The organism is Exiguobacterium sp. s141 (assembly GCF_018618085.1).
GTDB classification, from domain to species: domain Bacteria; phylum Bacillota; class Bacilli; order Exiguobacteriales; family Exiguobacteriaceae; genus Exiguobacterium; species Exiguobacterium mexicanum_A.
The window spans coordinates 113385-169541 of sequence record NZ_JACSLJ010000005.1; the positions used below are offsets into that span (position 1 = coordinate 113385).

At 53.6% G+C, this 56157-nt stretch carries 62 protein-coding genes (2 of these 62 running past the window's edge); 11 read left to right on the top strand and 51 right to left on the bottom strand.

Annotated elements, in window-relative coordinates; genetic code table 11:
• The 5 genes from KNP74_RS11590 to glyA form a co-directional block, all read right to left on the bottom strand.
• On the bottom strand, positions 1-339 hold the beginning of the coding sequence (locus KNP74_RS11590; RefSeq protein WP_214764397.1) for a sensor histidine kinase. The gene continues 900 nt to the left of window position 1, outside the view; only the first 339 of its 1239 coding nucleotides appear in the window; its start codon is at positions 337-339; its stop codon lies beyond the left edge, outside the window.
• 1 nt (position 340) lies between these two features.
• The gene (locus KNP74_RS11595) at positions 341-1018 is read right to left on the bottom strand and encodes a response regulator transcription factor (RefSeq protein ID WP_138858777.1); all 678 of its coding nucleotides are present in this window, start codon (positions 1016-1018) and stop codon (positions 341-343) included.
• A gap of 71 nt (positions 1019-1089) precedes the next feature.
• Positions 1090-1326: a hypothetical protein gene (locus tag KNP74_RS11600; RefSeq protein WP_214764359.1), complete on the bottom strand. Its 237-nt coding sequence runs from the start codon at positions 1324-1326 to the stop codon at positions 1090-1092.
• A 146-nt stretch (positions 1327-1472) separates the two neighbouring features.
• Positions 1473-2399: a hypothetical protein gene (locus tag KNP74_RS11605; RefSeq protein WP_214764360.1), complete on the bottom strand. Its 927-nt coding sequence runs from the start codon at positions 2397-2399 to the stop codon at positions 1473-1475.
• Positions 2400-2402: 3 nt separating this feature from the next.
• Positions 2403-3656 (bottom strand): serine hydroxymethyltransferase, encoded by a 1254-nt coding sequence (glyA, locus tag KNP74_RS11610; RefSeq protein ID WP_034779234.1) that lies wholly within the window; start codon positions 3654-3656, stop codon positions 2403-2405.
• A 129-nt stretch (positions 3657-3785) separates the two neighbouring features.
• On the opposite strand from glyA, the gene KNP74_RS11615 reads away from it, so the two are divergent.
• The gene (locus KNP74_RS11615) at positions 3786-4571 is read left to right on the top strand and encodes an alpha/beta hydrolase (RefSeq protein WP_214708450.1); all 786 of its coding nucleotides are present in this window, start codon (positions 3786-3788) and stop codon (positions 4569-4571) included.
• Positions 4572-4607: 36 nt separating this feature from the next.
• Here the strand turns inward: KNP74_RS11615 and KNP74_RS11620 are convergent, their stop codons facing one another.
• The 10 genes from KNP74_RS11620 to rho all read right to left on the bottom strand — a co-directional run bounded on the left by KNP74_RS11620 (position 4608) and on the right by rho (position 12829).
• Positions 4608-5150 carry a TIGR01440 family protein gene (locus KNP74_RS11620; protein ID WP_152567762.1) on the bottom strand — a complete coding sequence of 181 codons (543 nt, stop codon included), beginning with the start codon at positions 5148-5150 and terminating at the stop codon, positions 4608-4610.
• Positions 5147-5587 carry a ribose 5-phosphate isomerase B gene (rpiB, locus tag KNP74_RS11625; RefSeq protein ID WP_021066115.1) on the bottom strand — a complete coding sequence of 147 codons (441 nt, stop codon included), beginning with the start codon at positions 5585-5587 and terminating at the stop codon, positions 5147-5149. Before rpiB ends, KNP74_RS11620 begins: the two co-directional genes overlap by 4 nt.
• A gap of 4 nt (positions 5588-5591) precedes the next feature.
• The gene (locus KNP74_RS11630) at positions 5592-6092 is read right to left on the bottom strand and encodes a low molecular weight protein arginine phosphatase (RefSeq protein ID WP_214764362.1); all 501 of its coding nucleotides are present in this window, start codon (positions 6090-6092) and stop codon (positions 5592-5594) included.
• A gap of 34 nt (positions 6093-6126) precedes the next feature.
• Positions 6127-7125, bottom strand: coding sequence for an L-threonylcarbamoyladenylate synthase (locus tag KNP74_RS11635; RefSeq protein WP_214764363.1), 999 nt, complete (start codon positions 7123-7125; stop codon positions 6127-6129).
• Complete coding sequence (prmC, locus tag KNP74_RS11640) at positions 7091-7963, bottom strand: peptide chain release factor N(5)-glutamine methyltransferase (RefSeq protein ID WP_138860258.1); 873 nt, start codon at positions 7961-7963, stop codon at positions 7091-7093. Before prmC ends, KNP74_RS11635 begins: the two co-directional genes overlap by 35 nt.
• Positions 7963-9033, bottom strand: coding sequence for a peptide chain release factor 1 (gene prfA / locus KNP74_RS11645; RefSeq protein ID WP_034780138.1), 1071 nt, complete (start codon positions 9031-9033; stop codon positions 7963-7965). Before prfA ends, prmC begins: the two co-directional genes overlap by 1 nt.
• Positions 9034-9112: 79 nt before the next feature.
• Positions 9113-9724: a thymidine kinase gene (locus KNP74_RS11650; protein WP_138858769.1), complete on the bottom strand. Its 612-nt coding sequence runs from the start codon at positions 9722-9724 to the stop codon at positions 9113-9115.
• A 116-nt stretch (positions 9725-9840) separates the two neighbouring features.
• Positions 9841-11064, bottom strand: a complete 1224-nt coding sequence (locus KNP74_RS11655; RefSeq protein WP_034779247.1) for a cation:proton antiporter — start codon at positions 11062-11064, stop codon at positions 9841-9843.
• Between the two features lie 99 nt (positions 11065-11163).
• The gene (locus KNP74_RS11660; protein ID WP_021066109.1) at positions 11164-11406 is read right to left on the bottom strand and encodes a type B 50S ribosomal protein L31; all 243 of its coding nucleotides are present in this window, start codon (positions 11404-11406) and stop codon (positions 11164-11166) included.
• An 82-nt stretch (positions 11407-11488) separates the two neighbouring features.
• On the bottom strand, positions 11489-12829 hold the full coding sequence (gene rho / locus KNP74_RS11665) for a transcription termination factor Rho (RefSeq protein ID WP_021066108.1): 1341 nt from the start codon (positions 12827-12829) through the stop codon (positions 11489-11491).
• A 378-nt stretch (positions 12830-13207) separates the two neighbouring features.
• On the opposite strand from rho, the gene KNP74_RS11670 reads away from it, so the two are divergent.
• Positions 13208-13909 carry a C40 family peptidase gene (locus KNP74_RS11670; protein WP_214764364.1) on the top strand — a complete coding sequence of 234 codons (702 nt, stop codon included), beginning with the start codon at positions 13208-13210 and terminating at the stop codon, positions 13907-13909.
• A 23-nt stretch (positions 13910-13932) separates the two neighbouring features.
• Here KNP74_RS11670 and KNP74_RS14965 read toward each other — a convergent pair whose 3' ends face one another.
• Together KNP74_RS14965 and KNP74_RS14970 are read right to left on the bottom strand one after the other, a co-directional pair.
• A complete protein-coding gene (locus tag KNP74_RS14965; RefSeq protein ID WP_251130172.1) occupies positions 13933-14217 on the bottom strand; it encodes a YetF domain-containing protein in 285 nt (94 codons plus the stop codon).
• A gap of 45 nt (positions 14218-14262) precedes the next feature.
• Positions 14263-14421, bottom strand: a complete 159-nt coding sequence (locus tag KNP74_RS14970; RefSeq protein ID WP_251130173.1) for a DUF421 domain-containing protein — start codon at positions 14419-14421, stop codon at positions 14263-14265.
• Between the two features lie 136 nt (positions 14422-14557).
• Here KNP74_RS14970 and KNP74_RS11680 point away from each other — a divergent pair, with 136 nt between their 5' ends.
• Positions 14558-14956, top strand: coding sequence for a hypothetical protein (locus KNP74_RS11680; RefSeq protein WP_138858766.1), 399 nt, complete (start codon positions 14558-14560; stop codon positions 14954-14956).
• Positions 14957-14966: 10 nt separating this feature from the next.
• Here KNP74_RS11680 and KNP74_RS11685 read toward each other — a convergent pair whose 3' ends face one another.
• The 9 genes from KNP74_RS11685 to KNP74_RS11725 form a co-directional block, all read right to left on the bottom strand.
• A complete protein-coding gene (locus KNP74_RS11685) occupies positions 14967-15737 on the bottom strand; it encodes an ABC transporter permease (protein ID WP_138858765.1) in 771 nt (256 codons plus the stop codon).
• Positions 15727-16653 carry an ATP-binding cassette domain-containing protein gene (locus KNP74_RS11690; RefSeq protein WP_214764365.1) on the bottom strand — a complete coding sequence of 309 codons (927 nt, stop codon included), beginning with the start codon at positions 16651-16653 and terminating at the stop codon, positions 15727-15729. The genes KNP74_RS11685 and KNP74_RS11690 overlap by 11 nt, the downstream gene beginning before the upstream one ends.
• A 102-nt stretch (positions 16654-16755) precedes the next feature.
• Positions 16756-17724: a class II fructose-bisphosphatase gene (gene glpX, locus KNP74_RS11695; protein ID WP_029594665.1), complete on the bottom strand. Its 969-nt coding sequence runs from the start codon at positions 17722-17724 to the stop codon at positions 16756-16758.
• Between the two features lie 17 nt (positions 17725-17741).
• The gene (murA, locus tag KNP74_RS11700; protein WP_214764398.1) at positions 17742-18995 is read right to left on the bottom strand and encodes a UDP-N-acetylglucosamine 1-carboxyvinyltransferase; all 1254 of its coding nucleotides are present in this window, start codon (positions 18993-18995) and stop codon (positions 17742-17744) included.
• Positions 18996-19021: 26 nt separating this feature from the next.
• Positions 19022-19672, bottom strand: coding sequence for a fructose-6-phosphate aldolase (gene fsa, locus KNP74_RS11705; RefSeq protein ID WP_128123504.1), 651 nt, complete (start codon positions 19670-19672; stop codon positions 19022-19024).
• A gap of 79 nt (positions 19673-19751) precedes the next feature.
• Entirely contained in the window at positions 19752-20582 is an 831-nt protein-coding gene (locus KNP74_RS11710; protein WP_214764366.1) for a hypothetical protein, read from the bottom strand.
• Between the two features lie 97 nt (positions 20583-20679).
• Positions 20680-21534, bottom strand: coding sequence for a class II fructose-1,6-bisphosphate aldolase (gene fba / locus KNP74_RS11715; RefSeq protein WP_214759561.1), 855 nt, complete (start codon positions 21532-21534; stop codon positions 20680-20682).
• Between the two features lie 160 nt (positions 21535-21694).
• Entirely contained in the window at positions 21695-22054 is a 360-nt protein-coding gene (locus tag KNP74_RS11720) for a response regulator (protein WP_034779266.1), read from the bottom strand.
• A gap of 80 nt (positions 22055-22134) precedes the next feature.
• Positions 22135-22485 (bottom strand): YxeA family protein, encoded by a 351-nt coding sequence (locus KNP74_RS11725; protein WP_214764367.1) that lies wholly within the window; start codon positions 22483-22485, stop codon positions 22135-22137.
• Between the two features lie 112 nt (positions 22486-22597).
• Here KNP74_RS11725 and KNP74_RS11730 point away from each other — a divergent pair, with 112 nt between their 5' ends.
• A complete protein-coding gene (locus KNP74_RS11730; RefSeq protein ID WP_214764368.1) occupies positions 22598-23020 on the top strand; it encodes a hypothetical protein in 423 nt (140 codons plus the stop codon).
• 42 nt (positions 23021-23062) lie between these two features.
• Here KNP74_RS11730 and KNP74_RS11735 read toward each other — a convergent pair whose 3' ends face one another.
• Entirely contained in the window at positions 23063-24718 is a 1656-nt protein-coding gene (locus tag KNP74_RS11735; protein ID WP_251130174.1) for a glycerol-3-phosphate dehydrogenase/oxidase, read from the bottom strand.
• A 260-nt stretch (positions 24719-24978) separates the two neighbouring features.
• Here KNP74_RS11735 and KNP74_RS11740 point away from each other — a divergent pair, with 260 nt between their 5' ends.
• Complete coding sequence (locus tag KNP74_RS11740; RefSeq protein ID WP_214764369.1) at positions 24979-26094, top strand: NADH-dependent flavin oxidoreductase; 1116 nt, start codon at positions 24979-24981, stop codon at positions 26092-26094.
• Between the two features lie 35 nt (positions 26095-26129).
• Here the strand turns inward: KNP74_RS11740 and KNP74_RS11745 are convergent, their stop codons facing one another.
• From KNP74_RS11745 to KNP74_RS11765, 5 genes are all read right to left on the bottom strand, one after another.
• A complete protein-coding gene (locus KNP74_RS11745; RefSeq protein WP_214764370.1) occupies positions 26130-27464 on the bottom strand; it encodes a polysaccharide deacetylase family protein in 1335 nt (444 codons plus the stop codon).
• A 232-nt stretch (positions 27465-27696) separates the two neighbouring features.
• Positions 27697-28527, bottom strand: coding sequence for a TVP38/TMEM64 family protein (locus tag KNP74_RS11750; protein ID WP_214708424.1), 831 nt, complete (start codon positions 28525-28527; stop codon positions 27697-27699).
• A 138-nt stretch (positions 28528-28665) separates the two neighbouring features.
• Complete coding sequence (locus KNP74_RS11755) at positions 28666-30261, bottom strand: CTP synthase (protein WP_214764371.1); 1596 nt, start codon at positions 30259-30261, stop codon at positions 28666-28668.
• 236 nt (positions 30262-30497) lie between these two features.
• Positions 30498-30977 carry a DNA-directed RNA polymerase subunit delta gene (gene rpoE / locus KNP74_RS11760; RefSeq protein WP_214764373.1) on the bottom strand — a complete coding sequence of 160 codons (480 nt, stop codon included), beginning with the start codon at positions 30975-30977 and terminating at the stop codon, positions 30498-30500.
• Positions 30978-31057: 80 nt separating this feature from the next.
• Entirely contained in the window at positions 31058-32377 is a 1320-nt protein-coding gene (locus tag KNP74_RS11765; protein WP_214764374.1) for a hypothetical protein, read from the bottom strand.
• Between the two features lie 173 nt (positions 32378-32550).
• Between KNP74_RS11765 and KNP74_RS11770 the strand changes: the two genes are divergently transcribed.
• The gene (locus KNP74_RS11770) at positions 32551-33849 is read left to right on the top strand and encodes a methyl-accepting chemotaxis protein (RefSeq protein ID WP_214764375.1); all 1299 of its coding nucleotides are present in this window, start codon (positions 32551-32553) and stop codon (positions 33847-33849) included.
• Between the two features lie 39 nt (positions 33850-33888).
• Here KNP74_RS11770 and KNP74_RS11775 read toward each other — a convergent pair whose 3' ends face one another.
• The 6 genes from KNP74_RS11775 to KNP74_RS11800 all read right to left on the bottom strand — a co-directional run bounded on the left by KNP74_RS11775 (position 33889) and on the right by KNP74_RS11800 (position 40075).
• Positions 33889-36018, bottom strand: coding sequence for a (Fe-S)-binding protein (locus tag KNP74_RS11775; protein ID WP_214708416.1), 2130 nt, complete (start codon positions 36016-36018; stop codon positions 33889-33891).
• Between the two features lie 90 nt (positions 36019-36108).
• Positions 36109-36825: a hypothetical protein gene (locus tag KNP74_RS11780; protein WP_138858752.1), complete on the bottom strand. Its 717-nt coding sequence runs from the start codon at positions 36823-36825 to the stop codon at positions 36109-36111.
• 6 nt (positions 36826-36831) lie between these two features.
• On the bottom strand, positions 36832-37347 hold the full coding sequence (locus KNP74_RS11785) for a GNAT family N-acetyltransferase (protein WP_214764376.1): 516 nt from the start codon (positions 37345-37347) through the stop codon (positions 36832-36834).
• Between the two features lie 46 nt (positions 37348-37393).
• Positions 37394-37822 (bottom strand): hypothetical protein, encoded by a 429-nt coding sequence (locus KNP74_RS11790; RefSeq protein WP_138858750.1) that lies wholly within the window; start codon positions 37820-37822, stop codon positions 37394-37396.
• A complete protein-coding gene (locus tag KNP74_RS11795; protein ID WP_138858749.1) occupies positions 37819-38238 on the bottom strand; it encodes a YwiB family protein in 420 nt (139 codons plus the stop codon). Before KNP74_RS11795 ends, KNP74_RS11790 begins: the two co-directional genes overlap by 4 nt.
• Positions 38239-38365: 127 nt before the next feature.
• Positions 38366-40075: a glycoside hydrolase family 13 protein gene (locus tag KNP74_RS11800; RefSeq protein WP_305827526.1), complete on the bottom strand. Its 1710-nt coding sequence runs from the start codon at positions 40073-40075 to the stop codon at positions 38366-38368.
• A gap of 214 nt (positions 40076-40289) precedes the next feature.
• Here KNP74_RS11800 and KNP74_RS11805 point away from each other — a divergent pair, with 214 nt between their 5' ends.
• Together KNP74_RS11805 and KNP74_RS11810 are read left to right on the top strand one after the other, a co-directional pair.
• Complete coding sequence (locus KNP74_RS11805) at positions 40290-40754, top strand: GNAT family N-acetyltransferase (protein ID WP_138858748.1); 465 nt, start codon at positions 40290-40292, stop codon at positions 40752-40754.
• Positions 40755-40801: 47 nt separating this feature from the next.
• Positions 40802-41566: a MerR family transcriptional regulator gene (locus KNP74_RS11810; protein WP_138858747.1), complete on the top strand. Its 765-nt coding sequence runs from the start codon at positions 40802-40804 to the stop codon at positions 41564-41566.
• 26 nt (positions 41567-41592) lie between these two features.
• Here KNP74_RS11810 and KNP74_RS11815 read toward each other — a convergent pair whose 3' ends face one another.
• Genes KNP74_RS11815 through KNP74_RS11840 form a run of 6 tightly spaced genes read right to left on the bottom strand, consistent with a single transcriptional unit; the run spans position 41593 to position 47840 of the window.
• Complete coding sequence (locus KNP74_RS11815; RefSeq protein ID WP_214764377.1) at positions 41593-42246, bottom strand: hypothetical protein; 654 nt, start codon at positions 42244-42246, stop codon at positions 41593-41595.
• A 35-nt stretch (positions 42247-42281) separates the two neighbouring features.
• The gene (locus KNP74_RS11820) at positions 42282-43283 is read right to left on the bottom strand and encodes a polysaccharide deacetylase family protein (RefSeq protein WP_138858745.1); all 1002 of its coding nucleotides are present in this window, start codon (positions 43281-43283) and stop codon (positions 42282-42284) included.
• Between the two features lie 19 nt (positions 43284-43302).
• On the bottom strand, positions 43303-43887 hold the full coding sequence (locus tag KNP74_RS11825) for a hypothetical protein (protein ID WP_214764378.1): 585 nt from the start codon (positions 43885-43887) through the stop codon (positions 43303-43305).
• A 12-nt stretch (positions 43888-43899) separates the two neighbouring features.
• On the bottom strand, positions 43900-45042 hold the full coding sequence (locus KNP74_RS11830) for a DegT/DnrJ/EryC1/StrS family aminotransferase (protein WP_214711082.1): 1143 nt from the start codon (positions 45040-45042) through the stop codon (positions 43900-43902).
• Positions 45039-45890 (bottom strand): NAD-dependent epimerase/dehydratase family protein, encoded by an 852-nt coding sequence (locus KNP74_RS11835; RefSeq protein WP_167491737.1) that lies wholly within the window; start codon positions 45888-45890, stop codon positions 45039-45041. The genes KNP74_RS11830 and KNP74_RS11835 overlap by 4 nt, the downstream gene beginning before the upstream one ends.
• Before the next feature lie 30 nt (positions 45891-45920).
• Entirely contained in the window at positions 45921-47840 is a 1920-nt protein-coding gene (locus KNP74_RS11840; protein WP_214764381.1) for a polysaccharide biosynthesis protein, read from the bottom strand.
• Positions 47841-48258: 418 nt separating this feature from the next.
• On the opposite strand from KNP74_RS11840, the gene KNP74_RS11845 reads away from it, so the two are divergent.
• Positions 48259-49011, top strand: a complete 753-nt coding sequence (locus KNP74_RS11845) for a homing endonuclease associated repeat-containing protein (protein ID WP_034779320.1) — start codon at positions 48259-48261, stop codon at positions 49009-49011.
• 36 nt (positions 49012-49047) lie between these two features.
• On the opposite strand, the gene KNP74_RS11850 is transcribed toward KNP74_RS11845, so the two are convergent.
• From KNP74_RS11850 to speE, 4 genes are all read right to left on the bottom strand, one after another.
• A complete protein-coding gene (locus KNP74_RS11850) occupies positions 49048-49998 on the bottom strand; it encodes a sodium-dependent bicarbonate transport family permease (protein ID WP_214764382.1) in 951 nt (316 codons plus the stop codon).
• Between the two features lie 193 nt (positions 49999-50191).
• A complete protein-coding gene (locus tag KNP74_RS11855) occupies positions 50192-50560 on the bottom strand; it encodes a Na-translocating system protein MpsC family protein (protein ID WP_034779329.1) in 369 nt (122 codons plus the stop codon).
• A 2-nt stretch (positions 50561-50562) separates the two neighbouring features.
• Positions 50563-51444, bottom strand: coding sequence for an agmatinase (gene speB / locus KNP74_RS11860; RefSeq protein WP_034779331.1), 882 nt, complete (start codon positions 51442-51444; stop codon positions 50563-50565).
• A complete protein-coding gene (gene speE / locus KNP74_RS11865) occupies positions 51441-52280 on the bottom strand; it encodes a polyamine aminopropyltransferase (RefSeq protein WP_114165210.1) in 840 nt (279 codons plus the stop codon). Before speE ends, speB begins: the two co-directional genes overlap by 4 nt.
• Before the next feature lie 205 nt (positions 52281-52485).
• On the opposite strand from speE, the gene KNP74_RS11870 reads away from it, so the two are divergent.
• Entirely contained in the window at positions 52486-53406 is a 921-nt protein-coding gene (locus tag KNP74_RS11870; protein ID WP_251130175.1) for an EAL domain-containing protein, read from the top strand.
• 39 nt (positions 53407-53445) lie between these two features.
• Here KNP74_RS11870 and KNP74_RS11875 read toward each other — a convergent pair whose 3' ends face one another.
• Entirely contained in the window at positions 53446-53589 is a 144-nt protein-coding gene (locus KNP74_RS11875; protein WP_161787553.1) for a hypothetical protein, read from the bottom strand.
• 132 nt (positions 53590-53721) lie between these two features.
• On the opposite strand from KNP74_RS11875, the gene cls reads away from it, so the two are divergent.
• Positions 53722-55251 (top strand): cardiolipin synthase, encoded by a 1530-nt coding sequence (gene cls, locus KNP74_RS11880; protein WP_214764383.1) that lies wholly within the window; start codon positions 53722-53724, stop codon positions 55249-55251.
• Here cls and KNP74_RS11885 read toward each other — a convergent pair.
• Together KNP74_RS11885 and KNP74_RS11890 are read right to left on the bottom strand one after the other, a co-directional pair.
• Complete coding sequence (locus KNP74_RS11885; RefSeq protein ID WP_214764384.1) at positions 55227-55760, bottom strand: TVP38/TMEM64 family protein; 534 nt, start codon at positions 55758-55760, stop codon at positions 55227-55229. The genes cls and KNP74_RS11885 overlap by 25 nt on opposite strands.
• 58 nt (positions 55761-55818) lie before the next feature.
• A protein-coding gene (locus KNP74_RS11890; RefSeq protein ID WP_138858736.1) for a dicarboxylate/amino acid:cation symporter crosses the window boundary here: on the bottom strand, positions 55819-56157 show its 3' end. It continues 924 nt past the right edge of the window; the window shows 339 of its 1263 coding nt (coding positions 925-1263); the start codon falls outside the window, past its right edge; it ends in the stop codon at positions 55819-55821.

The following is a 56157-nucleotide window of genomic DNA, read 5'->3' on the forward strand; positions in this document are numbered from 1 at the left end:
GCCGAGCCCATTCGACGTCGCGATGACGAACCAGTCGTCGATGAGGGCCGGCTCGCCGAAATCGACGGGAAACCGCAATCCTTCCTCGGCCTCTCCGCCGATGATGCCCCAGTCACCGTTCGCTTGCCGTTCGAGCACGACACTGTCCTCGTGTAACGACAAGACGGCCTGGCGATTCCGCTCGTCCTCCTCGAGCAAGCTGAGTGCCTGGCGCAAGACGTCATAGCGGGCGTCGACGATCTGTTGACGCGAGACGAGCCAGGCGACACCGAACGAGGTGATCAGGAGGAACAACATGAACCCCGCCATCGCCAAAGCGATTTTCGTCCGTAGCTTCATTTTATTCACCACGCTTCAGCATATAGCCGACGCCTCGGACCGTCTGAATCCAAGAGCCCCCGAGTTTCTTGCGGACATAGCGGACGTACACATCGACGACGTTCGTGTCCCCGTAATAGTCAAAGCCCCAGACGTGTTCGACGAGTTGGTCGCGCGTGAGCACGCGTTCCGAATGTTCGAGCAGATAGACGAGCAAATCGAACTCTCTCCGGGTCAGGTCGACTTTTTGCCCCTCGCAGATTACTTCGTGACGATTGACGTCGACGGTCAGCCCTTCATAAGATAAGACCCGTTCACTCGTATCGACTTGGACGTGTTGCCGCATCCGTAAGAACGCCCGGATCCGTGCGAGCAACTCTTCCATCTCGAACGGTTTCGTGATGTAATCATCGGCCCCGAGGTCGAGCCCGCTCACTTTATCGTAACGGTCCCCACGTGCCGTCACCATCAATACCGGGAGAAGCGGCTGCTCTTCTTTGACGCGGCGAACGACTTCAAGTCCGCTCATCTGCGGCAGCATGACATCGAGCAACATGAGGTCAATCCCACCAGTGAGTGCCCGGTCGAGCCCGGCCCGCCCGTCATGAGCGACCTCGACTTGATAACCGGCATGCATGAGTTCAAGTTCGAGTAATCTGGCAATTTTAGCATCGTCTTCAACGACGAGAATCGTAGGCATTCCATTCATCCTTTCTTAAAAAAACGCCGAGCAGTCCGCCCGACGCATCATTCTAAGTGTTCCCGGATTCCTCAGTCAAAAAACGGACGAACTGCTTCTGGAATCGCTTGTTCGATGCGCAATTCGAGTGAATCGCCCATCCGGTCAAACGTCGTTTCAATCCCTTCCGCCTGAAACGCCAAATCAGTCCCGACTTGAGCGATTTGGTCGAGCCAAGCGTTACCGGTCAAGGTGAATAATAAGAACCCGGCGACCCCTGTCGCCATGAGTGTCAATGCGAGCGCACCGACGGCCACTCCTCGAACCATTCTTCCAATCTTACCTCTGCTAGTTGAGCGCATATGTCCCTCTCCCTTGTCTATTTTCTTTCTTTACTGTACGGGAGCGAGCTGAGAAAGAGCGGTGAAACAGATTAGAATTTGATGAGAAAAAGAGGCCACAGCACGCTGCGACCTCAATCTTCTTCAAGCACCGACTTGGCGATCGGCGCCCAATACGTTCCATCCATGGCGGCGACCTCGGCGAGCGTCGTCCGGTACGTGTCGTCCCCGGCCTTCTTCTCGGCGATGCCTTTCATCCATAAGACGTCCGCTTTATATCCCGATTCTGGGTACGTCTCGACGTAAGCGGCATAGTCTTGGATCTCCGCTTCACCGAGCTTGTTGTCGACGAGCAAGCGATAAAATCCGACCGCCTGTTCTTGACCGGCTTTCGCCTTGCCGACGAGGAGCGCATCGGCTTCCTCGTATCGTTTGTCCGAGACGAGTGTCTCGACTTTAGCGAGCGAGATGACGGCCGGTGCCTCAGGCGACTCGGTCGTCTCATCCTCGGTTTGGAGCGCCTCGTTCGCTTCTTCAAGCCGGGCGACTTCTTTCTCGAGTTCTTCTAACCGTTTCGCGAGTGCCTCCTCTTCCGTCACCGTCACGACCCGCTCGTCGGAAGCGGACGGCGTCACTGGGGGTGGCGCCGGGTCCGGCCAAAAGGCGAGCGCGACCAGCCCGAGCCCGACGACGAGCGGCAGGCCGAGCCATGTCTTGTCCCACTTGAACGCATTCTTCCAATCTGACAAGTCCGCATGACCGATGACGGCCGGCGAGAACGAACGAAAGCGGCGCTTGGCCGCCTTCTTTCCGTTCGCCTTCACTTCGAGCGCGAGCCCGAGCCGATGAAACGCCGCCGGCACTTTCATCCCGAGAAGCGGTACAATCCGTTCACTTGCCTCGATATAATAGTCATGATCGAGCAGCGTCGTCACGACCTCGAACTCGTTCGCGACGAGGCGAAACGTCGGGTCGTGCTCGCCTTTTCGGACGAGCCATTCGGTCATATCGATGAGCGGCAGTTCCGCGAGTTCCCGATCTGCGAGTGTCCGTACGTCCATTCGTCAGCCTCGTTCAGGATAGAGCGGGAACTTCGACGTCAACGCGCGCACGGCTTCGTGCGCTTCGGTGAGCACCGCCTCATCTTCATGGTTCGTCAAGACGCGTCCAATCAAGCGAGCGACTTCACGCATATCGTCTTCTTTCAATCCGCGCGTCGTCATCGCGGCCGTCCCGAGACGAATCCCGCTCGTCACGAACGGTGAGGCCGGATCGAATGGGATCGTGTTCTTGTTGACGGTGATGCCGGCCGCGTCGAGCGCATGCTCGGCCGCTTTCCCGGTGATATCGATGCCACGGAGGTCGACGAGGAGAAGGTGGTTATCCGTGCCGCCCGATACGATACGGAGTCCCTCTTCTTCTAATCCTTGCGCGAGCACTTGTGCGTTCTTGATGACTTGTGCCTGATAATCTTTGAACTCAGGTTGAAGCGCTTCTCCGAACGCCACTGCCTTCGCAGCGATGACGTGCATGAGCGGACCGCCTTGAATCCCTGGGAAGATCGACTTGTCGATCGCCTTGGCGAACTCCTCTTTACAGAGGATCATGCCGCCGCGTGGACCGCGGAGCGTCTTGTGTGTCGTCGTCGTCACGAAGTGCGCGTGCTCGACCGGGTTCGGATGAAGCCCGGCCGCGACGAGACCGGCGATATGCGCCATGTCGACCATGAGGTAAGCATCGACGCTATCGGCGATCTCACGGAACTTGGCGAAGTCGATTGTCCGCGGGTACGCCGAAGCACCAGCGACGATGAGTTTTGGTTTATGTTCTTTCGCGAGGGCTGCGACAACGTCATAATCGATGTGTTCTGTCTCTTTGTCCACACCGTATTCGACGAAATTGTATTGAACGCCTGAGAAGTTGACCGGACTTCCGTGCGTCAAATGGCCACCGTGCGACAAGTTCATGCCGAGCACCGTGTCACCGGCTTCAAGTACTGTAAAGTAAACGGCCATGTTCGCTTGGGCACCCGAATGCGGCTGCACGTTGGCATGTTCTGCACCGAACAGCTCTTTCGCACGGTCGCGGGCCAAGTTCTCGGCTACGTCGACGAACTCACAACCACCGTAGTAGCGACGGCCTGGATAACCTTCCGCGTACTTGTTCGTGAGCACGCCACCTTGCGCTTCCATGACTGCTTCTGAGACAAAATTCTCCGAGGCAATGAGTTCGATGTTCTCGCGTTGGCGACCGAGCTCGTGTTGCATCGCTTCAAACAATTCCGCATCCTGTACTTTCAACTTCGTCGTGTTTACCATGTTGAAACCCCCTCTGAATGTCTAAAAATCAACACCCCCATCGTAACATATGCTTCTTTTTTTGGGTATCGTCTAATCAGAGGTCAAGTTGGGTATCATAATGAAGAAGACGATCAGAGGAGGATGTTTATGATTGAGACAAAACAGATCACGATTACCCCGTTTGAACGCGAGCGGACGGTTCGGATTTATACACCTGCGGATTACGACACGACGGACAAACGTTATCCCGTGCTCTATATGCATGACGGCCAGAACGTGTTCGCCGACGAGGACGCGAGCTATAAGATGAGTTGGCGCGCCGGCGAGTATGTGGACGCCTCGAAACGCGACTTGATTATCGTCGGCATCGACAGTGCCCCCGGCGAGATGCGACTCGACGAATACGGACCGTGGGAAAACCCATACATCGGTGAGAGCTTGCTCGGTCAAGACGTGACGCTCGGCGGCCAAGGGTCGGCCTACATCGAATACATCGCCCAAGAGTTAAAACCGATGATCGATGCGAACTATCGGACGAATCCGGACGAGACGGCGATGATGGGTAGTTCGATGGGCGGCTTGATCTCGATTTACGCCGCATGTGTCTATCCCGACATCTTCAAACGCGTCGCCTCGTTATCATCGGCGTTCTGGTTCAACCAGACCGAGCTTGAACAGTTGATCGAGTCGAGTGATTTGAGCGGTGTCGAACGTCTATATATGGACGTCGGTCGGAAAGAAGTCGAACAACCGTCAGCGGACGGCCCGACGAACGAGATGTATCTCGAGTCGAGCGAACGCGTCTATGCGCTCCTCCGCGACAAAGTCGACCATATCCGTTTCGAGGTCATCGAGGAAGGCGTGCATAACGAGCTCGCTTGGCGTGAACGGTTCCCGATGGTCCTTTCCTACTTGTTCAGTGAAGAGTTATAACGCAAAAAAAAGCCGGTCCTCGCGACCGGCTTTCGTTTATTTCGCTGGATAGTGGGCCCGGGGGCCGCCAATCAGTTTCGGCCGCGTGACGGCGAACGTGACATACGCCTCACCGAGCTGCTTCGCCGACAACCGGACCGGGATCGCGACCGGCTTCAAATGCATACCGATCAGCGTCGACCCGATATCGATCCCTGCATCCGCTTGAATCGATTCGACGACGCAAGGCGTATCGAAGCTTTCGTACGCTTTCTCCGCCATCGCCCCGCCCGCTGCGCGCACAGGGACGACCGTCACTTCTGTCAACCCGAACTGTTTCTGCGTCCGTCGTTCGACCGTGAGCGCCCGATTAATATGTTCACAGCCTTGAAAGGCGAGATGGACGCCGGTCTTGTCGCGAAACGTCAGAAACGCTTCGATGAAGTCCGACGCCACATCAATCGAGCCCGCTTTCCCAATCGTCTTACCGACGACCTCGCTCGTCGAACAACCGATGACGAGAATCTTGTCCTCATCTAACGGAAACCGTTCGTGCAACTCCGTCAATAAGTTCAAAAGTTCCGCCTTCATCGTCGTCACTTCGTTTCGTAAGCGCTCATCTTATCGACACGGTTCGAGTGACGTCCGCCCTCGAAATCTGTATCGAGCCATGTCGCCACTAAATCGAGTGCAAGACCCGGTCCGATGACGCGCTCGCCCATCGTCATGATGTTCGAGTCGTTGTGTTGACGTGTCGCTTTCGCGCTGAACGAGTCATGTACGAGTGCCGCCCGAATGCCTTTCACTTTGTTGGCGGCAATCCCGATGCCGATCCCTGTCCCGCAAATCAAGATGCCACGGTCGAACTCACCAGCCGCGACGGCTTCAGCGACCGGAATCGCCACGTCTGGATAATCGATTGACTCGGCCGAGTGTGTCCCGAAGTCCTTATACTCGTGACCAAGCTCTTCCAATAGTCCGATGATGTCTTTTTTCAAGTTAAATCCGCCATGATCGGCGCCAATTGCGATTTTCATTCGTTCATTCCCCCGTCTTCTTTGGTAGGCGTCTCGGTGGTTTTGTCACCTTTGACCCGTCATTCGTCAATTTTAGCACAAGTCGATTCACGAGTGGTTCGAGTTCGTTTCGGACTTGGCGGTAGACGTTCATCGACCCTCCGAACGGGTCATTGATGTCGCGCTCGAGTCCGGTGACGAACTCGTATAACGTGAACGTGCGGTCGGCCAAATCCGGGTACGTGTCCCGAATCTGTTCACGATGCGTCCGTGTCATCGTCAAGATGACGTCCGCCCAACGTCCGAGGACGTCGTCGAATGTCTGGGTCACGTGATCGAGTTCAATTCCTCGTTCACGCAACACTTGGAGTGCATTTTCTGATGCGTCAAACCCTTGCATCGTCCGAAGCCCGGCTGAACGAATATCGAACTCGTCCCCCGTCACTTTCGAGCGGAGCAGGGCCATCGCCATCGGGCTTCGGCATGTGTTCCCACTACATATGAATAATACGCGTTTCATCGACATCGCGTGATCCTCCTCTATGTCCTTAAGCCTCTTCCTATGGACGGATGACTTTACCGCCTGCCGCCTTGTAGAGGCGGTTATATACGGCAAGAGCGACTCCCGTCGGTTCAATCCGATTCACGTAAATCTCTTCTACATCCGTCTCATCAAACTTTCGCAACGCCTCATACAAACGCTGGGCCGCTGTCTCCATCGAAATACCGAGGGAGAGAGTGACGTCCGCCGGGGTCGTCGCTTCATCGAATACGAGTGCGCCAACTCGCTTGCCCGTCGCCTGTCGTGTCGTGATGACACGGACGAGGTCATCGCGTCCTCCTTCGACTAAATAAAGAGGGGCGCTCGGGGCGTAATGGGTGTACTTCATTCCTGGTGATCGTGGCGCAGCTGCTTCATCGCTCAAGTTGGCATCGAGAATGACCGGGCCGATGACCGCCTCAATCGCTTCTTTCGTCACGCCGCCCGGACGTAAAATCATCGCCGGCTCCGTCGTGCAGTCGATCACGGTCGATTCGACACCGATGCCTGTCGGTCCCCCATCCATAATACCCGCGATCCGGCCAGTCAAATCATCTGCCACGTGCCGGGCTGACGTCGGTGATGGACGTCCAGAACGGTTCGCGCTCGGTGCCGCCAGTCCAAGACCGGACGTACGAATCAATTCCAGCGCGGCCGGATGATTCGGCATTCTGAGTCCGATCGAATCAAGACCAGCCGTCACGAACGAAGACGCTCGGCCGTTCGACGGTAAGATGATGGTCAAGGCACCAGGCCAAAACGCTTCCATCAAGCGTCTGGCGACCGGCGGGATGGTTTGCGCGAAATGCTCGGCCTGTTCGACCGAGGCCACGTGGACGATGAGCGGGTTGTCCGACGGTCTTCCTTTCGCCTCGAAAATCTTTTTGATGGCGACGTCGTTCGTCGCGTCTCCGGCGAGTCCGTAGACGGTCTCCGTCGGCATGGCGATCACCTCGCCCGCCTGCAAGAGACGTACCCCTTCCTCAACTTCTGTCGGCTTGATCCATTTCGTTTCCATGCGCAATCCCTTCCCTCACGGCGTAGACGATTCGGTCTTTGCCGTTTATATCTTTTAAAATACCCGTTTCTGCTTCAGGATAACGTTCGGACAGGTACGATTTCACAACTTGTCCTTGATTATACCCGATTTCAAATGCAATCAATTGCCAATCGGCACACAAGACGCGCATCGAGTCGGCGATAATCTTCCGATAAAAATCGAGCCCGTCCGCTCCTCCGAACAAGGCGAGGTGCGGCTCATAGCCTGAGACCGTCTCATCGAGCAGTTCGTCCGCCTCGATATAGGGCGGATTCGAGACGAGCACACGAATCGAGTCGTCGGCAATCGGGGCGAGGCAATCACCTTCATGGAAGGACACGTCCGCCCCGAGCGCTGTTGCGTTCCGCTTGGCGACAGCAATCGCTTCCCGGGAAATATCGACCGTCTGGACGCGGACACCGAGTTCGAGACTGAGCGTGACGGCGATTGCCCCGCTGCCGGTCCCGATATCGACGATGTCATCATCGGCCACGTCGGTCACATGCTCAACGACCCATTCGATCAACTCTTCCGTTTCCGGACGCGGAATCAAGACGTCTCGATTGACCTCGAACATCCGCCCGTAAAACGGGGCGTGCCCAATCAAATGCTGGACCGGCTCGCCTGCGAGCAGGCGCTCGAATCCTGTTCGGAATTCAGATTCTTCATCATCTGTCAATTCGTCGGATAAACGGATGAGCAGTCCCGTCCGATCGACGTCAAGGACGTGCATGAGCCACCACTCCGCGGTCGAGGCATCGCGCCCCGCGTCAAGAAGTTCCCGCTCCGCTTGCTTCAATCTCGCGGCGATTCGCATCAATCCACGTCCTCCATGAGACGGGCCTGTTCGTCCATGACGAGGGCGTCGATGATATCCTCGAGTTCACCAGCGAGGACGCGGTCGAGCTTTTGAAGCGTGAGTCCGATGCGGTGATCGGTCACGCGGCTCTGTGGGAAGTTATACGTCCGAATCCGCTCCGAGCGGTCCCCTGTCCCGACTGCAGACTTGCGCTGCGCTGACAGTTCTTCGAGGTGTTCGCTCTGCATCTTGTCATAGAGCCGAGCCCGGAGCACTTTGAGTGCCTTATCTTTATTCTTATGTTGCGACTTCTCATCCTGACATGAGACGACGAGCCCCGAGGGAATGTGCGTCAACCGTACGGCCGATTGGGTCGTGTTGACCGACTGCCCCCCTGGTCCGGACGACGTGAACGTGTCGACACGGACGTCTTTCATATCGATATGCACTTCGACGTCCTCGGCTTCCGGCAACACCGCGACGGTCGCCGTCGATGTATGGATGCGTCCGCCCGACTCGGTCGATGGGACGCGTTGAACCCGATGCGCCCCATTCTCGAACTTCAATTTCGAGTAGGCGCCGGTCCCGTTGATTAGGAACGTCACTTCTTTGAAGCCGCCGAGTTCTGTATAGTTGGCGTCGATCAATTCGGTCTTCCAGTTCTGCCGCTCGGCGAAACGCGTGTACATCTTGTACAGGTCGACTGCGAACAGTGCCGCTTCGTCCCCACCGGCCGCTCCGCGAATCTCGACGATGACGTTCTTGTCGTCGTTCGGGTCTTTCGGCAACAGCAAGACGCGAAGTTTCGCTTCGAGCGCCTTCACTTCCGGCTCGAGGAGCGCCATCTCTTCTTTGGCGAGCTCCCGCATGTCGGCATCGAGTGTGCGGTCTTCAAGCATGAGTTTCGCTTCTTTATACGCCGTGCTCGTTTCTTTATAGTGGCGATATGCCTGTACCGTCTCCTCGAGTTGAGACTGTTCTTTTGAATATTGTCGTAATTTATTCGCATCGCTGAGCACTTCAGGGTCAGCGAGCATCTCATTTAATTGCATATAGCGTTCTTCTAATACGCTCAAACGGTCAAACATGATGATCCGTCCTTTCTCCGTCAAATCGAACTGTCTTCATTATAGCAAAAAACGAACCGCCGAGGGCGGTTCGTGGACGTCAGTCGGCCATTGTATGGCGGACTGGGCGTGGTTTATTCGGGACGTCATGACAATGGCGGCAACGCGGCTCATACGACTCCGAGGCACCGACCAAGATGACCGGATCCTCGAAACGGGCCGGTTCCCCGTCAATCAATCGTTGCGTCCGGGAAGCCGGCGCCCCGCATGACAGACAGATCGCCTGCAGTTTCGTGACGAATTCGGCACGTGACAACAGTTCCGGCATCATCGTGAACGGCTCGCCTCGGAAGTCCATGTCGAGTCCAGCGCAGATGACACGTTTGTCTTCTGACGCCAATTGTTCAATCACATCGACGATCCCTTCGTCGAAGAACTGAACCTCATCGATGGCGATGACTTGTGTCTCTTCGCGCACCGCATCGTACAAATCTTGACTCGATTGAATCGGTACGGCCACGACCGAATTGCCGCTGTGGGAAACGACGTTTTCCTCATGGTAACGGTCGTCAATCGCCGGTTTGAACACTTGGACAGGGATTTTCCCGTAATGCGCCCGACGGACACGGCGGATCAGTTCCTCCGATTTCCCAGAAAACATACTCCCACAAATCACTTCTATCCAACCGTAACGGTTCGTCACATGCATCATTCTACTTCGCCCTCTCCTTCGTTAATCGCTTTCCGATTATAACCATCTTTCGGTCACAGGAAAAGGGTTGACTTCTGACAAAAATCGGAACGGCATGCTCCCGTCCCGATTTCGCTTCATTCGTCTGCCGCTTCTTCTTTTTTATTATCGATCAAATGCAATTTTCGAGCGAGCGGTCGAATCGTCAGCCCGTGTAGTGTCACAGAAATAAAGACCAGTCCGATCGTGAGCGGTAGCATTTGCGACGCGTCGTCAATCCCGAGATGCGCCACTTCTTCTGCGAAGAAACCGGCGACTGTCATGGCGACGATGCCACGCGGGGCAATCCATCCGATGAAACCACGTTCGCTGAGCGGAAGACCGACGCCGATCGTCGATCCATAAATCGCGAGCGGACGAACGAGAAACAAAATGCCGGCAATCGTCAAAAGAAGCGGCCATTGGAAGATGTTGAGCAGTTCATCGCGTGATAGCGACGCCGTCAACAGGATGAACACCGACGAGATGAGCAAGATCGAGATATCCTCTTTAAATGATTGCAACTCCTCGATAATTTCCTCATCCCGATGTTTCGTGTTCGCCATCGTCATCCCCATCGCCGTCACGGCGAGCAGACCGACTTCGTGCATCATGAATTCACTCAATGAGAACAAGATCAAGACGGCCGTCAACGTGACCGAGGCCCGGAGATAGCGAGGGATTTTCTCACCGACAAACCAGCCCATCAACACGTGCCCGAACAAATAACCGAGACCGATGCCGACGAGACAAGCGCCCGCGAACAAGAGTTGCATCCACAAGTCCATTCCTTCATAGACGATATAACCGATGCGGATGACGAACAAACCGAGGAGGGCGCCGACCGGGTCAACGATGATCCCTTCCCATTTCAAAATGGCACCGACCCGATCCTTTAAATGTGCTTGGCGCAATAACGGGATGACGACCGTCGGACCGGTGACGACGAAAAGTGCGCCCATCGTCCAAGCGACGACCCAATGGAGACCTCCGACGTATTGAATCAACAGTGAGGCCCCGACGAACGACAGCGTCACTCCGATCGTCACGATGCGGACGATGGAACGGCGAAATTGATTGATTTCACTGAAATGGAGGCCGAGGCTCCCTTCAAACAAGATGATAGCGACGGCAAAAGAAATGATCGGGCTATACAGTTCACCGAGCAGTTCTCGCGGGTCGAACAATCCGAGCATCGGCCCGGCCAGTACACCGGCGACCGTCATGACGATGATGGCCGGGATTTGATAGCGCCAGGCCAACCATTGTGACAGAATACCGACGCCAATCAATAAACTGATACTAATCAGTATGAATTCCATAAAAGCCCCCTCACGTCAGTCTTTCGTCTCTTTACCCATCAGAAGACAACAAAAAACCGCCAAGGGCAATCCCTAGGCGGTGTGCATACAAGTTGACGATTAACGTTGGTACTTCTTGTTGAAGCGCTCGATACGACCGTCTGCAGATGCGAATTTCTGGCGACCTGTGTAGAACGGGTGCGAATCAGAAGATACATCGACACGGATGAGTGGGTATTCGTTACCATCTTCCATCGTGATTGTCTCGTTAGAGTAACGAGTCGAACCAGAGATGAATTTGAACTCAGTCGTCGAGTCCATGAATACGACTTTACGGTATTCTGGGTGGATTCCTTGTTTCATTGCTTTTCAACTCCTTCGGCCCTAAGTATTCTTTCAACCTAGAGAAAGTTCACTAGAATATAATAGCACCCGGCTCACGGATTTACAAGTCTGTTTTCGTTTTTTTCACCGGGCGTCGACTCTTTTTCTTATCGGCCTCAAGCGCCGCAAAAAAGTCGAGGTTCGTTTTCGTTTCGCGGACCCGCCGCAAGAACTGATCGACGAAATCTGGCGACTCGTTCATCGTCCGTCGAATCGTCCAAAGCGAGTCGAGCTCGCCTTTGCCGAGCAGCAATTCTTCCTTGCGCGTTCCCGAACGACGGATGTCGATGGCCGGGAAGATTCGGCGTTCCGCGAGCTTCCGGTCGAGATGGAGCTCCATGTTGCCCGTCCCTTTGAACTCTTCATAGATGACGTCGTCCATGCGTGACCCTGTGTCAACGAGCGCCGTACCGAGGATCGTCAAACTGCCGCCGTCCTCGATGTTACGGGCCGCCCCGAAGAACTTCTTCGGTTTATGGAACGCGGCCGGGTCGATTCCGCCGGAGAGCGTCCGCCCGCTCGGTGGGACAGACAAGTTATACGCTCGTGTCAGACGCGTGATCGAGTCGAGCAGAATGACGACATCCTTCTTGTGTTCCACGAGACGCATCGCCCGTTCTAAGACGAGCTCTGAAATCCGGGCGTGGTTCTCCGGTGTCTCATCAAACGTCGAGTAGGCGACGTCTGCGCCCGGCACCGAGCGCTGGATGTCCGTCACTTCTTCTGGCCGCTCGTCAATCAAGAGAATGATCAACTCGACGTTCGGATGGTTCGTCGTGATCGAGTTGGCGATCTCTTTTAAAAGCGATGTCTTCCCGGCTTTCGGCGGGGCGACAATCAACCCACGCTGTCCAAATCCGACAGGCGCGATCATGTCCATGACGCGGACCGACAAGTGATTCGGCTCTGTCTCGAGCACCATCTGCTGTTCCGGGTAAATCGGCGTGAGCGCCGGGAAGTAATCCCGATTCCGAGTCGAGTCGGTCGTCTCACCGTTGACCGCTTCGACACTGAGCAGCCCTTGGAACCGTTCATTCTCTTTCGGTTTCCGGACTTTCCCCGTCACGAGGTCCCCGTTGCGAAGATTAAAGCGCCGGATTTGCGAGGCGGCGATGTAGATGTCTTCAGACGATTGAGAGTAGTTGATCGGTCGGAGGAAACCGAAGCCCCCGTCGTTTTGGGACTGCGGGTTTGGCGGGATGATCTCAAGGATGCCTTCGAGGAAATAAAGATCTTTCGATTCAGCCTGTGATTTTAAAATCCGAAACATGAGCTCGCGCTTGCGTGCCTCTCGATATTGGGGCACGTTCACTTCTTTCGCGATTTCATATAATTCTTTCAACGTCTTCGTCTCGAGTTCCCGAAGCGTGTAATTTTTAGCCGGTTCTGTCGTTTGACTCATTCAAGTCACCTGTCTTTCATGATTCTATATTTCAAAAATAAACGTTCAATCCTCATTCATCTAATCACAATTCTGTCGAGCCGTCACTGTTTGAAAAACGGCTTCATGACAGTCTATTCCCCTATTGTTGAAAACATAACAGTCTTTTCCCTTTCTATGTAACAAACAAGTCTCTATTCTCGCATATTGTTTCAAATATGTTACAAGAAAACCGTTTTTGTCTCGCGATTGAAAAATGCCATCGGTCTTGCGCATGATATAGTTTATTTGCACAGGAAACCGGGTAATATCCGCAACTTGTGCTCGACTATTGTTTACACACATCGATCATATACAGCCACTTAGGGTTTTATTTTAAAAAACGGAGGGAAATATATTATGTTAAAGCGTTTCGCATCTATCATTGTCGCTGCCACTCTCGCTTTCTCGGGTCTTGCTTTCACAACAGGTGAACAAGCAGAAGCCGCTACTGGAACATTCGCTTACTCGAAAGTTAACGGCTTGAACATCCGCACAGCACCGTCGCTCAAATCGAAAGTCACGACAACGATGAACAAAGGCCAACGCTATACATACCTCGGTAAAGTTGGTTCGTTCTACAAAATCAACTACAAAGGGTCTCACCGTTATATCTCAGCTTCATCGACATATACGTACTTGAAGCCAAACACGAAAACAGCGACTGCGAAGAAAGTAACAACGTCTTCTACATCAAGCGCTCGTACGAAACTCGTAGCCGAGTCGAAGAAGTACCTTGGTACACCTTACCGTTACGGCGGAACGACAACTTCAGGATTTGACTGCTCAGGCTACACAGGTCATGTCTACAAAAAAGCCATCAACAAATCGATTCCACGTGATTCACGTTCGCAATACGCAAAATCGAAAAAAGTTTCGAAGTCAGCGATTCAAGCCGGCGACCTCGTGTTCTTCTCACACAACGGCCGCACGATCCAACACGTTGGAATGGCACTCAGCAAAACACAAATGATCAGCTCTGAAACAGGCGGCGTTAAATACGCGAGCTTCACATCAGGTTACTGGGCACCACGTTATGTCGGTGCAGGCACGTACCTTTAATTTAAACGATCAAACGACTCGGTTCATCGGAACCGAGTCGTTTTTTTCGTCTGGACGTTTCGTAACACCGTATCCGTGCTCGTCAACACCGAGAACGTCCCATCCGTCTCCAAGACGACAGCCTCGACTTGATCGAAATCCGTCCCGCTCGATCGAATCGCCTGCAACACTTCAATCTCGAGCACCCGTTCCCGGCGCATCGTTTCCTCTAAATATGTCCCGTCATAGTAAAGCAGTGCCGGCGTCGACTTGATCAGTTGATTCACACGTTTCGAGCGGGTCGCCAATTTGGCCATGACGTATTGCATGAACACGAGCGTCGCAAACGCGGTCAGTCCGTTCAGCAGCGGCGTCTAGCGACTCGTGAGTGTCGTCGCCAAAATTGATCCGAGCGCCACGGTGACGATAAAATCGAAGGCGTTCATTTTGGCGAGTGTCCGCTTTCCGGAGACTCGCAAGATGAGGATGATCGCCAAATAGGCCCCCACCCCGGTCAGTATGATTTGTAGCATCGTTCGCAGTTGGTCCATCGTCTCCCTCCTTCTCTACTGCTGTTCCACGAAGCGCATCGATTCAATCCCTGTTCATCTTCCGTTCATCTTGATTCGCTACGATGGAGCCATCACCTTGAAGGAGTTGTTCTACGCCATGGAAAAGATTTGGAGTCTTCGTTTGATTCGCCTCGCCGCTCTGTTCGGCGTCATCGGGACGGCGCTCGGTTCGCATATGTCGGGGGCCGGCAGTTACGCCTTCCGCCCGATTCACGCCCATATCTTGCTCGCCGGTTGGTTATCGGCCTTCGCTTGGGGTGTGTTCTATCGTGTCTATTCGGTCCGAAACCAACTGCTCGTGACGATTCACGGATGGACGGCCGTGCTCGGATCGATTGGATTGACGAGCGGGATGTGGCTCTATACGATGAACCCGTTCCAATGGAATGAGACCGTCACCCTTGTCTACTTCATCGTCGGGGGCACAGTCTCATTGATCAGTTTCATTCTCTTTTTGATTGTCACGTTTATGATCGACCAGGACGAGCGGGGTTAAATCCTGCTCGTCATTTTTGTTTTAAGGCGCCGCGCGCATTCGTCGCCGCGAACACGACCATGATGACGCTCATCGCTCCGGCGACGGCGAGTCCAGCCGATAACGCGCTCCAATCGATTGTCGGTTGCGTCAAGACGGCACGCATCCCTTCAAAAATATACGTCGTCGGATTGAACGTCGCCGCTACTTTCAGCCACTCGGCCTCAATCAACTCTTTCGGGACGAACGTCGTCGACAAGAAGATAAGCGGGAAGAAGAGTAACGTCCCCGCCTGCGCGGCCTGAGCGTTCCGTGTTTTCAGCGCGACACCGACCGAATACCCGGCAAAGCCAAGACCGAACCCGATGGCGAGCAACACCGTGAACAAGAAGCCAGGCAGACCGACCGGAATCGACAAGCCGAGCAAGAACGCGACGCCGAAAATGAGGAGTGTCTGAACGAGCAGTTGCAACATGCCGGCAATCATCGGTCCGAGCACAATCGCCGTCCGCGTCGCTGGCGTGAGGAGCAACCGGGCGAAGTACCCGCTCTCGATATCACGGACGAGCGCTTGTCCCGTCCCACCGGCCCCACCGACCGCCCCTGAGACGATGGAGACGGGCAAGATGAAGTTCAAATAGGCGCTCCCATCAAACTGAGGAAGCGAAGCGACACTCGACAGTCCGCTCGTGTAAACCAGTAAGAAGAAGACAGAGATGATCAAGTTCGGGATGAACGAGAACGGATTTCGAATCGTCGTGACGAGACTCCGTTTCGTGAAGAGCCATGTCTCAGTCCACATCGGGCACACCACCTTCGTATGATTCCCCGGTCACTTTCAAAAAGACGTCGTCGAGTGACGGCTGTTTCACGGTCAAACGTTCCGGTTGAAGCGAACGCTCATCGAGTTGGCGCACGACTTCCATCAGCGTATGATCGACGAGCTCGAACGCCACGTGTTGCCCGGTCGCCGCATGACCGAACAGCGCAGCGGCTGCGGCCGCCTCTTGATTGCTGTGAAACGTCATCGCAATCGTCTCGCCGCCGACGAGTCGTTTCAACGCTTCCGCTGTCCCTTCACTGACGATTTTCCCATGATGGATGATGGCGATCCGGTCGGCCAATTCGTCCGCCTCTTCTAAGTACTGGGTCGTCAAAAAAATCGTTGTGCCGAACTCCTCGTTGAGCCGTCGCACCTCGTTCCAAATCTCGATGCGGCTCGCGGGGTCAAGACCCGTCGTCGGTTCATCTAAAAACAAGACGGTCGGGCGATGGACGAGCGTGAGCGCCAAATCGAGACGGCGCCGCATCCCGCCCGAATATGTGCCGCTTCTCCGGTCGGCCGCTTCGGTGAGCGAGACGACACGAAGCAGTTCCTCGGCGCGCATCTCCGCCTCTTGTTTGGTCATCTTGAACAACCGCCCTTGCAAGACGAGCAGTTCCCGCCCGGTCAATACTTTATCGATCCCGGTCTCTTGCAGGGCGACACCGATGGACAACCGGACGTCTTTCTCTTGTTTGACGACATCGAATCCGTTCACCCGCGCCTTCCCTTCGGTCGGCCGGACGAGCGTCGTCAACATTTGCACGGTCGTCGACTTCCCGGCCCCGTTCGGCCCTAAAAATGCGAAGATTTCCCCTTCCTGGACCGAGAACGAGATGCCATCGACGGCAGGGACATCTCCGAACGTCTTGACGAGTGACTCCACTTCAATCATCCTCACACACCTCCTGCCCTTCCTTTCCCGTTCTGCGTGCATTGTAAATATGTAGGAACACATCAAAAAAGCCGCGGACATCACGTCCGCGACTCGAGAGAATTAAGGTTTCATGACCATTTTCGGTTTTTTCTTCAAGGAGTGGATGCCTTCAACGAAGCGGACCGTCCCCGACTTGGCACGCATGACGACCGAATGTGTCTGACCGCCCTGTCCGGTGAACTGAACGCCGCGGAGCAACTCCCCGTCCGTCACGCCCGTCGCCGCGAAGATGCAGTCTTCACCTTTGACGAGGTCGTCTAGAAGCAAAATCCGGCCCGTGTCGGCGATGCCCATGTCTTGGCAACGCTTCTCTTGGGCTTCGTCTTCAGGAAGCAGACGGCCTTGGAAGTCACCGCCGAGACACTTCATCGCGACGGCCGCGATGACGCCTTCCGGCGCACCACCCGAACCGAGCAACAAATCGACCCCCGTTTTCGGGAACGCCGTGTTGATGGCCGCGGCCACGTCACCGTCTGGAATCAACTTGATGCGAGCACCCGTCGCCCGGACGCGTTGAATCATCTCTTCGTGACGGTCACGATGTAAAATCGTGACGACGACGTCTTCGACGTTCTTGTTCTTCGCCTTGGCGACGATGGCGATATTTTCTTCAATCGAATTATCGAGACTAATCAATCCGGCCGCTTCCGGACCTACAGCAATCTTGTCCATATACATGTCCGGCGCGTGCAGCAAATCACCGGCATCGGCGACAGCGAGGACGGCGAGCGCTCCCCACGTCCCCGTCGCGACGATGCTCGTCCCTTCGAGCGGGTCGACGGCGACGTCGAGGCGTGAGCCGTAGCCGTTCCCGACTTTTTCACCGATATAGAGCATCGGCGCCTCATCCATCTCACCTTCACCGATGACGACGACCCCTTTCATCGGGATCGTATCGAACACTTCACGCATCGCGGTCGTCGCCGCGTCGTCCGCTTCTTCTTTCAAGCCTTTACCCATCCAGCGAGCCGAAGATAGCGCTGCCGCTTCTGTGACTCGGACCAATTCCATTGATAAACTACGTTCCACCCGAATTCTCCCCTTTGTTACTCGGACACCTCATCGACCCAGGCGAGGGCGCCGAGTTGTTTTAGTTTGCCGACGAAATCGACATAAGAATCGTTCAATTTTTCCGCATGGATCACCGTGGATTCGCCACTCGCCTGAAGTCCTGCCAAGACGAGTGCTGCCCCGCTCCTCGCGTCCGCACATTCCATCTCCGCATTGGCGAGCGTCGACCCACCACGGATGACGGCCGAAGCGTCCTCGAGCGTGATCTGTGCGTTCATCCGTCGCATTTCCGCGATATGGCGGAAGCGTTGGGCGTACAGTTTATCCGTGACGACACTCGTTCCGTTCGCCTTTAGGAGCGCGGCCGACATGATCGGTTGCAGGTCGGTCGGATATCCCGAATAGTGGAAGACGCGAATATCGATCGGACGGAAGGCGTTCGCCCGCACCGTGATCGATTCTTCGTCCACTTCGACTTCAGCCCCGTAATCCATCAACTTTTGGATGACGCCTTCTAAGTGGGTCGGGATGACGTTTCGTACCGTCACTTCGCCCGCGACCGCGCCATAAATCATAAATGTCCCGGCCTCTAAGCGGTCAGGAATGAGCGTGTGCGTGCAGCCGTGTAATTTGTCGACCCCTTTAATGCGAATCTCGTCGGTCCCTGCCCCGATGACATGTGCCCCCATCGAAGTGAGCATCGTCGCGACGTCGACAATTTCCGGATCGATGGCCGCGTTTTCGATGACGGTCGTCCCGTCTGCGAGCACGGCCGCGAGCATGGCGCTCACCGTCGCCCCGAACGAACGAAGGTCGAGATAAATCCGATTCCCTTCTAACTTTTCAGCGTTCACATGATAGAGTCCCGATTCGTTCTCGACTTTAATCCCGAGACGTTCGAGTGCTTTCAAATGTAAATCGATCGGTCGTGGACCAATCGCATATCCACCGGGAAGCCCGACGGCCCCTTTCCCAAAACGAGCCGCAAACACCCCGAGCAAATAGACAGCGGCTCGGACTTTACGCGTTTCTGAGCCGAGTAGCGGCATGGCGACAGCGTCTTTCGCATGAAGCGTCATCCGCTCCCCGTCCCGTTCAATCGCGACCCCGAGTTCTTGTAATAGACTGAGCATCACTTCGACGTCCTCGATCACGGGGACGTTTTCAATCGTCACCGGTTCTTCCGTCAACAGTGCTGCGACGAGACAAGGCAAAGCGCTCTGTTTGGCACCGCTAATGTCAACTGTTCCTTCAAGCTTTTGCTGTCCTACGATATGGAGAATTTCCACGATGATCAAACCTTTCTGCGACAAACTTATTTGGATTGAGCGTTGTTCCAATCCGCTAAGAATTGCTCGATCCCTTTGTCAGTGAGCGGATGTTTCATCATCTGTTCGATGACTTTATATGGTACCGTGGCGATGTCGGCTCCAAGGAGGGCCGCCTTCGTCACGTGAACCGGATGGCGAACGGAAGCCGCGATGATTTCCGTCTCGATCCCATGAATGGCAAAGATATTGGCAATCGTCTCGACAAGGTCGAGGCCATCTTGACCGATATCGTCGAGGCGACCGATGAATGGCGAGACGTATGACGCGCCGGCCCGAGCCGCGAGTAGCGCTTGGTTGGCGTTAAAGATGAGCGTCACGTTCGTCTTGATGCCGAGCTGTGAAAACGTATTGACCGCTTCCATCCCTGCTGGCGTCATCGGTACCTTGACAGTAATATTCGGCGCGATGGCCGCAAGTTCCTTTCCTTCTTCCACCATACCCGCTGCGTCAAGCGCAATAACTTCCGCGCTGACTGAGAGATCCCCGACGATCTCACAGATTTCGCGTAGCCGTGTATGGAAATCGACGCCTTCTTTGGCGACGAGCGATGGATTCGTCGTCACGCCCCCGATGACGCCCATCTGATGAGCTTTCTTGATGTCTTCCACGTTTGCCGTGTCAATGAAAAAACGCATGTACAATTCCTCCTCGAATGGTGTTGTGATCGCTTACACTTCTTATTATGAGGAAATTGTCATGGAATTGCTACACCCTTTACGTGAAGGCGGCAATAGCGAGCATCGAGCCGACGAGGAGTGCAATCCCAGCAATCGTCCCGAAGAACGTCCACTTCATGATCTTGCGCTGCTTCACGTAGTACGCCTCGTGCGGCCCTTCGTTCAAGCGCTCTGAGCCGTGTGTCTCGACCCAATCCGTGGCTGCCGTCTGTTCATCTGCCACGAGGTCGCCCGTGTATGTGAAAGGGATGATTTCTTCCGACCGAGACAATCGTTCGAACCGCTCGCGCCGTGTCGAGATGTTCGCACCTATCCAGTAGAGCCGTTTCGGCGTGTAGAAGAGCGGGACATCACGTTCATCAAAATACTGAATCCACTGTTCGAACGCGGCAAGATCGCGTTGATCGAACAAGATTTCCATCGAATCCGTTTCGGTCATGATGGCGAGCATCGGCGTATACTCCACTGTCGGTCGCCCGATTCGCACCGTCGGCGACGGCTGCGTCTTCCGGACGATGGCCGGGAAGAAGACGACTTGTTGGATGGTAGCTAGCGGAAAGACTTGCTCGACCGAATCGCCTGGCTCGTGCCGATATGTCACGCCTTCAATGTGTGTCGCGGTCACTTCGTATCGAGAATGATGTCGTTCCTTCCAAAATAAGCGACGAAACGTATTCGTGAACCAGTACACCCCAAACCCACCGATAGCCACAAACACCAACAACGGGATGAGCCAGGCGACCGGATAATAATAAATCAAGGCGAGCGGAGCCACCGCCAACGCTAAAGAAAGGCCAATCAATACAATCGCTCCATACACATAAAATACGCGCCAAAACAATTCCGTTTGACGTTCTTGATAAACCATAAAACTCCCCCTTTTCATATGTATACGTTCCCCTACTCCTGTATGTTTCAACAAAAAAAGCCGGTTCTCACAGGGAGAACCGACTGATGTGACAGGATTATGCTTGGTTGCTTGAACCGAACTCACGCATTTTGCCAGTAACGACGTTGTAGATCGCTTCGACACCAGGGCCGATGACTTTACGTGGGTCATATACTTTCGAGTCCGTGTTGAGCTTCTCACGTACGGCACGAGTCCATTCTTGTTGGCACTCTGTGTTAACGTTGATTTTGCTGTGACCGAGCTCGATTGCTTTTTTGATTTGGTGCTCAGGAATACCTGAACCGCCGTGAAGAACGAGTGGAGTTTTAGTCGCTTCTGCGATTTCTTCCATCTCTTTGAAGCCGAGTTTTGGCTCGCCTTGGTATTCTCCGTGTACAGAACCGAGTGCTGCCGCAAGAGCGTCAACTTTCGCTTCTTTAACGAGACGTACACACTCGTCGAGGTCAGCGTATTGTACGCCGCCGACAACGCCGTCTTCTTCGCCGCCGACTGTGCCGACTTCCGCTTCAACTGAAGCGCCTTTAGCGTGTGCATATTCAACGACTTGTTTCGTCATTTCGATGTTCTCTTCGATCGGGTGGTGTGAACCGTCGATCATAACAGACGTGAAACCAGCGTCGATCGCTGCTTTACACTTGTCGAAAGATGAACCGTGGTCGAGGTGGATTGCAACTGGAACAGTGATGTTGTAGTCGTGCATGAGACCTTCAGTCATTTTAACAACTGTTGTGAAGCCACCCATGTACTTCGCTGCACCTTCTGATACACCGAGGATAACTGGTGATTTCTCGTCTTCCGCAGCGCGAAGAATCGCTTGCGTCCACTCGAGGTTGTTGATGTTGAATTGGCCGACTGCATACTTGCCTTCGAATGCTTTGTTAAGCATTTCTGTCATTGATACTAATGGCATAATGACATCCTCCTGTCTGTTCGCTATTGTGCACTATGGGAAAAGTGCTCCCGTGCAATTCGTTCCCATTATAACACACGTCGAAACGTGTGCCTATGCTATTCGGGCATAGAAATGGCTCTGCGCAAGCGTTTACATATGTCATCTTCGTGACGAATCACTAGATTTTTAGGACTTCTTTCACTTTTTCAATCATGCCATAAATATCGAACGGCTTTTCGAATTGCGCGGTGATGCCCAGGCGCTGTACTTCTTCGAGTGTCGATTTCTCGCCGAACGCGGTCATGATCATGACCGGGGTATCGATGTCTCGTTGACGCATGTTTCGAAGCACCTCATGGCCGAACATGCGCGGCATGTTCATATCGAGCAATACTAAATCATATCCGTTCTGTTCAAGCTTTTCCCAGGCACTCAGTCCGTCATTTGCCGTGTCGACCTCAATGCCGAGGTTTTGGAACACCTGCGCCAACATCAACCGAATCCCGTCTTGGTCGTCTGCGATCAACATCCGTGACATCCATCTACCTTCTCTCCATAGTTTGCAATACTCTAACCATACCAAATCCAATTTCATTTGACGACGCGACTATTTTGAAATCAAGGCAACGGAATCGATACCGGTTGCTCGGTTTGTTCGTCCTTTAACTGGACCGGCACTTCCGACTCAGACACCGAATCGTAGGCGGTAACCATCCGCTCATCTTTCACGTACAGTTTCAAAAAATCGCCTTCAGCCAATCGGACCGGTGCCTCGAACGTGATTGGTCGTTTCTTGCCGTCTTTATTATAGCCAATCGTGTCATACTTATGTGTCTTCCCTTGATCGGTGACGTTTGCGCTCGGCACTTTTGCATAGTAGACGTCGGCGAACAGCCGGTCTGTATCGATAAACCGCCATCCGAGAATCAAGACGAAAACGACACCACCGATTGCAAATACTCGTTTCATCGTAACTCTCCCGCCTTTCCCATTTCCATCTTTTTCAATACCATTGTCTACCTATTTCTAAACACCCGGTACGTTGATATACTGAACACATGAAACGAATAGGAGCTAAATCATGAAACAATATTTGTTATACGTGTTGTTCGTCTTGGCGCTTGGAAGCATGGTCGCACTTGTGGTGAACGTCTTCGGGGAAGACCAAGAAGAGACACCGCTCGCCGCGGCCATCGAGACCGATCTCGAGGAATTGCCGGAGACGTTCGCCGTCTTGTCCGAGACGTTCGATGAGCCAATCGCAGACAGTGACATCGCCCGCATCAAAAAGCTGGCTTCTAACCCGGACCTCGACGAAGCGGACGTGCACGCGCTCGGCACAATCGATGTGATTTTCGAAGGACGACCGACCACGCTGACACTCGAAACAGAAGCGTACCGTGAGGACGGTACGTATCTTTATCTCTATTTGTTCGGTGAACCAGACGTCGTCAAGGCGCTCGACGAACGCATCATGGCGTATTATGAAGAACTGGGCATATGAAAAGGAACCTCGCCGCGGCGAGGTTCCTTTTGGTTCATTTCATTATTCAACCGTCACGGGGACAACGGCGAGATCAATCTCTTTCTCGACTTCGGCCCGCTCTTCAGCGAGACGAGCATCCGACCATTTGAAGACGTCAGCCATGCAACGGAGCACGCCATCTTTATGGTCGCGGACGAAATCGATGTCGAAGAACATCGCCCCGGTCCGGCGGACGAGGAAGTCGATGGCCCGAACGACCGACTCTTCTTCGATGCCGTACATGAGTTGTGCATAGACGTACTCTGGAAGGTCGTACGCGTTCGAGTCCATCCGCTCGATGACACGATCGATGTTCGATCCGTATAGACGAACGAGCTGCTCGGCTTTGACGTCATCGAGACCAAGGTTTTTCAGTTCAGCCTTCTTCTTCGTCAAGAAGTCATCGAACCCTTTCGAGCCACCGACATGGCCGCCCGACATCGGCATATGCTTCGTACGCGAGGCGAGGAAGACGATACCTTCTTCTTGTTTGAGCAGTTTCGCCACTAAATCGACGACTGTCTCTGACATCTTGCGGTAACCCGTCAACTTCCCGCCGGCAATCGTAATCAAACCGCTCTCTGACTGCCAGACCTCATCTTTACGTGAAATCTCAGACGGGTCTTTGCCTTCTTCATAGATGAGCGGACGAATTCCGGCCCAGCTCGACTCGACGTCGTCTGCCGTCACATTGACATCTGGGAACATATAGTGAATCGCCTCTAAAATATAGTCGCGATCCTCGGTCGTCATACGTGGGTGAGCCTTATCCTTATCGAAGAACGTGTCCGTCGTCCCGACGTACGCCTTGCCGTCACGTGGAATCGCGAATACCATCCGTCCGTCCGGTGTATCGAAGTAAATCGCTTGCTTGAGCGGGAATTTCGATTGGTCGATGACGAGGTGAATCCCTTTCGTCAAGCGGAGCATCTTCCCTTTGTTCGAGCCGTCCTGCTCGCGGAGCACGTCGACCCAAGGTCCGGTCGCATTGATGACTTTCTTCGCATAGACCTCATACGTCTTGCCGTCGATTTGGTCCTCGACGTGCACGCCGACGACTTTGCCTTGCTCATAGATGAGACCGGTCACTTTCGAGTAGTTCATTAAGAGGGCACCGTGATTGGCCGCCTCTTTCGCAACTTCAATCGTCATCCGAGCGTCATCCGTCCGATATTCGACGTAATATCCGCCACCGACAAGACCGTCTTTTTTTACGAGTGGTGCTTTTTGAATGACTTCATCCGGTTTCAACATCACGCGGCGCTCTGCGCGTTTGACGCCGGCCAAGAAGTCGTACACCATCAAGCCGACCGAGGTCGAAAGTGGTCCGAACGTGCCGCCCTTATGCATCGGCAACAGCATGCGCTCCGGTGTCGTGACGTGTGGCCCGTTCTCATAGACGATTGCCCGCTCTTTACCGACTTCGGCGACGAGTGCGACTTCGAACTGTTTCAAATAACGTAAACCTCCGTGGACGAGTTTCGTCGAGCGGCTCGACGTTCCGGCCGCGAAGTCTTGCATCTCGAGTACGGCCGTCTTCATCCCACGGGATGCGGCATCGAGCGCAATCCCGGCACCAGTGATGCCTCCGCCGACGACGAGAATATCATGGCGTTCCCCCGTCAATTGTTCGTATCGTTTGGCACGTTCTTTCGCTGAGAAATTTCTAATTTCCATCTTGTCCCCTCCTATAATGAATCCGGTCAGATGTATATGAAAAGAGACCACAACAAAACAAGGCTTCGCCCCCCATGTCGTGGTCTCTCTATAGTCTCCAACCGGTTATCAACTTTTCTCCTGTATTATACCCTATTCTCACGTCTTCAACCATCGACCCGCTCACCAAGTGTGCAACGTGCTCCTCAGAAAGCGTCCTGCTCGCAATTTCGAAAAGAGACGACTAGACTTCAAGGTATCACCAACAAGGAGGAGTTTTTATGAAACGCATGTTACAACCTTTCCAATTTAAAAACGGCGTCGAGCTCCACAATCGGCTCGTACTTGCGCCGATGACCCATTATTCGTCAGAACCGACGGGTGAAGTGTCGGAACACGAACTCGCCTATTACCGGAAGCGAGCGAAGAACGTCGGCCTCGCCATCACGGCGTGTGCTTACGTGACCGAAGACGGCAAAGGGTTCCCGAACGCCTTCGGTGTGAATGACGACAAGTTCATCCCTGGGCTTCGTCAGCTCGCTGAAAGTTTGAGAGCGGAAGGCGCGAAAGCGATTCTTCAAATCTTCCATGCAGGACGCATGTCTCCTCCGGAACTCGTTCCGAACGAACAACCAGTAAGCGCCAGCGCCATCGCACCGGTCCGTGAAGGTGCCGCCACACCACGCGCCCTTGAGACTGAAGAAGTCGAAGCCATCATCGAGGCGTTCGGCGAAGCGACACGTCGTGCCATTGAGGCCGGTTTTGACGGCGTCGAGATTCACGGGGCGAACACGTATTTGATTCAACAGTTCTTCTCACCTCACTCGAATCGACGCGACGATCGCTTCGGTGGCGACGTAAACGCACGCCTCACATTCCCGCGTGAAGTCATTCGCTCGGTCAAACGTGCGGCCGAAGGCACAGACGACTTCTTAATCGGCTACCGCTTCTCGCCTGAAGAAGTCGAAGAGCCAGGCATCACGCTCGACGATACGGACGTATTGATCGATATGTTGCTCGAAGAAAATCTCGACTACCTCCACGCCTCGCTCTGGAACTTCAATATCGGTTCAATGCGGAACGAGAACGTGACGGAGCGGTCGATTGATCGCATCGCTAAACGCATCAACGGTGCCGTCCCGCTCATCGGAGTCGGACAGCTCCAGCGCCCAGGTCAAGTCGAAGACGCACTGAACGTCATCGACCTCGCCGCGCTCGGCCGCGAACTCATCATCGACCCGGATTGGCTCGAAAAAGTGAAAGACGGTCGTGAAGACGAAATCGAGACCGAACTCGACTTGAACAAACAAGCCGAACTCGCCGTCCCGGCTCCGCTCTGGAACGCCATCACAACACGTGCCGGCTGGTTCCCAATCAAAGACCAAGAAGTGAAGTAAACAAGAAAACCCGCCAACGAGCGGGTTTTCTCCTGTCATTTGATCGTCAACAGTTCACTCATCGTGACAAATACATATCCCTCCTCTTGCAAGGAAGCAAGAACACGCGGGAGCCCTTCTGCTGTCGACTCATGAATATCATGCATGAGTACGACTGCGTTCGGATGGATCCCTCCCATGATCAACTCATGCATCTGTGAAGCGTCACGATGACTCCAGTCAAGCGAGTCGACAGTCCACAAGGCGAGCGTCTGTCCTCTCGACTCGATCGTTCGTTCCACCACCTCATTTTTTGAACCATATGGTGGACGGACGAGATGAGCCGGCTCACCGATGATCGCCTCGATTTGAGTGTCGACAGCAGTAAGTTCGACATCGATCGCATCGGCTGATAGTTGTGCCAAGTTTGGGTGATGGTCCGTATGGTTCGCCAATTCATGTCCTGCCGCAGCGACTGCTTTTGCCACATCTGGATAAAATGCCATTTGACTACCGAGCATGAAGAACGTCGCCCGAGCGTCATACTGTTTTAACGCAGCGAGCACCTGTGGCGTCACCGTCGGATGCGGACCATCGTCAAACGTTAAAGCGACATACTTTCCGTCTGGGTCAAGCGGTTTCCGATCCGGATATGGCGTCACCACATCTTCTCGATCATTCTTTTCCTCATCCACATCCATCGTAACATACGGTTTGACGACCTCGAACGGGATGTTCACTTCGATGGCCCCAGCCGCCCCAGCTGCTACTTCGTACTCATCAAACCAGACCGTCAGTCCAGACGACGTGAGCAACCAGTTCGTCGTTTCGGGTGTTCTAAGTGCTTCGTCTAAGAGCTCTTCGAATACGTAGTCATTTTTTTGAGCTTCTTCGGACACCACTTTTTTGAACCAGTCTTTCGATTCATTCCCTGTTTGAAATACGTCGTCCCATCCGATCCATTCCCCTGTCGCAACGTCAAATCGAAATACGTTCACCGTTGCCGTGCCGTTTGCACCTCCAGTGAATGCATATGTATGGACGACGAGTGCGTAGACCGTCTCACTCACTCGAACCGTGTCGGTTTGAATATTCAAATGCCCTTGACGCTTATCGTGTTCTACTAGTTCTGCTTCAAATAGTGCTCGTTTTTCTGCTATAAAAGCATCAAGTTTCTCGTTCACTGCATCATGGTCAGTTCTTGGAACCGACATTGCCATCGTATACGCTTTTGTCTGAACGCTTTCGACGGTCAAATAGAGACCAGGATAGCTCCCTGTAAAGGATGGCGTCTGAATTTTTTTCGTTGTCGGGGCAGCATCTGCCATGTAATACCATGTGCCCGCACTAATCAATAAAAACGCGAGCATAATCCACCTATTGCGTTTCATCGTTCTCTCTCCTATTCACAGATCATCTAGACGTTATGAGTTTACCAAATCCAATTCTAGAAAAATTATCAATCTGGCATCAATTATTCATTCAATGCGCTACGATCAATGTGGTTCAATTATGGAAGAAAAGACGCTTACGTCACTATTCCAAATCAGAAAAAACGCAACGCCTCCAATTGAGACGTTGCGTTTTGAATCGCGTTCTCGCTCCACATCCATTTTATAACCATCAGTTGGAGTTCCCTTTCCTGCGTTGACGCCAGATAAAAGCAAGGATAACAAGAATGAGACTCGCCATCACGGAAATGATCGCGAACGGGCTTGCCCCGGTGAGGAATAACTCGCCTAGTGCGACCGAGTAAGCGAGCCCGAACGACGTGACAAGTTTCGCCCCGATTGCGATCAATGCAAAGCGTGGAAATGGAACCCGGCTAAATCCGGCAGCGAGACAAATCACTTCATCAGGCAAAATCGGAATGACGAACAAGACGAGCAGGACACCGAGCCCATATTGATCGACGTACCGATCATACGTCGCAAGTTTGTCGGCATCGATAAGCCGCATCATTCGCTCTCGACCGAAGCGCGCGATCCCGTACATGACGAGAATACCGAGCGTCGTGGCGATACTACCGATCAAAGCCGCTCGAAGCGGACCGAGTGCGACGCTCCCAATCGGGATACTAACCGCCTCTGGTACAGGGAGTGCAATCGGTTGTAAAAAACTGAATGCGGCGAACACCCACATGGCCTGCTCCCCATACTGTTCGAGCAATCGTTCAAGTCCATATGAATCGTACAGGACGAGTCCAAATGAAACGTAATATAAGAAGACAAACAAAAGAAATAGTGTAAACGTCACTTTCAACATCTGTTTCAAGTACGTATTCGACCCTTCACGAATCGATCGCAATAGACCGATTGAGAGTGCGAGCAACACGATCCCGGTCCATCCAAGTTGATAAGGGAGCAATAGCGTCGGCAAGACGACGAACGGCAACAGGCTGAGCGCGACGAGCGCGCCTCCGTATCCGATATACACCATCATTCGTTTCTGCATGTCGCATCGCCCTCTCCCCGTTCTACTCTTAGTGTACCCGGATTCCTGCCTCGATGTATCCATCTGGGGCTACGGAATGTATCAGCCTTTTGCCCGAGAAAAAAGGCCACAGTCTGATGAGAGACTGTGACCTAACACTCACTCGCCGAGTGAAGCTTGGATGAAATCGTGGAACAAGCGTTGTGGACGCTCCGGACGCGAAATGAGTTCTGGATGGAACTGTGACGCGACGAACCACTTGTGCTCTGGAATCTCGATGATTTCGACGAGACGGCCGTCCGGGCTCGTTCCTGAGAACTTGAACCCTTCCGCTTCGAACGCCTCACGGTACTCGTTGTTGAACTCGTAACGGTGACGATGGCGCTCATAGACGAGCTCTTGATTGTAAGCGGCGTGCGCTTTCGTTTCTGGCTCGAGCTTACATGGATAGAGGCCGAGACGGAGCGTGCCACCGAGGTCCTCGATATCTTTTTGCTCTGGGAGAAGGTCGATGATCGGGTAGTCCGTCGTCGGATCGATCTCCGCCGAATGGGCGCCATCGAGCTTCAAGACGTTGCGGGCGAACTCGACCGTCGCAAGCTGCATGCCGAGACAAATCCCGAAGAATGGGACGTTGTTCTCACGGGCATAACGTGTCGCTTCGATTTTCCCTTCGATTCCGCGTTCTCCGAATCCGCCTGGGACGAGAATCCCATCAGCATCCCCGAGAATCGTCTCGACGTTTTCCGCCGTCACGTCTTCTGCGTTGACCCAATCGATATCGATGTCCGCGTTGAAGGCGTAACCGGCGTGTTTGAGCGATTCCGCGACCGAGATGTACGCGTCACGAAGTTCAACGTATTTCCCGACGAGGGCGATTTTCACTTTCTTCTCGAGGTGCGTGACCGTGTGCACGAGCTCTTTCCAAGCCGTCATGTCAGCGGCCGGCGTGTTGAAGCCGAAGTAATCGTTGACGAGTTGGTCCATTCCTTGCTTTTGAAGGTTGAGCGGCACTTCGTAAAGCGTCGACGCATCTTGTGCCTCGATGACCGCTTCTTTACGTGTATCACAGAACAAGGCAATCTTTTCCCGCATCTCTTCTGGGATATCGTGCTCGGTACGGAGGACAATGATATCCGGCTGAATCCCGTAACTGCGGAGCTCTTTGACGCTATGTTGGGTCGGTTTTGTCTTCATCTCACCGGCAGCGCGGAGATAAGGGACGAGCGTACAGTGAACGTACATGACGTTCTCTTTGCCGATATCGTTTTTCACTTGACGAATGGCCTCGATGAACGGAAGCGACTCGATGTCCCCGACTGTTCCACCAATCTCTGTGATGACGACATCTGCGTTCGTCTCGCGACCGGCGCGGAAGACGCGGTCTTTAATCTCATTCGTGATGTGTGGAATGACTTGGACCGTTCCCCCGTTATAATCGCCACGACGCTCTTTTTTCAAGACCGTCGAGTAGATGCGACCTGACGTCACGTTGGCGTTTTGCGACAAGTTGATGTCGATGAAGCGCTCGTAGTGACCGAGGTCAAGGTCCGTCTCAGCGCCGTCATCTGTGACGAACACCTCTCCGTGCTGGTACGGGCTCATCGTTCCTGGGTCGATATTGATATACGGGTCAAACTTCTGAATCGTCACGTTCAAACCTCGGTTTTTGAGTAGACGTGCGAGTGAAGCGGCTGTGATCCCTTTACCGAGTGAAGATACTACCCCACCTGTTACGAAAATATACTTTGTCATCATCATTCTCCTCTCTTAAATGCCACAACGGGAAACGAAAAAACAAAAAAAGCAAAAGTGCCCCCACTGAAATGGAGGACACTTTTGCTGCATCGTTACGTGCTAAACTAGCCCATGACTAATTTACGTCAGAGACGATGCAGTCGTCAAGTCATTATTTTTTCTTTTTTTTCAACTGTCAAAAAAGAAAAAGAGACACGCCTAGCCGGGACAAATGCCCGGCTTTTTGCGGTCTCTTATAAATCATCCTCGTCTTTAAGGTCGAGGTCGTCGTCCAAGTCTTCGTCCTCGAACTCGTCAAGGCCTTCCACTTTTTCGGCTTCATCCTCGGCATCGAACTCAGATGCGTCAAAATCTTCACCTTTTGCAAAGACGTCAAGGTCGTCTTCAATGTCGACGATGCCTTCATCTGTCTCATCGATCCCTTCTTCGAACTCATCGAGCTCACCGCGTTGGCGTGCTTCGATGACGAGATCTTCGTCTGACTTATCGAACGGATACCAAACACGAAGCGCCCAACGGTTAGCTCCCAAGTTGACGAATAGTCCGTCGATGTTCATGTCCGTGTAGAGTTGCGCGATTTTCTCGAGCTCTTCCTCTTCACTTGCGAACGTATAGTTTTGTCTGATCAGCTCACGGATCTCATCAAATGACACTGGTTGCTCGCCAGTCTTTTGAAGAATTTCGTAAACGAAATCAATCAACGATTTATTCATTAAAGGACACTCCTTTTCCGTCACTAGTTAAACATCACTCCTCATTATAAACAAAACCGATATGAAAAAGCTAGAGGAAATTATTTTGAAGTTTCAACGTTTTTTTGGATGCTTAACCAATAGAGTGTAATCAATCCAACGTTGAAGATCCACGTCAGTCCGAGCACCACAAGCATCCAATCGCGTGGGACTTTGAAGGACAACTCCGCATTGACCGACTGGCCGGTATATAGACCGTAGCCGAGCAATCCGACCATGAGCGCGGAATACGCGACGACCATCCCGAACCGTTTCCATAGTTGCAACAGCAACGAGGCGAACTCTTTATTGCCCCCATACGATGCATATAGATAGACGTGACCCGCACTCGCATACATCGTCTGGACGTACCCACTCACAAACAAGACCGGGATGAACACGCGCGGCTCCAAGAAACCGAGGAAGAATAGCAGCGACGTGACGAGCAGGACGTAGTACGGATGACGCGCCACGTCGAACACACGGTTCAATAATATCCAGCCGATGACGCCCGCCAAGAACGGAAGGAACACATAGAACAAGAACACTTGAAACGAATATAGCGCCAGACTGACGAATACGGCGCCAATCAACGTCCAACCGCCGAACAAGCCGACGACGAACGAGAGCAACTGGACTTGCCGTGTTTTGGTCGCACTGACGTACGTTCTCGTCCGCTCCTGGAACAATACCCATCCGACGTACCCGAGCAGAATAATCATCAATAAAAAGATTTCCACGTACCCGCTCGCCCCTTCCAACAGGCTGAGGAGACGGCTCACCAACGTGAACACGGTGACGGTGATGAAGGCAAGCACGAACTTCCCGGTCGCCCACGTCCACGTCGCCGTTTTCTCGAGCGGCAACTTTCTGACAAACGACCATGGAAGAACGAGGCTGACGAGGAATAGAAGGACGGCCCCGTTATACGATTGCGTCAGGATATAGGAGAAGGCGACAATCCAAGCAATGAGCGTGAGCACAAGCGGTAACGAACTCCCTTTCTCGTCTGACGGTTGTTTCGGTGCCGACAATTCGCCTAGCTGTGATAGAATCGTCGTCATAATCGACCCGACACCGATTGAGCCGACACCGACAAGAAAGGCGTTCAATTCAATGGCCCAGCCAAACGGCCACAAGAAGCAGACAAGGCCCGCGACCAAGACGGATAATGCCAACAAGAATGTCCGTTTCGAGCCTAGCCGCCCGATGACATACACCCATAACAATAGCCCCGACATACTCGCCATATAAAAAATCATGAACGGAATCAATCGTCCTGAGCCTTCTTCCACTGCCATAAGTGATAAAAATAAGATTTGAGGCAAAATTTGACTGCTGAGGGCACTGACAATCGTCAATAACACGACCGTGTTCTTCAAACGGAACACCTCATTTCTCAAAAATGGCCGAATCCATCTCACTTTCTTCTCTTTCCCGCTTCTAGTGCGAAAACAACAAGCTTCATCGCACATCGATTTCTCAGTTTTTTCACATGTTTGCCGATATAAAGGAGAACGCTATTTTAGCTGTATGAGAAAAAGGAGAATGAATCATGGCACTGTTCCGTAAAGCAAAACCTGCCGCCTATGCCGCGTCGATCGGCTTTCCCGATGTGGCGACGATCGCGCAACCAACCGACCCGAATTTGAACGGACGCACCCATTATATGGGTTATACGGCGTCGCAAGTGAAACAACTTCAAAACATGGCCCCGCTCGTCGAGTCCGTGTTAGACGATGTCCTTGAAAACGTGCTCGACCACTTGATGTTGCAACCCGAGATGGTCCAACTCGCCAACGCCTCATCGACGCGTGAACGTCTGAAAAAAGTGTTCGCCGACTACTTCCGTAGCCTGTTGACCGGAAAGATCGATGACAAGTTCCTCGCCATGCGCAAGCGGATGGGACAAACGCATCATCACTTCTCGGTACCGGTCGTCTGGTTCCTCGCGACGTATTCCGCCTTCAACACGTTGCTCATCCCCAAAATCGTCGAGGCGTATCAACACGACCCGGCCACGATGACTGAGTCGCTCCTCGCTTTGTCTCACGCGATGAACTTGGACGCTCAAATCGTCACCGAACAATATGTCGACGCCCGCCTCGATGAAATCGAATCGGCGAACGTCGCTCGGGCGACGCTACTTCATGACGTGAGCCGCGTCAGCACCGAAGTCGCGACGACGATGGAACAGACCGGTCACGCCATGTCCGAGACGAGCAAGCGGGCCCATCAAGTCTTGTCCGAAACCGAACAGACGGAGAAGATGAGCCGCCACTTGATGAACTTGACGCATACGAACGGCGAACAAATCGAACAGATGGAGACCGAGTTCAAGCAATCGGCGACGTACGTCGATGCCTCGCTCGAACGGATCACCGCCCTCAAGGACGGTTCACAAGACATCGTCAGCATGACCCGGAGCATCGAACAGATCGCCAATCAGACGAACTTGCTCGCCTTGAACGCATCGATTGAAGCGGCCCGGGCCGGTGAGCACGGTAAAGGCTTCGCCGTCGTCGCCACCGAGGTGCGCACGCTCGCCGAGAACGCGAAGCAGTTGAGCAGTCAAATCAATGTCCTCATCCATGAGAACGAGACGAACATCGCCGCCCTGCTCGACCAGATGGGACAGATGCATCGGACGAACGACGAGGCGATGCGTCAACTCAGTGCCGTCAAAGCAGGCTTCTCGACCGTCAAAGACGAGATGGGCAATTACGTCCTGTCGTTCGAACGGAACAAGCAAGACCTCGGCCAAATGGTCGAGACGATCTCAGCCATCAACAAGACGACGCAAGGCTTATCGCACTTGACGTCTTCTTTACTAGCTACGTCCGAAATGCACTGACGACAAAGCAAGGCACGGTCCGAGGACCGTGCCTTGCTTTTATTGGACAATCGGTTCTGGTACTTCGATTGGAGCGAGGGAGCGATCGAGCAATTCGACGACGTCGAACGTGCCGACCGTCTCATCGACTTCTTTCGCTTTCGTCCCGTCCGAGAGCATCGTCAAACAGTACGGACATGCCGAGCCGATGACGGTCGGCTTCGTCTCGAGCAGCTGCTCGGTCCGTGCCACGTTGACGCGCGTCCCGACTTTCTCTTCTTGCCACATGAGACCGCCGCCGGCACCGCAGCACATGCCGTTCTCACGGTTCCGGTCCGCCTCGACGAGTTCGACACCCGGGATGCGTTCCAAGACGAAACGTGGGGCGTCGTAAATGCCGTTATAGCGCCCGAGGTAGCACGAATCGTGATAGACGACACGCTCGTTCACGGAGAAGTCCGGCTTGACCCGGCCCGTATCGAGCAGCTCGGCAAGGAGCTCGGTATGGTGATATACTTTCACACCGCTCAGTCCGAAGTCTGGATACTCGTTTTTGAACGTGTTGTACGCGTGCGGGTCGACCGTGACGATTTTCGTGACCCCATACTTTTCGAACAGTTTGATGTTCGCTTCGGCAAGCTCTTGGAACAACAGCTCGTTCCCGATGCGGCGCGGCGTGTCCCCTGAGTTCTTCTCTTCGTTCCCGAGGATGGCGAACGAGACACCGGCCTTGTTCAAGACGCTCGCAAAGCTTTGCGCGACTTTTTGGCTGCGGCTATCGTATGAGCCCATCGCCCCGACCCAGAAGAGGAACTCGAACTCTTCACCGGCCTTCTTCTTCTCTTTCGCCGTCGGAATGACAAGTTCTTCCCGGTCTTTGCGCCAATTCTCGCGCTCTTTCCGGTTCATCCCCCACGGGTTGCCTTGACGTTCGATGTTGGCAACCGTACGTTGCGCCTCAGGATCCATCTTGCCTTCCATCATGACGAGGTAACGGCGAAGGTCGATGATCTTGTCGACGTGCTCGTTCATGACCGGGCATTGGTCCTCACAGTTGCGACATGTCGTACATGCCCAAATCTCTTCTTCGGTGATGACGTTGCCAATCAACTCGTCGGCGACGAGCATATGCCCGTCTTGAGCCGCGGCCGCAATCTCGGCCCCTTGCGTGTTTTGGAACATGAGCGCCGGTGCCCACGGCGATTTACGCGTGATGGCGGCCCCTTTCATGTTCATGTGGTCGCGCAGTTTGACGATGAGGTCCATCGGCGACAACATTTTACCAGTCCCGGTCGCCGGGCAGACGTTCGTACAGCGTCCGCATTCGACACAGGCATACAAGTCAACGAGTTGTTTTTGGTTGAAGTCTTCGATCTTATTGACGCCGAAGACGATTTCTTCATCCGACTCCTCGGCCTCTTCCATCGCTGAGAAGTCGACCGGTGCGAGACGACCGACCTGGTGCGTCCGTCCGAGCCAGACGTTGAGCGTCCCGGCAATCAAATGGGCGTGCTTGCCTTGCGGGATATAGATCATGAAGCTGAGCAAGAACAAGAGGTGAAGCCACCAAAAGACGACGAACAAGGCGAAGGCGACCCCTCCCGGTACCCAAGCGAACGCCGAACCGATGAGTGTCGCGACCGGTTCGCCCCACATCGGGAGCTCTTCTTTATAGACGAGGTAGAACCCGTTCCCGAACAAGACCGATACCATCAACCCACCGATGAAGATGAGGGCGAGACCGGCCAGAAAGTTTCGTTTTAAACGCACGAGTTTCTCGACGTAACGGCGGTAGAATCCCCAAACGACCGCGACGAGAATCATGAGCATGACGATTTCTTGCATGAACGTGAAAATCGGATAGAGCGGACCGAGCGGGATGTGCGGGAAACGCGTCCCGACAGCAAGTCCTTTCCAGATGAAGTCGATGGCCCCGAACTGGACGAGGATGAACCCATAGAACATCATGACGTGAATGATGCCGCTCTTCTTGTCTTTCAACAGTTTCTTTTGCCCGAACACGTTGATCATGACCTGTTCAAGCCGTTCCTTATTCGTTTGGCTCCACTCTGCCTTTTTCCCGAGCTTGATGAACGTATAGCGCTGGTACACCAACGATGCGAACAAATATAGTCCATAGCCGAGGACGAGCAAGAATAGAATCCAGTTGACGATTAAAAATGTAGACATCCCCAAAACTCCCCCTTATGAAAACGGATTCAATCTTAAGTTCAGTATATCAAACAATGAATGAACAGTCATTCATTTTTATCGAAGGGGTCAAAAATTGAGCACATGCTTCAAGAATAAGAGGATGCCGCCATACCCGACGACGGCGAGGACGAACGTCCGGAAGTGAAGGTTGCGGTCGGCCGGGAGCTCGAACTTGACGATGTTCAGAATCATCGCCCCGGCGACGAACGCGAACAAGATGGCCTCGACGTGCGAGGCGAGGTCGATCAAGCGGGAGAAGAAACCGCCAGCAAGAATCCCGCCGCTCAACAAATAACGCCCTTGCCGGATGTACCGTTCCCCGTAATGGCGATACAAGTCGTGGCCGACGGCGAGGAAGTGTACGCCGAGTGCCGTCGCGTAGAAGCTGCGTGCGACGAACGTGACGGATGACGCTGTGACGACGTAAGCCGAGAACGACATATATGCCGTCAACAGCGTCACTTGGAGCCAGTACGACACGTTCTGTTCAATCGTTTCGTCTTTGAAATGGGGCGTCCGGACGACACGCATCGTCCCGTAAAAGACGGTGAAACCGAGCAGGCTGATGACATAAATCTCCGACGGCAAGGCCAGGTTGAGCCAATCCACTTGAAGCGTGTCTTGCCGCTTGTTCAAGGACGGCAAGAGATACATGAAAAAGTATGTGATGGCGATCCCGCTCGAAAACGAGAACCATTTTTGAGACGGCACCCGGTCTCGCGGAAACAGATAAATTCCGAAAAAATTGATGAGCGCTAAATAGACCACGATCCAGTTCGCCATCTCATGTCACCCCTTTAGTTCAATCCAAAACCGCTCGACAATTTTCCCGCCTTCCGCTGTGAACGGCGTGTCCGGCACGCCGCCATTATTCAAAATGACTCGGCGTGACGCTTCGTTCGTCCGGTCGCACGTAATCAACGCCCGCTCGATCCCGAGTTCTTTCGCTTTCTCGAGTGCGAGCTCGAGTTGTTTCGTAGCGAGACCACGTCCGCGGGCACTCGGCTTGATGCCGTACCCGATATGTCCCCCTAAGTTGAGGAGGTTGTCATTCAATTCGTGACGGATATTCGTCGCCCCGAGCAACTCGTCCCCATCCGTCAGCCAATACGTCGTGCTCGGCACCCAACTGACGTTGTTCACCCGTACTTCTTTATCACGAATCTGTTTAACGTACGACGCAAAGTCGGACGCGTCACGGTCGACGGCGTTCGGGACGATCGTCTCGGAGCGTTCCCGCCATTCCTTTAAAAAATCGAGCACATTCGCTTCCTGATCCATGGATGTCTTCACTAGTCGCAACATAACGCTTCCCCCTATTTTTATGTATAGAAAAGACCGCAAAGCGGCCTTAATCTTCGAGTCCTAATCGTTTTGGCATCTGCGGGGCGAGCTCACGTGCCTCGTCAAGACGGCCCGCTTCGACGAGCGTATGGAACCGTAAAAACTCCTCGTGCGTCGCGTCACCGATGGCGGCCAAGTAGTCGATGTAGCGGTCGTATACCGATCTATCTTCCGGTCGCGCCTCGATCAAGGCGACGTAAAGCCGGACCGTGTCTTCCCCGTAAAGAAGCGGGAACTCATCGTTCAATTGGAGCAATTTATCGACCGAGTCCATATCGACGCCGGTCTCGTTATCGTAGTGCCCGACGACCTGTTCGGCGTGGTCCTCGAGGCGGCCGCGCCACTCTTCATATTCGTCCTCATTCGTCTCGAGCATCTCGAACCAATCCTCGTTCAACATCTCTTCAATCTTTCTCACGCGTTCTGCAAAATTCATGCGAACTCTCCTCCTTCGAACGTCCACGTGACGTCGACTACATAGTTACCTGCCAAGTCATCGTTCATCGACAACTCGTAGGCGAAGCGGCAACGTCCGTCCGCGACAGCGAGCCGCTCCGTCGTCGTCGCCATCGTCATCGACATGTATGGGTTTTTATATAGGCTTTGGGTCAAGCGCCCTTCAATAAAGGAATGATTCATCTCAATCGGTCCTTTACAGATGAGCGCGAGCCGGCCCGTCGTATATTTGATCGTTGTCGGCACGACGCCGTCTTCTCGTTCTTGATCGAACGTCAAGACGAAGCCGGTCTTCAATTCATAATAGAGCCCGTCGGCTTGCAGCTCAATCGGCTCCTCGATTTCACTGATCATTGTCTTTTGGCGCACACGTACGCGTTTCGGTTCAATTGCCATGGTGATTCCCCTTTCCGCTGTCCCATCGTACCATATCTCGCGAACGGTCCGGAATCGGTAACTTTTTCTTTCCCGGTTCGCGGACCGTTCACACTACAAAAAAGACAGGGTTCCCCCTGTCTTTGAATCAACTTAGCTTATAGACGCGACCTTCGAACGGCTTCAAATGAAGCAGTGTCGTCTCGTCATGCGGCTCGAGCGGCATGTTTTTCAAGACGACGTCTTCTGAGCGAAGCGTGATCTCCGTCGCAAAGATGGCTTCTTTCCCTGTCAAATTCGTCATGACGAGGTATTGCGAGTCACCGAGCGTGCGTGTGTACGCGTAAATCTCTGGGTGCTCAGGCAAGACGATGTCATACGTCCCATAGACGAATGTCTCATCTTGCTTGCGAAGATGAATCATCTCTTTATAGAAGTTGAGAATCGAGTCGTCGTCTTCGAGCTGGGCGCCGACGTTGATGTCCGTGTAGTTCGGGTTGATGCCGAACCACGGCGTCTCCGCGAACGTGAAGCCCGCGTTCGGGGCGTCGCTCCACTGCATTGGTGTGCGCGTGTTATCACGTGACGAGTTCCACGTGATGGCCATCATCTCGTCATGGCTCTTGCCGTTCTCGAGACCGATGTAATACCGGTTGCGCGTCGCGATATCATCGTACTGGTCAATCGAGTCGAACTTCACGTTCGTCATGCCGATCTCTTGGCCTTGATAGATGAACGGCGTCCCTTGCATGAGGAAATACATCATCGCAATCGACTTGGCGCTCTCTTTCCAATAGCGCTCGTCATCACCCCATGATGACACGGTCCGCGTTTGGTCATGGTTCTCGACGTAAAGGGCGTTCCAGCCGTCTGCTTCGAGACCTTTTTGCCATTTCGTGAGGACGTTCTTCAAATGGACGACGTCGAGCTTCGACTCGGCGTCTTCACGCCAGAGATCCATGTGTTCGAATTGGAACACCATGTTCATCTTGCCTTCCTTCTCGCCGACCCAAAGGTGGGCATCGTCAGGTGAGACGCCGTTCGCTTCGCCGACAGTCATGATGTCGTGCTTGTTGAACGTCTCGTCGCGAAGTTCTTCCAAATAACCGTGAATCCCGTCGACGTTCATATGCATTTCGAACGATGGCACGAAGTCGAGACCTTCCGGGTTCGGCAAGTCGCCGAACGACGGGTGTTTGCGGATATGGCTGATTGCATCGACACGGAAACCGTCAATCCCCTTGTCGAGCCACCAGTTGATCATGTTGTACACCGTCTGGCGCATCTCGGCGTTCTCCCAGTTCAGGTCCGGCTGTTTCTTCGAGAAGACGTGCAAGAAGTATTGTTCCGTCGTCTCGTCAAACTCCCAAGCCGACCCGCCAAAAATGGACTCCCAGTTGTTCGGTTTCGAGCCGTCGGGTTTGCCGTCACGCCAAATGTACCAGTCACGCTTCGGATTGTCTTTTGAGCTCTTCGATTCGATGAACCATGGGTGCTCATCCGACGTATGGTTGACGACGAGGTCTAACAGCAATTTCATGCCGCGCGCATGGACTTCCGTCAACAGACGGTCGAAATCTTCCATCGTCCCGAACTCGTCCATGATGTCCTGATAGTCGCTAATGTCATAGCCGTTGTCATCATTTGGCGATTTGTACATCGGACAAATCCAGATGACGTCGACGCCGAGGTCTTTCAAGTAATCGAGTTTGTCGATGATGCCTTGAATATCGCCAATCCCGTCCCCGTTCGCATCATAAAAACTGCGCGGGTAGATTTGATAAGCGACAGCTTCTTTCCACCAGTTTCGTTTCAGTGTTTTCGTTTGTGTGTGTTGGTCACGTTGTAAAAGTTGCATGTGTCAATGATACTCCCTTGTCCCTAAACTCACTGCGCATCCTATATACTAATATTAGTGCTGTTATCTCTTTATCTCGTTAGCGCAATCGTTTGCACGATTGCAGTAAGTTTATCTTACCAAAAATCATTCCACGACACAAAGATGTTTTTAACAGCTTACTCATCGTGTACCCTACACGAATTTGAAATGAAATGAAAGTGAGGCGACTTACATGATCCGTTTGGCCACACAGGCCGATCTCTCGGCAATCGATCAACTGATTTTAACGAAAGCGCAATCGTTTCGGGCCGCCGGAAAAACGCAATGGCAAAAATATTTAGAGCCGAGTCGGACCGATTTTGTGACCCATGACGTCACGAACGGAACCGTCTATGTATACGAAGCGAACGGAGACATCGCCGGGTCGGTCAGCTTGATCCCACCGACGTCTTGGGACGAGAACTTGTGGGACGATCCTGACGCGGCCGTCTATTTACACCGCCTCGTCGTCGATGACCGGATGAAAGGCCGACAAGTCGGTGAACAGTTGATGCGTTATGCGCTTGCAGCGACGTCGAATCGCATCCGTCTCGACTGCGTCGCCACGAATCACTTCTTGAACGCCTATTATCCTCGCTTCGGCTTCAATTATGTCGGCGAACGAGATGGATTCTCTTTGTTCGAAAAAGAGGCTTGACCTTGACGCGACGTCAACGTGTACGCTGACTTCAAGGAGGTGAGGACATGTACACGATTCAACAACTCGCGACGCTCTCTGGCACGACCACAAGGACGTTGCGTCATTATGACGCCGTCGGTCTGCTCGTCCCGGAACGTGACGTCAACGGCTATCGGCGCTACTCGTTGCATGATGCCGAGCGGTTGCAGACGATTCTGCTGTATCGTTCGCTCGACTTCCCGCTCGAGACGATTCAAGGCTTACTCGAAGCCGAACCGTTCGATCGGACCCGTGCCCTCGAGGAGCAAGTGACCGCCCTGCGCGCGAAAGCCGCCTATTTTGCGACACTCGCCGAGACGGCGGAATCGACGCTCACCTCACTGAGAGGAGGAATTCCAATGGAAGACAAATCGTTGTTCAAGGGATTATCGTTTGACGAACTGAAAGCCCATGAAGCGAAGCATGAGGCGGAGACAGAAGAACGTTGGGGCGAAAGTGAGGCGTACAAGACGTCACGTGCGCGCGCCGACAAGCGATCGAAAGAAGACTGGGAAGCGCTCAGTCAACAACAAGTCGATCTCGTCAAGCCGCTCGTCGACTTGTTCACTGCCGGCGTCCCGGTCGAAGACCCGCGTGTCCAAGCGGCCGTCCGGGCGAACCACCTGTTCATCAATGACCAGTTTTATGACTGCTCGCTCGACATGTTCAGCGGACTCGGTCAGATGTACGTCACGGACGAGCGTTTCACCGCGTTCTATGACAAGTACGCGCCAGGACTGGCCGTCTATTATAATGACGCCATCCAACACTATTGCATCACCCAAAGCTAAACGGCCAAAGCATCGCGCTTTGGCCGTTATTTTGCCGTTCGACGGTCATACACATCTTCCTTTAGCAATAACTCGATTTGACGTCTCAAGAGCGGGAGCGCCGTCGTGAGCTGTAAGTACGGATACGTGGCAAAATTATCCGTCCCGCCGATGTAGAGCACGGCCCGGTCGACCACAGACCAGCCCCGCTCGGTCCACTGTTCGATTCGTGCCTCACAGACGTCCGGTTTGGCCCGGAACGCCCAGTACGCTTGGAGTTGTCCTTCTGCCATCGTCGGTGCGACCGTCAATACCGGGCAGTCGAAGCGGGCGAGGACGCTCGGGTCAATCGGCCCCGTCTCATGGGTGACGATGAGCTGCGGGTCGAGACGATCGAGCCACATCGTCGTCTTCGTATCGTTCAATGAGGTGACACGTAGAATGTGGTGGAACGGAATCGGCTCATCGTTCAATGGATAGCGACCTTTCAGTTCTCGGATCCGCGTCCGGCTCGAAAGGCGCATGACAGGCGACGTCAGCCGGACGTATACATGCGTCAGCCAATGCTTGATGGATTCCGGACGATGCTCGCTCGACCCATCTTCCTGAACGACATGGGTTACCCCTAAGTTGCGGATCGCATGATAGACGTAGGCAGATGTCCGGTGTTCTCCAATGAGTAGTACGATCGGTCGGCCCATTTTGTCCCTCCCCTTTCTCTTCCTCCGAACGCCTCTCATCCGTGTCGCTCCTGCGTCGAGACGACGGCCGGGCGGCAACGGTCCGCCACTTCTTCCATCGATAAACTTTCAAATTGATACGTTTGATGCAACGTTTCATAATGGGCGATGATTTCACCCAACAAGGCCATGTTTTCGGATACATGTTTGCCGAAGTTGTGCGGGTGCCACCAAAGATGGAACACTTCCCCCCGTTTTGCCGCATGCGTCATGCTCCGTTTGATGCGCCGCACTTTGAGTCGGTCGAGGAAGCGAAGCGCCGGCACGTAAGGTCGCAGGAATCGGCTCGATGGGACGTTATAAGGAGATGATTGCCGAATGGCTGCCCACGAGACCGTGTGGTGGCCCGTCAAATTGACGTAGGCATCAAGCAGACGAAGAGCCCGTCGTCCTAATCCCTCATCCCTTCTCGCATCGGCCCGATAAATGTAATGGGTCTCATTGCCGCGATAGACATCGATTCCGACTTCTTGTGCCGCTTGGAAATGCGCCGGGCTCGATTGATTGCGCGGATAGACGATGCTCTGAATGGATAAGTCGCGACGTGCGGCCACCCGCTTCGCCGCCTCGAGATCGGCCTTGAACGCCTCGATGGTCACTCCTTCTTCTAAACAAGATAGATGACAATACGTATGCGTCCCGATGGTTTGACCAGGTGTCGCCGCGATTTGATCGACGAGTGATTTCCCGAAGTGATACGGGTCGACCGCCTCGTCCGCCCCGACGTGCTGCATCCAATTGTACGAAGAATATTCGGGATGCCGATACGCCGGTTGAATCGTCGGCAAATCTTTCAATAGCTCTGCTTTCGTCTCATAGAACAGGAATCCGACCGTCGCCCAAGTCGCATGAATCTGGTGCGCGGCAAACAAGTCGAGCAAGCTCGGTACGACTTGCCGGACCCCGAGTAAATTATCGCCATACGCCTCAATCGTCGTACCGTCAAACGTGCCCCAGTTCAATTCAAAATCTAGTGAGATGACAAACGCTCCGTTCATCGAGACCCCTCCTCTGTCTTCACTTCTTTCCTTCACACGACTCACGAAGCTCTAGTTCGGCGAGCGCCCGTTTCCAGGAGCCGTACCGACGGGATACTTTGGCGACACTTGGTCGTTTATGTTGTTTCGCCCATTTTTGATAGGTGATCGCGTTGAATGGCACGACGACCCGACTTGCTTCTAGCAACGATTGAACGATTTCTGCTTTTTCACGTTCTGGCTGGACGGTAAAATGGAGCTCCTCTAAACGCTCTACCGTTTTCACGGCCAGACTCCAAGACCCGAAATGGGAAATAATATCACCTAGGGAAGGACCGGGATGATCTTTGACCCATTGTTGGTAATGGGTGCTCGTCAACTTCCCTTCCTGTTCAAGTGCGAGCCGAAGCGCTGCAACGAGTTCTTGTTGGGTATAGTGCTTTCGGGCTTCTAAGAGGCCGGCTGCTTTCAAGGCGCCGGTCCATGACCCGTAAAAATTGAGAACGTCGAGAAATGTCGGGACGTCCCGGTCTCGGCTCCAGAGCTGATATTGTTTAACCGTGAGGGTCGGAGTCAGAGATGCAGCGGCTCGAAGCGCTTGAATGATCTCTGCTTCCCGGTTCATCGTTCGTCCTCCTCAGACACTTTGTTCCGTGACGATCGAGCGCGTATCGAGCACGGTCTGGATGACTTGCTGTTGTTCCCCGAGGGTCAAGTCGGATCCCGATGGAAGGCAAATCCCATTCTCGAACAGACGCCGACTGACATCTTCTCCATCGACCGTCACATATTCGGCATCGCGATACACCGGTTGCAGATGCATCGGTTTCCAGACAGGACGAGATTCGATGCCGGCACTGGCAAGTCGCTCCATCACCGTGTCACGGTGCAAGTCTGTCTGATCCAACTGCATGGCGGTCAGCCAACGATTGGCCCGTGAGTGCGGGACTTCTTGCTGATATGTCGTCCCGAGCTGACGGAACATATGCTCATAGCGGGCGAACACGCGACGTCGTGCTTGAACGCGCTGCTCAATCACTTCGAGCTGTCCCCGACCGATCCCGGCCGAGACGTTGCTCAATCGATAGTTATAGCCGACTTGTTCGTGCTCATAATGCGGCGCGTCTTCCCGAGCTTGCGTGGCCAACTTGAGCGCCAACTGTCTCGTTTCCTCATTCGGTACCATGAGCATGCCGCCGCCTGATGTCGTGATGATTTTATTGCCGTTGAACGAATAAAACCCGATGTCCCCGATGGTTCCCGTCATTTGCCCGTGCCACGTCGAGCCGAGTGATTCGGCCGCGTCCTCGATCAATGGGACACCGAACTCACGACAGATGTGGCGAATCTCACCGATTTTCGCGACGACGCCGTACAGATGGACGACGATGACCGCTTTCGGAAGCTTTCCTTTCGTCGCGGCTTGGACGAGCGCTTTCCGAAGCGCGTCTGGCGACATATTCCACGTCGTCGTTTCCGAGTCGATAAAGACCGGAATGGCGCCGACGTAACGGATTGGATTGACCGATGCGACGAACGTGAGTGACTGACAGAAGACCGTGTCCCCTGTCCCGACGCCGAGCGTAAGTAGCGCCAAATGGAGGGCAGCCGTCCCTGAGCTTGTCGCCAAGGCGTACGGATGGTCTGCGTAAGCGGCGACTTCCGCCTCAAACGCGTTGACGTTTGGCCCAAGCGGGGCGATCCAATTGCTCGCGAACGCCTCTTCGATGTAGGCCATCTCACGGCCCGACATATGGGGCTTCGATAATAGGATGTTCATTTGATGCCCTCCTTCATCATGGTTTTATACGAGATATACCAATCGACGACTTGCTCGAGTCCTTCAAACAGCGATGTGCTCGGGCTGAAGCCGATCAGCGTGTCGAGCGTCGGAACGGCCGACTGCCGAAGTACCGACTCGCGCATCGGCAACGACGTCTTCGCCGATTTGTTGAGGATATGTCCGATGTCGGACAGTAACGTTTGGACGTTCACGTAGTCGGAGGCCGGGATTTGGAAATATCCGACTGGCGACATCCCGGTTTGAATCAAGCGAAGCAAGCGGACGACCGATTCGACGACATCATCGATATAAGAGACGTTGATGATATCCGTCGCGTAATACCCTGAGAGTCGGACACCGCGGTCGACGGCGACAATGGCCTTTGACACTAGCGTCGAGGCATCGTCCCAAGGTCCGAAGACGTCTTCTGTGAACAGATGGATCACCGGACGTTCCCCGTCCTCCTGTTTCACAGGCAAGTCGAACGTGATGAACGATTCAACCGGGACCCGTTTCGTTTGGATGGCGATGTAGCGTTTCATCAACTCGTAACGTTCCAGCGGCTCTTCACTTCCGTTATGGCGACGGGTCGAACATAAGATGATGTGTCTCGGTTCGTGTCGATTCAAAACGCTGCGCATGACTGTCTTGTTCGCGAGCGTTGAACGGATCAAATGGAACTGCGGGTGGGTGAGAACGTAGAGCCGCTGTTTGGCGATTCGCGTCTTGTGCCGCCCTTCATCGTCAATCCCGACGACATCAAATCCTTCCTGCAATAGCCGACGTGCGATATGAAACCCTTGGAAACTGGCTACCCCGACAATAAGAACCGTTTGATCGACCATCATTCTCCCCCTCTTCACTCGTTATGACCTTCAATTTCCGTCAGCGAGGCGTGTCCCGGCGATATGAGGACGCATTCGCTTCACGCCATGTGTAAAGAGACGATCGATGTCTCGGTCGAGGTCGTCACTATTGGCGATAAAAAGCAGCAGGTAGATCAGGGCCTCTTGGTCGTCTCGTAACGTCTCAATCAGGTGCAGCACGGAAGCGACGGTCGTGAAGGGACGGGTCCGGCCGACAAAGATTTTGGGGAAGACGTTCGCTTCTGGACCGAGTTCGCTCGCGGCGAGCAATTCTTCATATAACTTCTCACCCGGACGAATGCCGGTGACTTCAATGTCGATCTGTTCGGTCGTAAAACCGCTCAACTCGATCATTTTCTTCGCCAAGTCAATGATTTTGACCGGCTCGCCCATGTCGAGCACGAAAATCTCTCCCCCTCTGGACAAGACGCTCGCTTGGATGACAAGCCGGCTCGCTTCCGGGATGGTCATGAAGTAGCGGGTCATCTCAGGATCGGTGACGGTGACCGGTCCGCCCCGGAGAATCTGTTCTTTAAAGAGCGGTACGACCGAGCCGCGACTGCCTAAGACATTTCCGAAGCGTACGACTGCGAAGATCGTCTCGCTCGTTCGGGCTTTCTCTTGGACGACCATCTCGGCGATTCGTTTTGTCGAGCCCATCACGTTCGTCGGATTGACCGCCTTGTCGGTCGAGACCATGATGAAGCGGCTCACGTTATGCCGGGCCGCGACATCGACCATATGTTTTGTCCCGTAAATATTGTTTTTGACGGCTTCGAGCGGATTGTCTTCCATGAGTGGCACATGTTTGTGAGCGGCGGCATGATAGACGATGTCCGGCTGGTACGTGCGGAACACATCTTCGAGCCGAGCTTCGTCTTGCACATCCCCGATGACCGGATGCAGGATCGTCTCCGTGCCGAGCCCACGCAACTCTCGCTCAATCAAGTAAATGCTGTTCTCCCCATGACCGAGGAGAATCATTTCTGCCGGGGCGAATTTGATCAATTGGCGACACAACTCCGAGCCGATTGATCCACCGGCGCCAGTGACGAGCACAGTCGCGCCTTCGACATGGCGAGATATTCCAGATATGTCCAATTGAACCGGCTCACGTCCTAGCAAATCCTCGATTTTCACTTCGCGAATTTCGTTGATGGAGACTTTTCCGGTCGCCAGTTCCGAAATCATCGGCAAGGCGTGGGATTCGGCTCCTGTCTTCTCGATTCGTTTCAGCAAGGCGAGACGCCGTGTATAAGGCAAGCTTGGAATGGCCAAAATAACCACTTCGATACCATGTTCTTGAATGATGCGTTCCAAATCGTCCGTCATCCCGAGGACCGGGACGCCGTGGACGTAGAGTGTCTGCAGTTGCGGGTTGTCGTCGAGCAGACCGACGACGCAGAGGACGGTCGTCCGATGCTCCTTCAACTCGCGGACAATCAACTGTCCGGAATCCCCGGCTCCGATGATGAGTGCTTTTCGTCCCGGATGGTTCGAATGGGGTTTGAACACGTCAAACACATGGTTGCGGGCTAAGAAGCGGGTGAACAAGATGAGGTTGAATGCGAGCAACCCTTGTACGGCGATGATCATCCCAAGGCCAGCCCCGAAGTGGAACTGGTTGTAGGCGTACAACACCAAGTCACTGCTCAGTAAGGCGATGGCGACTTGTTTCATCTCATGGACCGAAGCGTAACGCCAGTCGATGCGATGAATCTTCAAGACGCTTCCGACGAGACTGAAGCTGACGATTTTAATGGCGACCATCATCAACATCTCGCTCGATTCGAGTGCCGCGTACGACGTGATCGTGGAGAACATCAGTTCAAACGTCGCGTACAATACAAACGAGACGATCAAGATGTCGAGACATAAAAAGAGCAAATTGCGTTGATTCTTCCGATAGACGTTCACAAGTGTTGCCATGGTAGTTCGCACCTCCAAGAGTCTGAGTTGTTCGTTCGTGGTGTAAGTTGGAATGCGCAAAAGATGCGTCGATGCTAGTAAACTACCCGACTATCCTCAACAAGTTTAAAGATAAAACGAGCTTTTTCTCATTAACGACATAGATGCGAAAAAGGAGTTCACGAAATTATTATCATGATTTCATTCACATAATGAATAATTGTCGGACAAACGGGAAATGGAAATACATATAACCCGAATTGGGTATCGTTTACATTATTTTGAACTTGGCTAAAACGCCACATAAGGAGGTAGAAATCGATCGTAAGCATCCTTTTTGACTAGCTCGTTGACTCTTCAACCAATACATGCTGTTCATTCACACCAAGAGACCTTCCGAGACGCTCGCTGCGTCTCCCTCCAAAGGAGAGACACCAAGATGAAAAAATGGACACGCCCTCAAATCGTACAAGCGTTGCAGTTAGCTGCTCAAGAACATGCCGAGCTCGATTCGAAACGGTATAGTGTATGGTCGCAAACCAAAAATGTCCCGTCCCTTTCCACCGTCATCCATCAGTTCGGGTCTTGGCGCGAGGCGCTCGCCGCTGCCCAAATCCAAATGTCGTTCCATTACTACTCGGATGAAGACATCCTCCGCGCGTTGAATCAAGCCGCCGAGGAGTTACCGCTCTTCACGAGCCAAACGTATCGGGAATGGTCGAAAGTGACACGCTCCCCGTCGCTCACGTTGATCAGCAGTCGTTTCGGCTCTTGGTCGAACGCGCTCCGGGAAGCGAAACTTCAGACGACCGCCGCGAAAAACAATGAAGAGCGCATCATCCAAGCCTTGATTGAAGCGTCCGAAGAACTCGAACGTCTTACGTCCCAGCACTACGCCATCTGGGCCCAAGAACGCGGTTATCCGACAGTCGCGACGATCGCCCGGAAATATGGATCTTGGAGCTACGCCTTGTTCGTCCTCGACATCGCCCCGCCGAAACGGAAATGGGACGAAGAAGATGTCATCGAAGCCCTCCGCGTCGCGAAACATGAATTGTCCCACTTCAGTATTCTGCATTACCGGAAATGGGCCGAAGGACGCAACGTGCCGAGCACGTCGACCATCAACGCCCTCTTCGGCAGTTGGACGGCCGCATTAAAATGCATGGAAGAACAGACGATCACCCAATAACAAAAGCCCTGTCTCATCGTGAGACAGGGCTTTTGTTCAAGTGACGATCGAAATGAATAGCGGGATGCCGATGAGCAAGTTGAACGGGAACGTGACGGCGAGGGCGAGCGTCAAATAAAACGACGGCTCCGCCTCCGGGACCGATGCTTGGAGCATAGCCGGTGCGGCGATGTACGACCCGCTCGCCGCGAGCGTCATAAGCAGAATCGTTCCCCCATCAGACAGTCCAGCCATTCCGGCAGCGAGAAAACCGATGGCCGCGCCGACGAGCGGAAACGTCATCCCGACGACTAAAAACTTCATCCCGCACGACGGTAGCGTCTTCAGCTGATGACCAACCTTTACGCCGAGGCTGAGCAAGAACAACAGCAACACGCCTGGGAACAAATCGACAAAAAACGGAGTTAATGCCGACGTATCCGGGGTGACCAGCCCGACGATGAGACCAGCCAAAAGCAGCAAGATGCTTTTCGAGAGCAGACTGTCACGGATGACGGTGAGTGATTGGGTCGGTGCCGCCGTGATGCCGAGGACGCGGCTTTGATTGTATAACAACAGTGCGACGACGAGACCCGGAATTTCGAGGACGACGACGAGTGTTGTCATGAACGGCTCATAACTGATGCCGAGACGTTCGAGCTGCGCCGTCGCGGCGACATACGTCACGAGCGAGACCGAACCGAACGTCGCGGCCATGGCAATGCGCTCCGGAAACGTGAACTTCAAGAACGCTCCAAGGCCGAACGCGACGAGCGGAAGTACGAGACCAAGCACGAGCGTGACGGCGAGCGGGAACGCCAACTCGTCCATCGATACCGAGGCGAGCCCCATCCCTCCTTTCAATCCGATGGCAAGCAGTAAGTATAGGTTGAGCGTGATGCTGAGTGACTCAGGAATCTTCAAATTCGATTTGCCGAGAGCGGCAATCACACCTGTCACGAATAGGAGCACCGGGGCACTCGTCAATAAAAACATCAATTGTTCCATCTTTTCCTCCTGGACGACAAAAGCGCACACCAAAGAGAGGTGTGCGCTGCATGCCGACGGCTCGAACACGTTCGCTCCGTCTAGCCGACAACTGTCGGGTATTTAGTTCGGCAGCTCCGGAACAGGACGACGGGAATGTCGCACGGACACTTCCCAATCCTGAACCGTCTCTGCTTCTAGTGTAAAAATGTCGTCACGGCTTGTCAATCCCGCCATCCCATGGTGCATCAAGTCGAAAGACGATGAGGCGTTCCCCTGTCTTCGTGCTGATATCCGTGTGAAGCGAGACGAGACGCCGACCGAGCACGTCATGTAAAATCGCCTCGAGTTGGGCCCGCCCTGATTCGACGAGGTTATTGCGATATTTCTTCAATTGCTCACGACCGGCCGATTTGGCGGCCAGTTCATACTCGGCCGGGGTCAAGACGCCCTGAAGCGTCACGATGGCCAAGTCGCGGAGCAGGTCTGCTTTACACGTCAAAGAGCCGCGCCCGAGATACTCTTTCTCCCATTGTGTGATCCGAGCACTCAGTTCCATTTCGAGCTGACCTTTTTTCGGCATCGTTACTTCACGAATCCGATCATCATCTCGCGAAGAATCTTCGCGGCGGCGATGGCCGTCATGTCCGATTGGTCATATGCTGGTGACACTTCGACGAGATCGGCACCGATGATGTCGATGTCGGCGTTCGCGATGGCGTGCACTGCTTCAAGCAACTCTTTCGTCGTGATGCCGCCGATTTCTTGCGTACCCGTTCCCGGGGCCGCCGACGGGTCGAGGACGTCGATGTCGATCGTGACGTACACTTTCTTCCCGGCGAGCGTCGGCAACACGCGTTTGAGCGGTTCAATCACTTCATATTTATACATGTTATAGCCGACTTCTTTGACCCAGTCGAACTCTTCTTTCATCCCAGAACGAATTCCGAACGAGTAGCAGTTCGACGGTCCGATGAGTTCGGCCGCTTTTTTGAGCGGTGTCGAGTGCGACAATGGCTCACCTTCATAGTCGTCACGGAGGTCCGTGTGCGCATCGAGGTGCAAGATGACGAAATCATCCCCGTACGCATCATGCATCGCCTTGATGACCGGCCATGTGACGAGGTGTTCTCCCCCCATACCGAGTGGGAACTTGCCTTCTTTGATGATGTCTTTGACGAACGACTCGATCATGTCGAGTGACTTCTGGGCATTCCCGAACGGGAGCGGGATATCACCGGCGTCATAGACGGCTGCTTCCGTCAAATCACCATCAAGATAAGGGCTATATTCTTCGAGTCCAATCGAGACTTCACGGATTCGGTTCGGACCGAAGCGTGAGCCTGGACGGAAACTGACCGTCCAGTCCATCGGCATCCCATAAAGGACCGTCTTCGCGTCCGTCACTTCCGGCAAGCTCGCGATAAACACTTTGCCTGAGTAGGCTTCATCGAAACGTTTAATCATTTCGTCAAGTCCTCCACAAATTTCGGAAGGACGAAGGCCGCATTGTGAAGCTTCGGCGTGTAGTACTTCGTCTCGATGTCGTGGAAACGCTCCGGAGCCACTGCTTCCGGGTCATACTGCTTCGAACCGATCGTGAACGTCCACATGCCGCTCGGATACGTCGGTACGTTGGCCGTGTAGAGCTTCGTGATTGGGAAAATCTCTTTCACGTCACGTTGAACCGTTTGGATGAGCTCCGGCGTGAACCATGGGTTGTCCGTCTGCGCGACGAAAATGCCATCGTCTTTGAGCGCTCTCGAGATGCCGGCGTAGAATCCTTTTGTGAACAAGTTGGCCGCTGGGCCGACCGGTTCTGTCGAGTCGACCATGATGACGTCATACTCGTTCTCTGATTCGGCGATATGCATGAAGCCGTCACCGACGATGACTTCAACACGCGGGTTGTCGAGTTCACCTGCGATATTTGGTAAGTATTTCTTCGAATATTCAATGACTTTCCCGTCGATGTCGACGAGAACTGCTTTTTCGACTGATGGGTGTTTCATAATCTCACGGATGACGCCACCGTCTCCGCCACCGACAACGAGCACATGCTTCGGATTCGGGTGTGTGAAGAGTGGGACGTGAGCCACCATCTCGTGATAGACGAATTCGTCCTTATCCGTCGTCATGACCATTCCGTCAAGCAACAACATTGTTCCGAACTCGTCCGTTTCGACCATTTCTAGTCGTTGAAACTCCGTTTGTTCGCTCTCATAAACGTGGTTTACACGGAACGTGATTCCGTAATCTTCTGTTTGGTGCTCCGTAAACCATAATTTTAATTTTTGGTCCATCGATAGAACCCCTTTCTGTTCAAAAAGTTGTTCGTATGCGAGTGGCGTTTTGAGGCGCTTCTTATTCATACGATAGGAAGTATACAAAAACTGTACCCATTTTGCACGATTTTTTTATTTATTTACCTCGATGTGTGAGTTTTAGGTGAGTTTTGTCCGATAAACTGATTAAAGAGTATTTCGATTATTTGAAAGGAGGGATCCTATGTGGTCTCCTTGTACCGCCTGCTCCACGACCATCCCATTTTTTGAACGGGGCCTCGTCGTCGTCAATGACAAGCCCCACCCGTACGACTCGTTTGACGAATTGACGGAACACCTCGCCGCCGTCGAGGAAGACGTATACTGTGTCGACCCGGGCACAAAACGCCAGACCGCCGTCGTCTCGGCGAGCGACCTGCTCGAACAAATCGCCAACCGCGACACGATCGAATTGATTCAACACGGTGACTTCGAGAGCCACTTGCAACCGATCATCCATCTCGACACCGGAGAACGGTTCGGCTACGAGGCTCTTCTCAGAAGCCAGAACAACGTCTCACCGGGCGAACTGTTCCGGGCCGCGAACCGATTCGGGCTTCACTCGAAGCTAGATCAACGTGCTCGCGCCGAAGCGATCAAAGCGACGTATCACGCCGTCGAGCCGCACGAGAAGACGTTCATCAACTTCTTGCCCTCGACGATTTATAACCCAGACTATTGTCTCCAACACACGTTCGAGCTTATCGACCGGTACGGACTCAGTCCTGATCGTTTCATCTTCGAGGTCGTTGAGACGGAGAAAGTCCAAGATGTCGCCCATTTGCAACATGTGTTCTCTACATATAAGAAGCGTGGTATGAAAGTCGCCCTCGATGATGTCGGCGCTGGCTTCTCGACGCTCGATATGTTGAAGCGACTTGAGCCCGACTATGTCAAAATCGACCGGTCGTACATCTCCTTCTGCGACCAAGACGCCGAGAAACGAGCGTTCTTGAAAAACGTACGTCAATTGACACGCTCAATGGGCATCACCATCCTCGCCGAGGGCATCGAACGCCCCGAAGAAGTCGACGTCTGTCGCGAACTCGGGTTCGACCTCGCCCAAGGCTATTACTTCGGTAAACCGTCTCCTTATGCGCTTTGACGCAATGAAGGCCTAGAGCACCCGCTCTAGGCCGTTTTTTTAATCCTCGTCTTCCTCTTCGTCCATATCTTCTTGCATCTCGGTATCTTCGTTGTTCATCGGTTCTTCCTCTGCTCCCCCGCAAGCCCCGAGGATGATGCCCGTCGCCAACAGCGACGCAGCCAATGCACCTTTCTTTTTCATCATGAACACCCCTTTTTACGTTGTGTCGTACAGTACGGTTAATTCCCTCGCGCTTCATGCTGAAACGTTTTTTAGGTTAAGAACGTGTAAACGGTGGAATGAATCTAGTGATGACAACTGAACAGAAAGAAGGTGTACTTGTTGAAACGACGCGTCTGGCAACTCCTCATCATGATTGTACTCGGCATCTTCTTTCTTGGTTTGCTTTACTCAATCGATGGGCTCATCCCGTTCCTAATTGGGGCCGCCCTTCTCATTCCGCTCATCGTCGGCTGGCATATCTTATTTGACCATGTCCAACCGCAGGCCAAGCTCGCCTGGCTGCTCGCCGTCTTGTTCATTCCGTTCCTCGGTGCCCTCGCCTGGGTACTGTTCGGCCGAACACCTCGACGACACCGACGCATCAAACGGACCTCGACCGAGATTCGGATGTTCCGGCAAGCAATCGAGGCCGAACGGATCGAGACGGCAAACGACGTGTCGGATCGCTTTCCTCTCACGCGCACACTCGAGAAGCTCGGCGCGACCGGTGCGGATGGTCACACGTCGACGAAACTGCTCGTCAACGGCGAGGAAAAATTCGATGCGGTGATTAAAGATATCGAGCAAGCGACCCATCATATCCACGTCCAATATTATCTATTCCGGACCGATGAAATCTCGCTCAAGATTCGTGACGCTCTCATTAAACGATCCAACGAGAATGTCACCGTCCGTTTTTTGTATGACGGCCTCGGCAGTCAAGAGATTAGCGAAGCGTTTCTCGAACCGCTCCGCAAGTCCCGCGTCCACGTCGAAGCGTTCGACCCGGTCGTCCACCCGCTCCTCGTCTTTAACGCCAACTTCCGCAACCATCAAAAGTTGATCGTCATCGATGGGCGAATCGCTTACACCGGCGGACTGAACGTCGGGGATGAATATCTCGGGAAACATAAAAAACTTGGATTTTGGCGTGATACCCATCTGCGCCTCGAAGGACCGCTCGTCCGGGAACTTCAGCGTTTGTTCGTCGAGAATTGGCTGTATGCCGGTCATGAAGACGATACAGAACGCTGGGACTTGTTCGCCGACAGCAAACATTTGCCAGAATACTTCATCGACGACCCGCAACCGGATAACGGGGCGACCCAGCTACTCGTCACGTCTCCTGGAAAAGATGTCACAATCCGAGACGGGCTCATTACGCTTTTGATGGAGGCGAAGGAGTCGATTTGGATCACGACACCATATTTAATTCCGCCTCCCGAGTTGCTCGCGCTGTTAGAAGTCGCCGGCCGGCGTGGCATCGATGTGCGAATCGTCGTCCCCGGAAAAGGAGACGAATGGTTCAGCTTCCATGCGACCGAATATTATTTCGAACAACTGCTCAAACGGAACATTCGGATTTATAAATACAATCGCCATTTCATCCATGCAAAAACCGTCCTCATCGATGGCAAGATTGCGCTCGTCGGGACGGCTAACTTTGATTTTAGGAGCATGTATTTGAACCACGAGATGACAATCGCCCAGTATGAGACGTCGTCCATCCAACAGCTGCAAGAAGCGTTCTTGAAAGACTTTGATGAGTCGATTCTCATCGACTGGTCAATGCTTCGCAAGAAATCGAGCGGCAAACGTTTCATCGAAGCGTTCTGTCATATCTTCTCGCCACTCCTTTGAGACACACGCCAAACCGCATACAGGACGATGAGCAACGCGATGAGACCGAGTTGCCAACCCGCGGCCACGTGTAAGACCGCCGCGACCGCGAGCGCCTCGATCAACAATGCCGGCACTTTCCCAATCATGCTCGCTACGGCGAAGGACGGGAGCGACATTCGGCTGAACGCGGCCGACAGCGTGACGAGTCCGGACGGGACGAACGGCATCAGTCTCAGCCCGAGGACAAGAAACCATGCCTCAACGCCATCTGCTTCGCGGAGCCGTTTCAAACGCTCCCCATCCGATGACGTGAACCGGTGGAGCGCTTTGCGATAAAGAATAAAACTGAGCACAGCGCCCACGGCCTCGCCGACGATAGAGACGGCGACGCCCGGTCCAAATCCTAGCAGTTGCACGTTCAGTGCCGTCAAAAATGCGCTCGGTAATATACCGGCGACGGCGATGAGCATATTCAACAAGATACTGATCACAACAAACAACGGGATCGGCAAAGCTGCCCATTCCATACAATTCCCTCACTTCATGTGAAAAGGCCGGCCCGTCAACGACGGGTCAGCCTTTTGTTTATTTTGCTTCGACTTCATCCCACGCGTCTTCGTCGACAGGTGGAAGGTGTTTCTCTTCAAGTTTCGAGACAACGACCGCGCATGTCGCGTCGCCGGTAATGTTGACCGACGTCCGGAGCATGTCGAGAATACGGTCGACACCGATGATCAGGGCAATCCCTTCGACCGGTAAGTTAACCGACTGCAAGACGAGCGCGAGCATGATGAGCCCGACACCAGGTACACCCGCCGTCCCGATTGAGGCGAGTACCGCTGTGATGACGACCGTCACGAGTTCGGTCATCGTCAAATCAGCAGCGAATACTTGGGCGATGAAAATCGTCGCGACCCCTTGCAT

Excerpts from the sequence above, each read along its gene's own strand:
- fsa (WP_128123504.1), bottom strand. The coding sequence starts at position 19,672 with ATGCGTTTTTTCATTGACACGGCAAACGTGGAAGACATCAAGAAAGCT.
- KNP74_RS11595 (WP_138858777.1), bottom strand. The coding sequence starts at position 1,018 with ATGCCTACGATTCTCGTCGTTGAAGACGATGCTAAAATTGCCAGATTA.
- KNP74_RS11855 (WP_034779329.1), bottom strand. The coding sequence starts at position 50,560 with ATGCCGAAAAAAGGTCAGCTCGAAATGGAACTGAGTGCTCGGATCACA.
- KNP74_RS11815 (WP_214764377.1), bottom strand. The coding sequence starts at position 42,246 with ATGGGCCGACCGATCGTACTACTCATTGGAGAACACCGGACATCTGCC.
- KNP74_RS11780 (WP_138858752.1), bottom strand. The coding sequence starts at position 36,825 with ATGGCGAACTGGATCGTGGTCTATTTAGCGCTCATCAATTTTTTCGGA.
- KNP74_RS11630 (WP_214764362.1), bottom strand. The coding sequence starts at position 6,092 with ATGTCGATGAAACGCGTATTATTCATATGTAGTGGGAACACATGCCGA.
- KNP74_RS14965 (WP_251130172.1), bottom strand. The coding sequence starts at position 14,217 with ATGCAATACGTCATGGCCAAATTGGCGACCCGCTCGAAACGTGTGAAT.
- KNP74_RS11655 (WP_034779247.1), bottom strand. The coding sequence starts at position 11,064 with ATGGAATTCATACTGATTAGTATCAGTTTATTGATTGGCGTCGGTATT.
- KNP74_RS11790 (WP_138858750.1), bottom strand. The coding sequence starts at position 37,822 with ATGAATTTTGCAGAACGCGTGAGAAAGATTGAAGAGATGTTGAACGAG.
- KNP74_RS11670 (WP_214764364.1), top strand. The coding sequence starts at position 13,208 with ATGTTAAAGCGTTTCGCATCTATCATTGTCGCTGCCACTCTCGCTTTC.
- KNP74_RS11680 (WP_138858766.1), top strand. The coding sequence starts at position 14,558 with ATGGAAAAGATTTGGAGTCTTCGTTTGATTCGCCTCGCCGCTCTGTTC.
- KNP74_RS11870 (WP_251130175.1), top strand. The coding sequence starts at position 52,486 with ATGTGGTCTCCTTGTACCGCCTGCTCCACGACCATCCCATTTTTTGAA.
- KNP74_RS11660 (WP_021066109.1), bottom strand. The coding sequence starts at position 11,406 with ATGAAACAAGGAATCCACCCAGAATACCGTAAAGTCGTATTCATGGAC.
- KNP74_RS11775 (WP_214708416.1), bottom strand. The coding sequence starts at position 36,018 with ATGTCTACATTTTTAATCGTCAACTGGATTCTATTCTTGCTCGTCCTC.
- rho (WP_021066108.1), bottom strand. The coding sequence starts at position 12,829 with ATGAGTCAAACGACAGAACCGGCTAAAAATTACACGCTTCGGGAACTC.
- rpiB (WP_021066115.1), bottom strand. The coding sequence starts at position 5,587 with ATGAAAATCGCAATTGGCGCCGATCATGGCGGATTTAACTTGAAAAAA.
- KNP74_RS11785 (WP_214764376.1), bottom strand. The coding sequence starts at position 37,347 with ATGTTGCGACTAGTGAAGACATCCATGGATCAGGAAGCGAATGTGCTC.
- KNP74_RS11740 (WP_214764369.1), top strand. The coding sequence starts at position 24,979 with ATGAAACGCATGTTACAACCTTTCCAATTTAAAAACGGCGTCGAGCTC.
- KNP74_RS11605 (WP_214764360.1), bottom strand. The coding sequence starts at position 2,399 with ATGGACGTACGGACACTCGCAGATCGGGAACTCGCGGAACTGCCGCTC.
- KNP74_RS11840 (WP_214764381.1), bottom strand. The coding sequence starts at position 47,840 with ATGGCAACACTTGTGAACGTCTATCGGAAGAATCAACGCAATTTGCTC.
- KNP74_RS11820 (WP_138858745.1), bottom strand. The coding sequence starts at position 43,283 with ATGAACGGAGCGTTTGTCATCTCACTAGATTTTGAATTGAACTGGGGC.
- KNP74_RS11825 (WP_214764378.1), bottom strand. The coding sequence starts at position 43,887 with ATGAACCGGGAAGCAGAGATCATTCAAGCGCTTCGAGCCGCTGCATCT.
- KNP74_RS11770 (WP_214764375.1), top strand. The coding sequence starts at position 32,551 with ATGGCACTGTTCCGTAAAGCAAAACCTGCCGCCTATGCCGCGTCGATC.
- KNP74_RS11795 (WP_138858749.1), bottom strand. The coding sequence starts at position 38,238 with ATGGCAATTGAACCGAAACGCGTACGTGTGCGCCAAAAGACAATGATC.
- KNP74_RS11745 (WP_214764370.1), bottom strand. The coding sequence starts at position 27,464 with ATGAAACGCAATAGGTGGATTATGCTCGCGTTTTTATTGATTAGTGCG.
- prmC (WP_138860258.1), bottom strand. The coding sequence starts at position 7,963 with ATGCGAATCGCCGCGAGATTGAAGCAAGCGGAGCGGGAACTTCTTGAC.
- KNP74_RS11635 (WP_214764363.1), bottom strand. The coding sequence starts at position 7,125 with ATGGAAACGAAATGGATCAAGCCGACAGAAGTTGAGGAAGGGGTACGT.
- fba (WP_214759561.1), bottom strand. The coding sequence starts at position 21,534 with ATGCCATTAGTATCAATGACAGAAATGCTTAACAAAGCATTCGAAGGC.
- KNP74_RS11690 (WP_214764365.1), bottom strand. The coding sequence starts at position 16,653 with ATGATTGAAGTGGAGTCACTCGTCAAGACGTTCGGAGATGTCCCTGCC.
- KNP74_RS11685 (WP_138858765.1), bottom strand. The coding sequence starts at position 15,737 with ATGTGGACTGAGACATGGCTCTTCACGAAACGGAGTCTCGTCACGACG.
- KNP74_RS11735 (WP_251130174.1), bottom strand. The coding sequence starts at position 24,718 with ATGGAAATTAGAAATTTCTCAGCGAAAGAACGTGCCAAACGATACGAA.
- speB (WP_034779331.1), bottom strand. The coding sequence starts at position 51,444 with ATGATTAAACGTTTCGATGAAGCCTACTCAGGCAAAGTGTTTATCGCG.
- KNP74_RS11755 (WP_214764371.1), bottom strand. The coding sequence starts at position 30,261 with ATGACAAAGTATATTTTCGTAACAGGTGGGGTAGTATCTTCACTCGGT.
- KNP74_RS11875 (WP_161787553.1), bottom strand. The coding sequence starts at position 53,589 with ATGAAAAAGAAAGGTGCATTGGCTGCGTCGCTGTTGGCGACGGGCATC.
- KNP74_RS14970 (WP_251130173.1), bottom strand. The coding sequence starts at position 14,421 with ATGCTACAAATCATACTGACCGGGGTGGGGGCCTATTTGGCGATCATC.
- glyA (WP_034779234.1), bottom strand. The coding sequence starts at position 3,656 with ATGGTAAACACGACGAAGTTGAAAGTACAGGATGCGGAATTGTTTGAA.
- KNP74_RS11835 (WP_167491737.1), bottom strand. The coding sequence starts at position 45,890 with ATGGTCGATCAAACGGTTCTTATTGTCGGGGTAGCCAGTTTCCAAGGG.
- KNP74_RS11720 (WP_034779266.1), bottom strand. The coding sequence starts at position 22,054 with ATGTCACGGATGTTGATCGCAGACGACCAAGACGGGATTCGGTTGATG.
- KNP74_RS11750 (WP_214708424.1), bottom strand. The coding sequence starts at position 28,527 with ATGCAGAAACGAATGATGGTGTATATCGGATACGGAGGCGCGCTCGTC.
- KNP74_RS11885 (WP_214764384.1), bottom strand. The coding sequence starts at position 55,760 with ATGGAATGGGCAGCTTTGCCGATCCCGTTGTTTGTTGTGATCAGTATC.
- KNP74_RS11845 (WP_034779320.1), top strand. The coding sequence starts at position 48,259 with ATGAAAAAATGGACACGCCCTCAAATCGTACAAGCGTTGCAGTTAGCT.
- KNP74_RS11615 (WP_214708450.1), top strand. The coding sequence starts at position 3,786 with ATGATTGAGACAAAACAGATCACGATTACCCCGTTTGAACGCGAGCGG.
- speE (WP_114165210.1), bottom strand. The coding sequence starts at position 52,280 with ATGGACCAAAAATTAAAATTATGGTTTACGGAGCACCAAACAGAAGAT.
- rpoE (WP_214764373.1), bottom strand. The coding sequence starts at position 30,977 with ATGAATAAATCGTTGATTGATTTCGTTTACGAAATTCTTCAAAAGACT.
- KNP74_RS11805 (WP_138858748.1), top strand. The coding sequence starts at position 40,290 with ATGATCCGTTTGGCCACACAGGCCGATCTCTCGGCAATCGATCAACTG.
- KNP74_RS11600 (WP_214764359.1), bottom strand. The coding sequence starts at position 1,326 with ATGGTTCGAGGAGTGGCCGTCGGTGCGCTCGCATTGACACTCATGGCG.
- KNP74_RS11800 (WP_305827526.1), bottom strand. The coding sequence starts at position 40,075 with ATGCAACTTTTACAACGTGACCAACACACACAAACGAAAACACTGAAA.
- prfA (WP_034780138.1), bottom strand. The coding sequence starts at position 9,033 with ATGTTTGACCGTTTGAGCGTATTAGAAGAACGCTATATGCAATTAAAT.
- KNP74_RS11650 (WP_138858769.1), bottom strand. The coding sequence starts at position 9,724 with ATGATGCATGTGACGAACCGTTACGGTTGGATAGAAGTGATTTGTGGG.
- KNP74_RS11710 (WP_214764366.1), bottom strand. The coding sequence starts at position 20,582 with ATGGTTTATCAAGAACGTCAAACGGAATTGTTTTGGCGCGTATTTTAT.
- KNP74_RS11730 (WP_214764368.1), top strand. The coding sequence starts at position 22,598 with ATGAAACAATATTTGTTATACGTGTTGTTCGTCTTGGCGCTTGGAAGC.
- KNP74_RS11850 (WP_214764382.1), bottom strand. The coding sequence starts at position 49,998 with ATGGAACAATTGATGTTTTTATTGACGAGTGCCCCGGTGCTCCTATTC.
- KNP74_RS11830 (WP_214711082.1), bottom strand. The coding sequence starts at position 45,042 with ATGAACATCCTATTATCGAAGCCCCATATGTCGGGCCGTGAGATGGCC.
- KNP74_RS11725 (WP_214764367.1), bottom strand. The coding sequence starts at position 22,485 with ATGAAACGAGTATTTGCAATCGGTGGTGTCGTTTTCGTCTTGATTCTC.
- KNP74_RS11810 (WP_138858747.1), top strand. The coding sequence starts at position 40,802 with ATGTACACGATTCAACAACTCGCGACGCTCTCTGGCACGACCACAAGG.